Genomic DNA, 43,214 nt, shown 5'->3' on the forward strand with positions numbered 1-43,214 from the left:
CCAAATTAGATACGGGCGCCAAATCAGCATCCTTGCATGCAACAAACATTACAGAAATTACCATAAAAGGCGTCCCCTACCTTCGTTTTACTGTTCCGACAAAAAATGGTGACTACACTTTTGAGTGTGAATATAAAGGCCGCGTAAAAATTAAAGTGCGTGCAGGTGAAAATGGCTCTGAAGTATTGCCACACGCCCCCATCAAACGTCCAGTCGTACTGCTTAGCCTGCAACTAGGCGATCAAATTAAAACCATTAAAGTTAATTTAACCAACCGTAAACGCTTCCTCTACCCCATACTATTAGGTAGAGATGCTATTATTGCATTTAATGGCGCAGTTAATCCTGCCCTTACTTTTACCGTTAAACCCCAGAGCAGTAAGAAATAATGAAAAACAATACCCGTCATATTTATGGTCTTATCTTCACCTTGTTTATTTTGGGAAGCGGTATTTTTCTCTATCGGCATCTAGCACTTGATGTGCCATTAACGGATACAGAAACAATTAATAGTTGGATGGTTGAATCCAATTTACGTTTTGTTGCTGAGCCAAATACGCCGATTAAAGCCAGTTTTAATATTCCTTACTTACCACCCCACTTCGCCATTCTCGATGAGTATTTTGTTTCCAGAAACTATGGCGTCACCACCAACTTAAATGGTGATAACCGTGAAACAGTGTGGTCAATCAGGCGTGCACACGGCGCTCAATCCTTATATTACCGCGCAATTTTTCGCCAAGCGGATGGCAATGAATCACCATTAGGCACGCCGCCAGCCATCAAATCCCAACCTTTGGATGAAAGTCAAAAATCAGCCGTTGAAACAATTACCAACCAGGTAAGACAAGCGTCGGCAGATATTAAAACCTTTGCCCAGAGCACTATTAAAGAATTAAATAAACAAGACGGGAATGCCAAACTGTTAACTGGCAATAACTTCTCTGATGAGCAAATCATTAATGCGGCAATTTTAATCCTAAATCATTCAAAAATTTCGGCCGTGCCTGTCAAAGGCATTTATTTATCGCAGCAAAGTAAAGCAGAACTCAAATTCTTTTTAGCAGTATTTAACGACAAAAGTTGGATTTACATAAATCCCAAAACTGGCGGTGCCGGCTTACCAAAAGACTTCCTCATCTGGCAATATGGTAATGAGCCTGTCTTTAACATTGTTGGTGGCAAAAAGCCTTTATTTAATTTAACGGTGTCACCAACCCCTATCAATGCCTTAAGCATAGCCAAATCACGTGGCTTACAAGCGGATTCACAACTTTTACGTTTTTCCCTACTGCAACTCCCGGTCAATGTCCAAGCAATCTATAAAATTATTCTCACCGTACCGATTGGCGCATTCATTATCCTCATTCTGCGCAATTTTATTGGCATCAAAACCTTTGGGACCTTTATGCCCGTATTAATCGCTTTAGCTTTCCGAGAAACTCATGTTATTTGGGGAATCTGTCTTTTTGTAACGATTGTTTCTTTCGGACTTTTGGCACGTTTTTATTTGGATCAATTACGCCTGCTCCTGGTACCCAGGCTTGCCGCCATCCTGACAGTAGTCGTTTTGTTAATGATTTTTATTAGCGTGATCAGCCAAAATCTTGGTTTAGATGCCGGTTTATCCGTCGCCCTCTTCCCCATGGTCATTTTAACCATGACTATAGAACGGATGTGCATCACTTGGGATGAGCGCGGCGCTGCAGAGGCCATCAAATCAGGCATCGGTAGTTTAGTTGCCGCGGTAATTTCCTATTGGGCCATGAGTTATGAGCCACTGCAATATTTAGTCTTTGCCTTTCCTGAATTACTATTAGTGCTTTTAGCGCTGATTTTATGGTTTGGACAATATCGCGGTTATCGCTTGTTTGAATTAAAACGCTTCAAAGCTTTTGCAAGGCAGGAAGAATGATTAGTCTGTTTCGTCGTTTAAAAGACCATGGAATCTTAAGTATTAATCAACGGAATACCGATTTTGTATTACGTTATAATCCAAGAAAACTCTTTCCTTTGGTTGATGATAAACTAAAAACCAAAAAACTAGCCCTACAGGCAGGAATTGCTGTTCCTCCATTATATGAAATCATCGAAACAGAACAGCAAATTAAAACCATCGAAGAACTTTTTGCCCCCTATAATGATTTTGTCGTTAAACCAGCGCGTGGTTCGGGTGGTGATGGGATTTTGGTTTTTAAAGACAAGGTTTATGGCCGTTACCGCCAAATTAATGGCAAATTAACCACGACGCAGGAATTAAGTTACCATCTCTCCTGCTTACTATCGGGAGCATATAGCCTCGGTGGCTCATCAGATTATGCAATTATTGAAAAAAGGGTAGTAGTCGACCCGATTTTTGCTGAAGTAAGTTATGAAGGTATTCCCGATATTCGCATCATTTCCCTCTTAGGCTATCCGGCGATGGCGATGGTACGCCTACCTACGCGTCTCTCTGGAGGTAAAGCCAATCTACACCAAGGAGCGATTGGGGTTGGCGTTGATCTGGCGACCGGAAAAACCCTAGGTGGCGTCTTCCATAATGACATGATTGATTATCATCCCGATACCCTAAATTCAATCGTGGGTATTGAAGTGCCTTACTGGAATCAAATCCTGGAAATTGCCTCCAGTTGTTATGATTTAACTGGTTTAGGCTACCTCGGTGTCGACATTGTCTTGGATAAAGACCAAGGCCCCTTAATGCTGGAGCTTAATGCCCGCCCGGGCTTGAATATTCAAATAGCCAATCGCGAAGGCGGTTTAAAACGTTATCGAACCATTGAAGCCCATCACCAAGAACACCCCAATGAATCAGTGGCTGAGAAAGTTGCCTTTAGTCGTAAAAGCTTTGCGCGTTAACAGGCCATATGAGCTACTCAACCAGACCGCGAGCATGTTGAATAAATAAGCGTTTTAAGGGGGTAAATTGGTTACAAAATCCCAAACCCAGACCGCGTAAAGTAACTACGGGCATGAATGAATTACTGAATAAACGTTTAAACCCTTCCATTAACGCGATAATTTGCCACACTGCATGTTTGCGTTCTCGTTGGTAAGCGCCCAATGCCTTTTTGGAGACCAGCGCACCTTGCGCAGTATCCAAACAATGAATCCACGACGCGACATCGGCCAAACCAACATTTAAACCAAGACCTGCCAATGGGTGAATGGTATGCGCGGCATCACCAAGCAATAACCAACGATTCCCTGAGTATTGTTTGACATGGCGCATGTGCAAGGGAAACTGATAACGCTTACTAATAACCTGCACTTGCCCTAGTTTTTGAGCAAAAGCCGTGGTTAAGACTTCATTAAATTCATCATCAGCAAGGTCCAATAATTTTTTCGCCTGTAAGGGCGTAGTTGACCATACTATAGAACACTGCTTTGCATCAGCCAGCGGTAAAAAAGCCAAGGGGCCATCTGGATTAAATACTTGATAAGCCGTTTGTTGATGCGCTTTTTCAACCGCAACGGTCGCGACTATGGCTTGTTGTTTATAAGGCCAACTGGTTAATTCTACTTTGAGTTTTTGCCGCGCAGGGGAATTAGCCCCATCAGCAATCATTAATAACTGCCCTTCCCAAACCTGTTGCTGGCTGCAAACCTGCACATGATGCAGGTCAGGATGTACTGCATCGACACAACAGTCTGGAAATAAACTAATATTTGCTTGCTGCGCAACTTGTTGCAATAAAGCCAGCTTGAGAATTGCCTCTTCAATAATCACCCCCAAATACGGTGCAGCAACAGAGCGTGAATCAAAATCAATATGCGCCCCATTGACAGCATCCCAGACATGCATGTGCTGATAGGGGGCAAGGTGCTGGGGATCCACCCGCTGCCAAGCACCTACTTGCTGTAGCAAAGTCTGCGAGGCGTAATTGATGGCATAGACGCGTGCATCAGGACGAGAAGTATCCACGGTTAATGAACCGGCATCGATAATGGCTACACGATAACCACGCTGCGCCATCGCTAATGCGGCGCTTAAACCAACAATACCGCCACCGAGTACCAGTACCTCAAATTCCAAGTTCATGCTGTTTACCTCTGTTCCTGCATCGATTATTTTTCCGTCAAAGCGATTTCACAAACCAAATCAGGAATGACACCACCAAAACCACGGGCATAACGAGCTAAAAGATTCTTTAGCGCGGGAATATTATCCAGAGCCACTAAGCCCAATCCACGTGCAAAACCCAGGCCGGGCAAACGGCTAGTAAATACACTGATTAAACCGTCGGTTAAACACGCAATCATTTTTTGATCATGGGCGCGTAATTGCACATACTGCTGCAACATGCTGGCATTTAATCCTTGTGCAGCAATACATTGTGCTAAAGTAGCAACATCTCTAAGCCCTAAATTAAATCCTTGCCCAGCTACCGGGTGCAAAGTATGGGCGGCATTCCCCACAAATACCACGGATCCTTTTACTTGTTGTGGCATTAAAACTTGTTGCAAAGGAAAAGAAAAACGCTTGCCGACTTTAGTAAAACGTCCTAAACGATAACCAAAAGTCTGTTGTAAGCGACAAAGAAACTCTACCTCCGTTAAAGACATTAATTGTTCGGCTTCTGTGGGTGGCATGGCCCAAACTAAAGACATGCGGTTCCCTTGCATCGGTAACAAAGCCAAAGGACCATGCGCCGTAAAACGTTCATAAGCGTGTCCTCCATGTGGATTCACTAAGCCAATATTGGCCACAATTGCCTGTTGCTGATACAGTTTAGTTTGTGCGGGGAGGGCACAAAAACGACGTACGGCCGAATGAGCGCCATCGGCAGCAACGATTAAGCGTGCCGTAATCGTCATCTCGCCCGCAGCCGTAGTAACGGTTACAGAGGATGCGGCCAGATCCACGGCGTGTACGGCTGCTGGCGCTAAAATTTGCTGTGCAGCGACTAATTGCTGTAAGGCTCGATTAATGTGTTGCATTTCAACAACATAGCCTAATGGCGCATCAACCTGCCCATGCAAGCGCGAAGCACCAAAATGATGCTGCTCTGAAACATGAATAAGATCGATCGGCGTTGCATGTTCCTGCAAGTGCGTCCATACACCAAGCATAGCTAAAATGCGCCGACTGGCTGGTGAAAGGGCCAAGGAACGTGCATCAAAATCAGGATCAATCTTAGTATCCAAAGGCTGGGCATCAACCAACAAAGTACTAAACCCTAATCCTTGCAAAGCCAGCATTAGCGTTGCACCAGTTAAGCCCCCACCAACAATCAGGATATCTATTTCTTTATTAACCACGCATTAACGCCTCAATAGCAGATACATCAACCGGTAAAGCAGCAGTCAACACTTCATGACCATTCGCTGTCACCGCCACATCATCTTCAATACGAACACCAATACCCCACCAGCGTGGATCAACGCCCGGCATATTAGCACTGATGTACAAACCAGGTTCCACGGTTAAAACCATTCCTGGCTCTAAAGAACGCCATTCACCATTAATTTTATACAGGCCGCTATCATGTACATCCAAACCCAACCAATGGCCAGAATTATGCATATAAAATGGCTTATAAGCCTCATTAGTAATTAATTCGTCGACATCCCCACGCAAAATACCCAATTCACATAAACCAGCTGTTAAAATACGTACTATAGCTTGTTGCACCGCATTCCAAGGCAGCCCGGGCTTAATCAAGGCAATCCCTGCTTTTTGCGATTTAAGCACTAATTCATAGATACTTTTTTGCTCTGCGCTGAATGTACCACTTACCGGAAATACACGCGTAATGTCCGCCGCATAGTTTTCATATTCGCCCCCGGCATCGATGAGAACTAGCTCACCTTGACCTAAAGGTTGATTGTTTTCGGTATAATGCAAAACACAGGCATTTTCGCCACCACCAACAATGGGATCATAGGCAACACTACGGCACCCTTGACGACTAAATTCATAAGTCAGCTCCGCCTCTAACTCATATTCATGCTGCAAATGCTTGCATTGGCGCATCGCCCGCAGGTGCGCATCTACTGAAATACGTGCTGCTTGACGCATTAAATCCAGCTCGGCATCGCTTTTAATTAAGCGCATTTCACCCAATAATGGTTCTAGATCACATAAACAGTCAGGAGCTTTGATTCCACGCCGGACCTGACCTTTAATTGCCACTAAAGCCTTCATGATGATTTTTTCTAATTCGGGATTACGTGCCACCGCATAATAAATGGCCGCTTTTCCCAGCAGTAACTTGGGTAATTCTTCCGCAATACTGCTTACTGGAAATGCCGCGTGCATGCCTAATTCATTCAGAGCACCTTCTTGTCCTAAACGTTTTCCTGTCCACTGCTCTTCGCCAGGATTACGTGGACGATTGAATAAAATACTCTGCGCATCTGAGCCGGCAATCAGCACTAATAAAGCATCTGGCTCATTAAACCCAGTCAAATAATAAAAATTACTGTCCTGGCGAAAACGATAATACGCATCACCATTCCTCAATGCTTCATGTGTCGCAGCAATAATGGCAACGCTGCCTGCAGGTAATTGCTGTGCCAAGTTCTTTCTACGTGCCTGATATTCTTGCTGAGTAATCATATCAACGTCCTTATTAATGAGTTAAGTCAGAACCACCGCGCTCTCTTTCATTTAATTTTAAATCACCATGCAAGCGAATTACAGCCATACGGGCATATTCGCTTACCTCCATCAATGCACGTTCATCTTCATCATCAACATCCAAAGTATCACAATCAAGTTCCGCAAATTCAATCATATGCTGTAAGGCATCTTGCGCTTCTTCTTCATAGAATTGATCCATACTTACGCCTGATAAAGTTAGGGCTTGCGTAAAGCCTTCACACCATTCACTAAAGGCCTGCGCCCGCTCAATCAATGATTCGTGTTCATCCGGAAGCAGCATTTGAAACTCAAAATCAAAATGGGTAATTTGTTGCTGGCTAATAGAAAAAACTTCAAACATGGCCAAAACCGCATTACGACTTTGCTCATCCTTTTTATTATTCAATAAAGCACGTAGATAAGACTCACCTTGCGTGTCCGCACCCGCACAAAGATAACCACACATCATTCCATGTAATGAACTGGCAGATACAGGTAAGGATAAAAAAGCGATTGCATCAACAAAACCATCATAATCAGGTAAAGACAAGTGTTCATTTTCTGCAGACATAGTTAACTCATTTATAAAAAAATGACTCATGATAACCGATTTAATGCAATGGTTCACCTGACTATTTGCTGCTTACCAGCAAAATTGTTACTATTTACTTCAAAGTTATCGACCTGTGAAGACCTTACCATGAGCCAAATGAAATCGTGTACTGTTAAATTATTAAATAAATCCTATGAGCTTAAATGTCCTGAAGGCGAAGAAGCTAATTTATTATTAGCCGCACAAAAGCTAAATAGCCAAATCATGCTCAATAAAAAGAAAGCAAAGCAATTAGATGATTTTCATTCATTATTGCTGGCTGCGCTCGATATTAGTCATGAATTAGTCTTGTGTAAAACCCAACAAGCACAGCAACATCATCAAGTAAACCAATTTATTACGTCATTAGAAAGTAAAATTAATAAAATGGTTAATGGTGAACTGGAAGCAACTGCCGCAAGAACTTAACGCGCTGGGCCACAAAGGCCCAACCTCTTTAAAAGGATTTAATCAATGAGACGCCAATGGTATCTAGGGTTTGGAATCATCTTGCTCATCATGCTGGCACTGTTCACGATGCTGCACAGCATGCAATGGTTCATTGCTTTTTTAATCCCTGTCATCCTCTTATGGGTTTATGATTTGGTGCAGAAAAAGCATACGATTTTACGTAACTTTCCAGTTTTAGGCCATGTGCGCTATTTTTTAGAATTTCTGCGCCCGGAGATCCAACAGTATTTCATCGCCACCGATGAAAGTGAACTGCCCTTTAATCGAGAAACACGCTCCCTTGTTTATGAGCGTGCCAAAAATACCCGTGACACCATCCCTTTTGGTACGGAACGGGATATTTTAAGCGTCGGCTATACCTGGGCACTTCATTCTTTAGCGCCAAAACACGCATCAGAAGTCGAGCCACGAATTACGGTCGGGGGGCCTGATTGCCTGCAACCCTATAGTGCTTCCCGGCTTAATATTTCCGCTATGAGTTTTGGTGCCTTATCAGGAAAAGCCATTATGGCGATGAATAAAGGGGCGATGCTTGGCGGCTTTGCCCAAAATACCGGCGAAGGCGGTTTAAGCACGTACCATCTGCAAGGTGGCGATATTATTTTTCAAATTGGGACCGCCTATTTCGGCTGTCGTGACGCGGAGGGCCATTTTAACGACCAGGAATTTGCCATCGAAGCCAATCGTAATGAAGTAAAAATGATAGAAATTAAACTGTCACAAGGCGCAAAACCCTCGCATGGAGGCATCTTACCAGCAGCCAAACTCACTGAAGAAATCGCCAAAGTCAGAAAAGTCCCCATGGGTAAAGATGTCTTATCGCCGCTAGCACACACCGCTTTTGATAGCCCTATAGGTTTACTTTATTTTATCAAAAGATTGCGCGACCTCTCTCATGGTAAGCCAATAGGCTTTAAATTATGCTTAGGTCGTCGGGATGAGTTTTTGGCCATTTGTAAAGCCATGCTGCAAACCAAGATCTTACCGGATTTTATTACCGTTGATGGTGCCGAAGGCGGCACTGGAGCCGCCCCAGTAGAATATGCCAATTTTATTGGTACGCCCTTAGAAGCCGGATTAGTCTTTGTCCATAATGCCTTAGTCGGTGTTAATTTACGCGATAAAATCCGTATTATCTGCAGTGGTAAAGTAACCAATGGTTTTGATTTGCTAACCAACATTGCCCTCGGTGCGGATATGTGTAATAGCGCAAGAGCGATGATGCTGGCCACTGGCTGTTTACAAACGAAGCAGTGTAATACCAATACCTGTCCAACGGGCATTGCCACCCAAAGCAAACGCTTACAATACGGTTTAGTCGTCAATGAGAAAAAACAACATGTTGCTAATTTCCATAAAAATACCATGAAAAGCTTTTTAGAAATGGTAGGTGCATTAGGCCTTTGCAACCCGAGTGACTTAAAACCAAGCCATATTATGCGACGTACCAGCGTGCAAGAAGTGAAACCCTTCGATCATATTTACGATTACCTATCCCCAGGACAATTGCTCGGCCCCTATATACCAGAAAGTTATCGCACTTTTGGGGAAAGGGCTGATCCAGAGCACTTTTAATGCAGTGAATCATTGCCCTAACGGTAGGTTGGAGCATTTGACCCAACCTACATTATTACCGATTACTTCCACTTAATATTACAACCAATGCTTGGCTTTTGCTCCGCCTCCACAGGCTTGCCCGCCAGGATGCAATCCAAAGCATCACGTAAATATACGCCCGTCAACGGCTTATGATTGCCTGGCGTCGACTCATCCAAACAACCACGATAAACACAGAGTAAATCTTTATCAAAAATATAAAAATCCGGCGTGCACGCGGCTTTATATGCCTTAGCAACGTCCTGACTTTCATCATATAAATAAGGAAAGGAATAATGAGCCAGCTCCGCTTCAACACGCATTAACTCTGGGGCATCGGCAGGATATTTCGCCACATCATTGGCACTAATGGCAATAAAGGCAATGCCCTTCGGCTGATACATTGCCGCCAGCTCAACTAATTTTGGCTGTACATGTTTTACATAAGGGCAATGGTTGGATAAAAACATAATCACAGTTGCCAGCGCCGATTTGCTTTCTGCAAGCGAGACTAATTGCCCGGTGCGCGTATCAATTAAAGTAAAATCCGGTGCCTTGCTACCTAGTGGCAGCATGTTTGATGCAGTTGCAACCATAATATTCCTCGTTAGTTAAAGATAATTTGTCGTGTTCATGCAAGCGGTTTTGACTGAATAAGGAGCAAAATGCTATTCATTTTAGACACCAAACCGCATTATTGATGCGGATGTCTGTATCTATATTAAAAAATATCGATGCGAGCAAACAACTTACCTTGACTTTGATCAAGATGTGAATGCTATAATCACATTAACCCGATGGCGAGTGATTTTCGAACCAATGCTAACAGCATGGGAAGCATCCTGAATTCGGCGTTGTGCAAGCCCGCCCTGAGTGGGAAGCCTGAACCGATTCATCCGCCCCCCACTTGAACCTCAGGGTTCAAAATCCATGCCTGTCGGGCTACCTTTTAGCAATAGCTCTTTCAATAGTAAATACTGATCACGAACCTTAGCGGCCGCTTCAAATTCCATATTTTTTGCATGCATATACATTTGTTTTTCTAAAGTATTAATGTGTTTTACCAATTCCTGTGTTGACCAATGCGCATATTCGGGTATGGGTTCTGCAACCACGTCTTTACGTTTGCCAATATAAGCCGCTTCCATAATATCTGCGACGGACTTATTAATCCCTTTCGGAGTAATACCATGGGTTTCATTAAAGGCTCTTTGTTTGTCGCGCCTACGACTCGTTTCATCCAAAGCCCGTTGCATGGAGCCGGTGACTTTATCCGCATACAAAATAGCCCGGCCATTGACATTGCGCGCCGCACGGCCTATGGTTTGAATTAAAGAGCGATCGGAACGTAAAAAACCCTCCTTATCCGCATCTAAAATGGCAACCAGAACCACCTCGGGCATATCTAAACCTTCGCGTAATAAATTAATCCCGACCAATACATCAAACACCCCCAGGCGCAAATCACGAATAATTTCTACCCGTTCAACGGTATCCACATCAGAATGCAAATAACGTACTTTAATGCCATGCTCATTCAAATAATCGGTTAAATCTTCCGCCATGCGTTTGGTTAAAGTCGTTACCAACACTCGCCCACCTTGTTGAATAACCTGACGCGCTTCAGACATTAAATCATCGACTTGGGTGCGTACCGGCCGAATTTCTACTTCGGGGTCAACTAAGCCAGTAGGACGTACTACTTGTTCAGCCACATTATCCGCATGTTCTTTTTCATAAGGACCTGGTGTTGCAGAAATATAAATGGTTTGTGGAGAGCGTTCTTCAAACTCCTCAAAACGCAGTGGTCGATTGTCCAAGGCCGAGGGCAGGCGAAAACCGTATTGCACTAAGGTTTCCTTGCGTGAACGATCGCCTTTGTACATAGCACCAATTTGCGGGATGGTCACATGCGATTCATCGATAACTAATAAGGCTTCTGGCGGTAAATAATCAAATAAGGTCGGTGGCGCCTGACCTGCACTACGCGCCGACAAATAACGTGAATAGTTTTCAATACCCGAGCAATAACCAAGCTCCAGCATCATTTCAATATCAAAATAAGTGCGCTGCTCTAAGCGCTGTGCTTCGACCAGTTTATTTTGCGCGTTAAACTCGGCTAAACGCTCGTGCAGTTCTTCTTTCACCCAATCGATGGTTTCTAAAATACGTTCCCGTGGCGTCACATAATGGGTTTTGGGAAAAATGGTTACCCGCGGCAATCGTTGCGCGACTTCCCCAGTTAGGGGATCAAATTGGGCAATATTTTCCACTTCATCATCAAACAATTCAATACGAATGGCTTCGCGCTCAGAATCGGCAGGAAAAATATCAATAACATCACCATGCACCCGAAATTGCCCCCGCTCCAAAGACATATTCGTCCGGGTGTATTGCATTTCAGCAAGGCGCTGCAAAATTTTACGCTGCCCGGTGTGTTCTCCGCGAGAAAGATGTAATACCATACGCAGGTAGGAATCAGGGTCGCCCAAACCATAAATGGCGGAAACCGTTGCAACAATAATTGCATCTTTACGCTCAATTAAGGCTTTGGTTGCGGACAAACGCATTTGCTCTATATGTTCATTGATGGATGAATCCTTTTCAATGAACGTATCAGACGAAGGCACATAAGCTTCTGGCTGATAATAATCATAGTAGGAAACAAAATATTCCACTGCATTATCAGGAAAAAAAGCTTTAAATTCGCCATAAAGCTGTGCAGCAAGCGTTTTGTTTGGCGCCATGATTAAGGTCGGCCTACGCATGGCCTGAATCACATGGGCGATGGTAAACGTCTTACCCGAACCAGTAACCCCCAACAGGGTTTGTTTGGCCAAGCCGGATTTCAAGCCATCAATTAATGAGGCAATCGCAGTAGGCTGGTCACCAGCAGGCTGAAAATTGGAATAAATTTTGAACAGATCTTTCATAATCTACTAAGTATATCTCATAGGAGCAACAAATGGATATCGCATTAGCAAAACGCGTGCAAAAAGTTAAGCCTTCACCAACTCTGGCTGTAGCAGCAAAAGCTACACAAATGCGTGCTCAAGGCCACGACGTCATTAACTTAGGCACCGGTGAGCCTGATTTTGACACCCCTGTGTACATCAAGGAAGCAGCGATTCTTGCTATTAACCAAGGCCACACTAAATACACTGCTGTAGATGGCATTCCTGAATTAAAAGAAGCGATTAAAAATAAATTCAAAAGAGATAATGATTTTGACTATCAAGCCAATCAAATTTTGGTTTCTGTTGGTGGCAAACAAAGCTGTTACAACCTCTGCCAAGCCCTATTAAATCCTGGTGATGAGGTCATTATTCCCGCACCTTATTGGGTTTCTTACCCTGATATGGTGTTATTAGCCGACGGAATTCCCGTAATTATTTCAACAACACCAGCACAACGCTATAAAATTAATGCACAACAATTAGAAGCAGCAATCACCCCCAAAACCCGCATGATCTTCTTAAACAGCCCATCCAACCCATCAGGTGTTGCTTACACCATGGATGAATTAAAATCGCTCGGCGAAGTACTGAAGAAACACCCACAAATCGTCGTGGCCACCGATGACATGTACGAGCATATCCTGTGGAGCCAATCTTTTGTTAATATTCTTAATGCCTGCCCTGAGTTATACGAGCGCACGGTTGTCTTAAACGGAGTTTCCAAAGCTTACGCGATGACTGGCTGGCGCATTGGTTATGCCGCAGGCCCAGCACCACTGATGAATGCCATGAAAACCATTCAATCGCAATCAACCTCAAACCCATGCTCAATCGCGCAAAGAGCTGCGGTAGCCGCATTAAATGGCGGCAATGAAAGTGTTTTAGCGATGGTTGAAGCCTTCCACCAACGCCATGACTACGTCGCCGATAGATTACTGAACATCCCTGGAGTTGAAGTAATCCCAGCCGACGGTACGTTTTATATTTTCCCAAGCGTACAAGCCATCATTGAAAAACGCGGTTATGCCAATGACTTAGAGTTTTCAGAAAAACTATTAAGCGAAGCAGGCGTTGCCCTGGTACCCGGCTCTGCTTTTGGTAGCGAAGGCTGCATCCGCTTATCTTTTGCCACCAGCATGGAAATTTTAAAAGACGCATTAGACCGACTAGAACGCTTCTGCCGTTAATTTAGCAAATTGAACAGCCCCGGGGTAAGCTATCCTTATCCCGGGGGTTGTTCACATTCAATGGTTGATGCTCCGCTTGCGAAGCCCAACAACAAAGCGCAGCGCCCCACTTCGTTTAGCACGAGCAATTGTACCCTACACTATTTCCTAAACTTAAGGGCAATGACAAATCCGCCCCCTTCTTTACGTTACCAGACGCCAACAGCCCAAAACTAGACGGATATTTTTCTAGTTGAAAAACAAATGAACAAAAACCAAAAGATTAAAAAAATTATTGCAAAATACTCTTGACCACTACGAAGAATCGTTTTAAGATTCGCCCATCTTCCCCGGTAGCTCAGTCGGTAGAGCGGATGACTGTTAATCATTAGGTCACAAGTTCGAGTCTTGTCCGGGGAGCCAATTAAATCAAGTAGTTATCAAAATCCCACCGAAGTTAGAAATTTTCATGTAGAAGCAATGTAGAAAAGATGTCTATCTTCATGAGCTAAGGAGTAGCGGTTCGTGTGTGATGTATTTAATATTTTGGCCATTCTCTTATCCCCTTTAATTGCATTACAAGTGCAAAAAACTCTGGACAATCTTTCGGATAAAAAACGCAGAAAAGAGGATATATTTAATACTCTAATGGAAACTCGAGCTCAACCATTGTCCTTTGAGCATGTTTGCGCTTTGAATAAAATAGATGTTGCCTTCTATAAAGATAAATCTATTATGCAGAGCTGGAATAACTATCGCGATCATCTTAATTCATTCCCTAAAGATGCAGGTGAAATAGAGCAAAAAATATGGACAAATGAAATACTAGAAAAATTGGTTAAAATGCTTTTTGAAATGTCGAAATTATTAAATTATGAATTCGATGAAGTTTTATTGAAAAAAGGAGCCTATTCACCAGTAGCCCATGGGTATTTGGATTCTGAGCAAGCAATAATTAGAAAAGGATTAGTTGAGTTATTTGCTTTTCGTAAACCCCTAGCAGTAAGTCTTGTTAATAACCCAGAAAAACAGCATGAAGAAGCATAATTCAAATATTGTGCTAATGATTCATAGCCTCAATGAACCTTATTTGTGTATAAATGCTAGCCGCACCTGAGCTTAAAGGATTAAGTAAGATGTTAAAAAAAACAAATGAAATTAGAAACCTGACCAAACTGGGACTTGAACTTTCTTTATTTATTGGTTTTATAACTTTAAATATTTATTTTTTAATATCCAATTTTTCCCCATAGTAGATTTATATTCTTTTGCTTATTTAGCAATAGTAGTAGCTTGCTTAGGTATATGGATTTTTATAGTAATGGTACTGCCATTTAATTTTGGTCCTTATCTATGGATGGAGTTACTTAAAAAAAAGGAAATATGCGACCTTATTTTTAAAGAAGAAACAGATGCTTTTATAAATTCCGGAAAAAATGATTTTATTAACTTAACAGGCAAAGCACGACAAAGATTGTTCTTTTATTATGTATGTTCAATTATCGCTGTATATCTTTCATTGCTAATTATATTTTATATGCCATCTTGGATTTTAGGAGCCTATTTTTTGTTTGGCAGTATGATGAAGAGCCTTTATCTATTCAATAATAAAAATAATGACGAGGTCCCAAAGAATAAAAAGTCGAAAAATACTTGGAGCAACTCCAAGTATTTTCTAATTTTAAAAAATTTATGGAGCTTCAATCATACCTGGAATTTGTCTGTTACTTCCAACCCTTATGTTAATAAAATTCTCATTTATTAAGGAAGAGACACTTTCATATTTTTTTATATTTACATTAATATTTTTGTCTGGAGTAGGCTTGATGCCATTAATAAAGAACTGGCGAGCAAGCTCTTGGATAATAACTGTATCGACTGTTGTGATTCTCTTTTCATTACTTTGTTTTGATGGATTTGGGGTGCTCTCCAAAAAAATTGTACGCGTCTATAAATTTGGTGCAATTGAAAATGTTTCAATTGGTGTTGATGATATCGGTTGTCAAATTTTTAAGAAGAAAAATCTTAATATTGAATGTAATTCCAAAGATAAAGTATTTTCTATCAAGAATGTAAATGTGTTATGGCGCGTTGGAGAATACTATGTTCAATTTAACGGACCGAATCACAATCATGAAGAAGTAATATTATCTAGTACCCATGTATACCATCTTGACCCAATAGAGCTAACCAAAACTGAAAAAACTAATGATCACAACGAAAAGTTAACTTCCTAGAGGATAAAGCCATGCAACAATTAATCCGTCCTAAAAAACTTAATCCTGGAGATAAAATTGCAGTGATCAGTGCTTCATGGGGTGGTCCAGGTACCTTTCCTTATCGTTATGAAGTGGGCAAACAACGACTTGAATCTGTTTTCGGATTAGAAGTTGTTGAAATGCCCCATGCATTAAAAGATGCAGATTGGATATATCAAAACCCTAAAGCTCGAGCTGAAGATTTAATGCAGGCGTTTTTAGACCCAACCATTAAGGGAATTTTCTCAACGATTGGCGGAGATGATGCCATAAGGCTATTACCTTACATTGACTTTGAAATCATCCGTAAAAATCCAAAAATAGTTTTAGGTTATTCAGACAGTACTGTTTTACATTTTATTTGTTTAAAAGCAGGTATCGCGAGTTTTTATGGTACTTCAGTAATGACCGGTTTTGCAGAAAATGTAGCAATGCATAAGTATACAGTCAGCGCGATAAAAAAAAGCTTTTTTTCAACACATAAAATAGGTGCTATTCCTAAACCAAGTGAAGGGTGGACCAAGGAATATTTAGATTGGCAAAAACCTTCTAATCAACAGATTCAAAGAAAACTTGAACCCAAAATGAAATGGGAGTTTATTGGATGCACTGACAAAATAGTTCAAGGACGTTTATTAGGAGGATGTGTTGAAGTTTTACAATTTATCAATGCCACTGAAATCTGGCCTTCATTAGATATTTGGGATGGCTGTATTCTTTTCTTAGAAACCTCCGAAGAAGGTGTGGCGCCATTGTTTTTAAAACGTTTCTTAAGAAATTTAGCTGCACAAGGGATACTGGCTAAAATTGCAGGTATTTTATTCAGTAAACCTGGTGGTCAGCATATCTTAGCACCACAATTTAAGGACTATGGAAAAGCTATCTTGGACATATTTGAAGAATATCAGCTACCCCAAGTTTCTGTAGTAGTTAATATGGACTTTGGTCACTCCGATCCAATGTGGGTAATGCCTTATAGCTGTTTAGCAGAGATTAATCCTATGGAAGAAACAGTGAGCTTATTAGAAGGAATGGTTATCTAAGAACTCGTTACTAAATTAGTTCTTAAGCTATATCTTGTTTTAATCACATATAAGAATGTACTAAAAAAACTTGTCATCATTAAAAGTATCAAGGATAAAATAATTACCTTATTTCCAAAGTTATTGAGTAAAATTCCAATGACATAAAATGCACCGATTGATACCAACATTGAAAGTGTACTAATTAATGAATCAAAAGTTGCTCTAATGTCATTGGTGATATTTTTATGCAATAATGCACTGATAATAATAGAAGGATATTTAAATAAGATAAAACAAGAAAGAAACAGGATAATAGAGATTGTTTTATAGATTTCATTTCCGTTATGTACGATGAGATAGCTTGTAGCCGCAACGAAAAAAGCCATAAATAACAAGCTTATTTTTAGTGAGCTTTTCTTTTCAGCAAAGAATGATGCTAGTGCTTGAAACACCAAAATGATGGCAAAAACAAACCCATAAACTATTGCCTCAGAAGTATGTTCACCTAAATAATCATAAACGATCACCTGCCAAAACTGAGCTAAAATTTGAAACACAGTAACCAGTGAAATATTAGCAATAAATAAAATAATAATGTTTTCAACTTTCAGTACACTAAATAAATTCTTGAAATGTATTTTTGTTTTATTCTGTGGTGGACTTTTTGAGATAATGACATTAAATTTCTTCAGATCATTAGCTAAGAGCGAAAATAGCCCTATTGTTGTTAAAATAAAAGCAGCAGCAAACCAAACATATCTAGATTCCACTGTTACAAAAACACTGCCTAAAAGCACAGAAATTACCATTAATAAATTCTGATACTTAAAAAATTTCCCTAAGGTGTAATTATAATCATCTTTTCCTGTTTCATATGAATAAGTTTCAACTAAGATAGGCAACATCACGGCATTAAAAATTGCCAAAGATAACCCATTAAAAAATTCTGCTATAAAGAAGGTGAGGGCTGTATTTCCTATAGCAGTTAAAAACATCCATATGGCTGCAAGGAAAATTGAAATTAGAATAAAAGGAAATCGATTATTACACTTATCAATGATCACTCCTGCTGGAATTTGAATAAGTACAATTACTATTCCTTGAAACGCCTTTAAAAAGGAAATATCCGCAATAGATAATCCATGTGTTGTTAAATATAAAGAGGAATAACCACCCACTAACATTCTGATGCTTGAAAATAATATGGTATAGATTAATAGCCTGTAGAATAATCGCATTTATGAACCTAACTTAGGCTAACATATTATTCATGCGATTAAAAAGACTGAATACTTTTTCTATTTCATCTATTTTAAACGAAGATAATTGTTCACCAGAAAAATAAAAATCAAAAAAATCGAGAGCCTTATCGGGGTAATTTCTATTTTTGAACGTATTGTCTAAATATAAAAAAATCTTATCTATCAGGAGAGGATCCCAATCAACAATTTGCTGATGCTTACTTTTTATAATCTCTTTTGTATTTGCTACAGTTAGTTCGTCGAGTTGGATAAAATTAAAACGTCTTTCAAAAGCTTTGTCATTAACAAATATAGCTGCTTCGTCAATTGTAGTTGCTCCTATCATTTGAAAGTCTGCTCGCATAAGATAGGGCTTTAATATGTCAGCGCCGGATATCCCACCATCAGAATTTCCCGTATTTAATATCGTATGAGCCTCATCAAAAAATAAAATTTTCTTGTGAGTTAACGCTTCATTAAGAATATTGTGAAATTTTTTTTCAAATTCACCGCGATACTTAGAGCCAGAGAGTATGCTGCTAATGTCTATGTAATAAATATCCAGGTTTAGGACATGAGCAATTGATGCAATAAGAAAAGTTTTCCCTACTCCAGGCTCACCAATGAGCATGATATTATTTTTATAATTCCGTTTAAGACAAATTTTTATAAGTTCTTGTTCTTGCTCTCGATGAAGACATGGCTCTTGTTTTAAATTTTTTAAATTATACCCATACTTGTTAAAAAGGTCGTCATTACTTCTATTTTGATCCCGATATTGTGTTAGATAACTGGATAAAAGATTTGAATAAGTAGATTCGCACTCCAATAAATAATCAAACACATTTTGTAAGCTGGTATTAGTGCCGTACTCTTTAAATATTGTTTCCAAGAGAACAGTATCGTCATTTTCCTTAAAAATCAGCCAATCAGTATTAAGTGGAACATTAGTTTTATGCTCCATTAGAGATAGCAAATTAAACAAATTTACAGGGATATTCCCCACTTTCTCGACAAGTTCTGTTAATTTTATAGATGAAAAAGACACTCTACACCTCAGTAATACAGGAATTTAATGTATTGGTATCAAAATTAAATACGCGATCAATGAGTTGGCAAGGTAAGAAATTAGTTAAAAATTTTATTACTTCCAGGGCAACAAGTTTCCCAGCAATAGCATTGTATGGATCGATGATCGTTGCAACTAAACCAGAATTTATTAAGTTCATTTTTTCTCTTTCTGAATCAGAAATATTTACTTCTTGTGCTTCTGACTGATTAGGGAAAATCTCTTTATAACTTCTTGTTTTATTGGGTATGATTAGTGGACCACAGGTTATTTGGTTAAAAGAAGGTAGTCCAAAAATAAACGGGCATTGTTTATTTTGACAAGCATCATCGACAACGTACACAATTTTTCCCCTTGGGGTATCTGCACACAAAATTAAAATATCAAGACCGTCTAAATGAGGTTCTAAATCCTGGGAACGAATTACTCTTTGGTTAACTGTAGTAATCTCAGCGTGTGGATTAACTAATTTTAATTTTTTTTCAGCAACATCAAGCTTTTGCTTGCCAATGTCGCCCTCATTATAAAGCATTTGTCTGGCAGTATTACTTAATTCAATGTGATCATGATCAATAAGTGTTAGTTTTCCAATACCCATGGAAGTTAGTCCATATGCTACATAAGAACCAACACCTCCGACACCTAAAATTCCAACATGGGAGTTTTTTATTTTTTCCTGAAAGTAGATAGCATCATCAATATTATTGCCTTGAAGGGTAGCAAAGCTTTTGATCTGTCGGGTGTGACCTCGCATTAATGTTTTCTGTCAAAATCACTAAGAGCGAGATACGAGCCATTGCGCCACACCTGTTTATGTTATTTACATAACCATTTTGAACATGTATAATACATAAATTCATTGGCTAAGCTTTTATCCAGGAACCCCCATGCAAGACAAATCTGAAGTGACAATAGACATAGCTGGTTTACCCTCTGAAATGTGGAGTGAAGTCGTTAAACATTTACCAAAAGCTGGTTTATTCAATTTTTATCGAGCCTCAACAACGCATAAAGATTTATCTGCCTATGAGTTTAATAGCCGTAAAGCGACACATACCTTTTTACGACATGTTGTATGCGGTGAGCATGAACAGGTTAAAGCCATGCTAGAGCAAGACATTGATTTGCTCTTTAAAAGAGAGCAGGTAAGGGATTGCTCTGACCGAGTCTTTTTCGAAATTAGCGGCTTTGAATATGCACTTTGGGCCTTGGATAAACACATGTGGACGCTAATGCTTGAGTGCATACCGCGAAATGAAAAGGGTAAAGAAGTTCTAGCGAGATTATCGACTCAATATAAGAAGCTTTGTGAAATGGGCGTTTCCTACAGCCTTCATGAGAAACCAATCACTGAAACGCATTTTAATTTCGCAAATACCATCATTAAAGAGCTGCAAACGCAAGTGGATTCGATAAACGCGCCAGGGGATAAGAATTGGGATGCCATTGATAAGCAGTGGCAAGAAGGTGTTGGTGGTGCGCAAAAACTACTGCCTATGCATGCTGTTGATGAGTACTGCTCTAATGAACCTTTTTATCCTGTACCTAAATTTACCTCACAACCAAAATCATCGAAACAATTCTATAATTGGACTACTGTAAAGGATGAAAATTGGTTTAGCGCTGATTCTAAGTTGGCTATTGATTTTGCTATATATAAGGGCCGCCGGGGTGCGAGGGGGGCAGATGGAGTGGTCGAGGCGGGTGGCGATTTGGTTGCCTTAACGGCATTATGTGAAGTAAGAACGAACGATTTTATCAATCTCAAATCAGAACTTGAAGAACAGATGACTTTGGATAATCGTCACCAAGTTTTTCAGATTTGACCGAGTTGGCCGCATGTCGATGAAGAAGCTCGGCGGCGAATGCCGCCACATGCTCATCCCGGCATGAGTCCAAAAACCATAAAAGCAAGTCCTGGTATAACCAGTGTGCTGCTGTTCTCACCCACCACATACACCATCGATGCAAGTAACTGATGATTCGCCGGGGAGAAACCCCATCTTTGACCATCCATTTAACTTGCTCGCGCGCTTTGCGCAATGTTCTTGCATGAGGAACAATGTGTGTTTGCAAAAAAGGCTGCTCTTCGGGTTGCCAAATTGTCTCTACCCCCCCGATTTGGATGAGTTTTGCTCTGTTTGTACCTTGTTAGAAACATTCAATGCAGCCTGTGTCGTTGTGGTGTTATCCAAAGGTCGTGTCTGTGGATATTGGATGCCTAAAAAATGAAAGCCCTTATCAATTGAGCCAATACGTGTTTTTTTACCGGACAAGCCTAGACGCCTTTCTTGCAACACCTGCATCAGGCGCTGTTTACAGCGATTGAGGCTGCGCTTGGTTTGGCACAGGATAAGAATATCATCCTGATACCGAAAATAAGCCACACCCATTTCATTGAATGCGTCATCGAGTGGTTTTAAATAAAGGGCACTAAAAAATTGGGATAAAGGTCCCCGTAACGCAATGCCTGTATCCGGATTTTTATAACCTCTTGGCGTTTCAATTGGATTGACTATAATACGTTCCAACATCAAATTTAGTTTAGGATCATGGTAATGTGCCTGAATATCCTTGACTAATTGATGATGTGATATGGATTTGTAATAGGATTTAATATCGGCGCGAATAAGATATTTTGGCTTTTTTTCTTCGAGAACCTTTCTCACTTCCTGTGTTGCATGCTTTACTCCACTCGGACCAAGAAGGTGATAACAATTAGGGTTCATGACAAAAGGAAATGTGGGCTTTAATTGGTGCAGCAAAACATGTTGCAGAATACGGTCGGAAAGATGGAGTTGGTCAATCATTTCGTCTGGAAAATAACAACGCTTAAGGAATCGTGGTGTATAACTGCCATCGATTAGGGCATGAATACCATTAACTAACCAATCATCCAATTCTCGTGCTAAAAAATGAATGTCGTGGTTATGATGGGCATGATGTTTTTGTTTATGGATCTTGGCAAACAGTTTTTGGCCAATATCCAGCATTGAAGTCAGCTCCCAACGCTTCATACTTTGTTTTTATCCTTGTTCAATTCAGGCGTTCATTTATCTGCTTTTATGCATGAAATAGCCAATAACTAACACTCTGAATCTTGACTGTCTAGTTAGGTATTATATCATCACCATTTTAAAATGGATTTGTAGTAATTGATATGGCTAAAGTGATTGCTGTAAACAATGATGAAATAGTGTTGCAAGTACGAGTCAAACTTAATGGTTCCATGCTGAATATGGAAGAGGCAATTCAAGCCGCTGTCAATGAAGTGGGTAGTCTTGCAACAACAGAGGCATTAAAGCGGTTTGATACAATTGGGGCTCCTATGCAAATAGGCAATGTCCGGGTGACGAGCAAAGGAAAAGTCCAAAAATGTTATGAAACACCTTATGGTGCTATTCACCTGGAGCGTTATGTTTATCAAACCTCATCTGGAGGAAAAACCTACTGTCCTTTGGATGAACGAGCACGAATTATCATCAGTTCAACGCCACGATTTGCTAAACAAGTTTCTAGCAAATACGCACAATTAAGTGCACAAGAAGTCCTGGACGATTTTAAAACCAATCATGGCCGACCAGTAGCCCGTTCTTTTTTACAAAATATTGTGGATGTGGTTGGCTCAATTGCTCGAGCTACGGAAACAGACTGGATGTTTGAAACGCCCAAACTCAATGACGTTGTTACCACTGTATCCGTAAGTCTTGATGGTACTTGTGTCCTCATGGTGAATGAAGGTTGGCGAGAAGCTATGACAGGAACAATTACCTTATATAATAAGGTTGGAGAACGGTTGCATACTATTTATTTAGGGGCAGCGCCAGAATATGGCAAGACGAAATTTTTGGAGCGTCTTGAGCGAGAGGTTTACCGCATTAAATTGCAATACCCTAACGCAACTTATGTCGGTATTGCTGATGGTGCAAGAGTCAATTGGGATTTTTTAGAACGGCATACCCAATATCAAGTTCTAGATTTTTTTCATGCAACCGAATATCTTGCAAAAGCCTCTCATGCCATGCACCCGGTAGATACGAAACAAAGAAAAATTTGGCTCGATTTAGCATGTCATCGATTAAAACATGAGCTTAATGCAGCCTCTGAATTGCTTAATGAAATGAGCAACATGCCACCCAATAGGAAAAAAAAGGAGCTTGTGGACAAACTAAAAAGTGCAATTACCTATTTTAAAAACCAAAGACAACGTATGGATTACAACTTCTATCAGATAAAAAATTTGCCCATTGGCTCGGGAGTTACCGAAGCAGCTTGTAAGACTCTCATTAAACAGCGTCTTTGCCAGTCTGGAATGAAGTGGAAAAATCAGGGTATTTCAATGGTGCTGCATTTAAGAGCATTGATATCAACCAAAGGTCGTTGGGAACAATTTTGGGATCGTATTAATCAAGCAGGATTAATTGGATTGGCGGAAATTTGCTAGTTATTTAAAGTAAACTTTACATTAATTCGAGGTCATACCCGATCTGTCTATCAAACTTTATTAATTCTTTATCTGATAGGGTATGGGTAAATTCAGTTTTAAATTTTACAATATTATTATCAATTAAAATCTGAAAGACCTCATCAAACTCGTCCTCAGATATATCATGTTTGAAGAAAAGCTGTTTGTAAATTTCTTCTTTACCATGCATTCCAGATTTTTTAATTTCATAAAGTAAATCGATAAAAAGTTCTTTTTCATCAATTTTAAGTGATTGATCATCCGGTAGATGAATAATTATTCCGTTTTCATGAGGTTGTAAATACAAATTTTCGTTTAACTTTATCTGTTTCATACAAAAACCACCATTACAATTATTTCTGGCAATAATAATTGCTTAAAATAATAAATAAATTTATCAAATTAAGTAAAATTACGCCAGAAATGAAGACTAAGGAACTGCTGTAATTAAAGAAGCTTTTAAAGCAATTTTGGTTGCAGCAGAAATTTTAGAAACTGTTAAGGTTTTAGTTTTTGTAGTTGTTTTCATAACATAACTCCATTATTGATCCATAGTAGAATCCAACTAACAAAACTAGTTAGTTGGCCAAGATTTACCGAAGCCTAAGAATAGTCTGCAATAAACCTGATTTAGTAGATAGTCTTCCTTAGAAATCCTTCCTACTTCGTCGAAAATTACTAAAAATTAATAATGAAGTCAATTAAAAATTCGCATTAAATATAGGCATATGACGCTAATATCATGTATTTATTTACATAATTTTATTTAATCCCCCTAACAAATTTTTGATGGCTTACGTTTTGATCATAAATTAACACATCACAACTCCAATTTATTGATCAATTTTTCCACTACCGACAACTCCCTCACATTGTCAGGCTTAATGGAACCATAAACCTTAGGCACTAACTTACACGCCAACCATTTGCGCGTATCAATTCGTAGTTTAGCTCGTTGAATTGCCTGACCGTTAAAGTGAATTTGTCCCTCAGAATCAAATACTTGATCCTGTGAACTATCGTCTGCAATTTCAAGCAATTCATCCACCACACATTCAATTTGCGCTTGTTTTGCTCGCGCGTATTGGTCGGAAAAGTCCTGATTTTCTTTTAACCAAGTGAATATAGTATCTTTGTTAGGCCAGTGGGGGTGCCCTTGACACAAAGCTTTAATCCCCTTGGAGCTGGAAGCAATTGCATCACAAATTTCTTTGGCCAACGCGAGCGTATACGTCGTTGGCCTTCCATTTTTAGATTTCAGTGCTTTCATTTCAGAACCTCTCGCTTGTATGGAGTCATCAGCATCTATTTTACCAATTGAATGTAGTACATGCATTACTCACCTCCAGATATATGCTTATACTCTTCAGAAGAATCGATTTTTTTCTGAGGGGTATTTGCAGAAACCGATAAAAGCGATAAAACCGATTCAACACGCCATTTTTCTGCTGAGAAATTCCCACTGCATCGATTAAAGCGAAGCCCATCAACAATTTGTCCAATATGCTGTTTGATCCACCGCCCAAGCCTACGCCTATTAATATCGCCATTTTCACCTGCAATATCCATGAGCGTTTCTTTAAATTCCTCATTCACAGGAAATGCTGCTTTTTTTATAACGTCCCGTATCATTGTAGGCGTATCACCAAAGACAGTATGCCAAGCAACCAAAAGCCGTCCTAATTGTTCTCGATCTGGATCTTCTTGCATTGCCTCAAAAATTGATGTTGAAGGATCAGCACGCCCGAGCCATAGCAATGACTGGCGACATAAATCAGACCAATCTTTAAAACCCACTAATGATTTACACTCACTCATTGGTCTACCCGCCACAATCCATGCCCGTATAATAGTCAATGCGGCAGATACATAACGCTCTCTTTCTTGGAGTACTTCTGCAATCAAATTGGGATGCTTGAAGTCACGTTCTGCAGGAATTTCTACTTCAGGATTAAGATTAATGGTAATGCAGCGTCGGGTCATATCCTTGATTGGGGCAACATTATTACCGCTCGATAAAATAAGAGTTCGTGTATTTACCGTTGCGGTTTTGGATTCACCCAATATTCGCCCACTCATAAACTCTGAAGTTAATGCAGTGCATAGACTCTTATGTGGTAAAATATCACAGGTCATATTGTCAAACTCAATAACTGCTGGCGAACATAAAAACTCTGCTAAGAGTAATTTGCGGCATTCTTCATCATCGGCTGGGAACGTGGTCGGCGTTCCTTGCTGAGAGGTTGCAAATGCGGTGATCAGTGCACAAAGATATGATTTACCTGAGCCAACTGCATGTGCTCGCACATGAAACATGGGTGCAAAAGACAAGCCAGGCCTAATTGTTGCTGTTAAAATAGCTGCTAATGCGGCTGAGCGATCTGATTCTTGTGCAAAAGGAAACTCCGCCAATATATCTTGTAACAATACTAGTGCATTTTCTGCATCAGCTCGTGATGGATTATCGGGGATCGTAAATTTATCAGCGTTAAAAACACCATACATCTGCGCCATAACATCGTAACCACTAAGCTTCACAAGACTACCATCTGAACGAAGATAAGGTTGATGTGCCAAACCCTCAAGTACTGGCAAATGTGCATAATTAGCTACATCATATAGTACCGAAACATGTCGCTCGGGAGGATCTACACGCATCCACCCGTTTGTTGAACTATACTTCTCCCATGTTGCAACATCGGCCAAAGCCCTGGTTAGAGCGGGTTTTGAAATACGTTGTATGTATACTCTATTCGTTTCTGGCTCCGTTGCTACTACAACAATCAAATTTCCTCGTTGGTAATACTTTCCTGATTCTGCCAATTCATGCTCTGCTGCATCAACAACATGGTGAATTTCACCGTTAACAGTGCGGATGACAGGCTTCATACGAGCGATAGAAGTGCTAATATTCAATACCCGCAATAAATCACGAATATGTCTCTTAGCACAATGACCATGTAGACATTTATACCCACCAATTGGCCAATTTTTATCAGGCTCAAAATAAGCCGTGCCACTATCAACTGCATCTGTATGTTCCTGCACCCAAAAACAAGTAATGTCATGTTTTCCGCCCCCAAGAGATTCTTTGTACAAATTGCGTTGCATGAGCGCAGTGATGACTGCATTTTTTTCTGGGCAAGGCACATGAACAGTATCCATATCTATTTTACTAGTTGATGCACTACTTGCTTTTTTTCTCTCTGTGGGTTGAACATGAATTATTTCAAGCTTCAAACCATCAACTAATTGTTGTACTGAATATTTATTCTGAGGCTTCCAATCCTCCATTTTACATAAGAAGGGAGGATTATGTTTCCCATTCACAGCAATTGGTAATCGAGCAAGCCGTGTTGTTTCCCCATTTGCACCAGGATCGCATAACCCCGCATTAATAATGGCATTCATCAATTGATCAACTTCTTTTGCATCGCTCAAAGGCTCTTCAAGAATATATCCCGCTTGATAATTGCCAGGAGAGGTTTCCAGAAGCCAGCTTGGAGCCAACGTTAACCTATCTCGATTGACCTTAGTTCCTATGTCATCAAGCATAATGGCACGTAATTCATGAAACTGTGCTTTTGTACGACGATATTTGCCCGCTTCGTCAGGTTTGAAACATGCCAAGCTAAAATAATTGTTTGCATCATTAGGTAAAGTCATTGCAGAATTTTTTGTCCTGGGGAAAGCAAACCATTTTGGCCTTAGTACAGTGCCTGGATTGCCCTTAAAGCTCACAAGTAGAGTACTTTCATTTGCTGAAAGATCACCAAAAATAGCCTGTAAAAAATTATTGTTATCTACAAAAAAATCGCTTTTATCGGTTTTAACGGTTTCAGAATGTTCTAATGCAACATTTTTCAGAGAATCATTTATAGTTGAGGGCAAGTTATTAGTCATGATGAACCTCCTTATTGTACTCGCTGGTAGAACTAACAAGTACATGACTTTCTAACCAGGTAACCACATCACGCTTTCGGTACAAAACACGGCCACCTACTTTGCGATAAGGAATACCGACTCCACGCCATCGGTTACATTCTAATGTTTTAATACTTTTGTTAGTGACTGGAGCTATCGTTTCTTGTCCAAAAAAAGCTTCTAGAGGAGCAGCCCAGAAAATTTGAACAAGTTCACTATCTGGCTTCTGTTGATGAATTGATCGACGTTTTTTTAAGTTAACTTTACCTAAATTTAAAGAATCATTTTTATTATTATCGATTGGCATAGAGCTCTCCATAAAAAGTTAGAGGGGTTAAAGCTCCAATCGTATTATTAAGAACACAGTAGGGTCTGCGGGGCTAACTACACCTATTTTTAATGAGTTAGCCCCGTAAATTAGAGATAAGATGTAGAACCAAATAGTATTTCTTTTGCAGTCATTTCTAGGAATTTATTTTCAGCACATATTGTATCAAATATTTTTTCAACTTCTCTTTCAGCATCTCTCTTATCCATGTTATCCATAAAGAAAATGTCCGTAACTTCTAAAGCAATATTCACTGCTAATCCGGTTTTTATTCCTTCATAAGTTCGAATTAACTCCTGTAAAAAAATTTTTATAAATGCTTGACGCAACACATTTTCGTGACTTCTTTTTGAGCTGAATATATTGTGACCTGGATTTTTTAGCAATTGTTGTAACAATGTATGAAAAACTAATTGCATTGCCCCATTCGAAAAATATAGCCCGCCATGATTTAATGCAAAATTAATTTTTTCCATCGCTTTCATAACAGGCTTTCTTTCTTTTTCAGAAACCACAATCTGAGTTAGCATACGCTTATGCTCTGCAAAAAGATGAATTTGTAAAGCACAAAGCCTCACTAACGCTAGCTTTTCCATGTATGACAAAATTATTTCCACATCTGTTCTTTTAATAACGCGCAGCCTTGCTTTTGCTATTTTAGCCGTTGCTTGCAAAAAATAATCTTGCTTATGTAACCAATGAACAAAGGGGTGCTGTTCCATTGTTTTTAATGCTTCTTCATTAGGTATTGGCAGATGGCTCTTTCCTTGTCTTTCTTGTATGAAGCCAAACTCTAACTCTTTATTTATATAATCACGTGCATTTTGAATCTGGGATTTAATAATTTTGGCAGCATAATCCATATTCTTTTTAACTTGCTCACTAGTTTCGCTCATTTTGCTTTCTCTGAAGGTTCATTCAATTCCGCTTCAATCTCCGCTACTGTAGGCAAACTGGCTTTAAGTTCTTTAGGCAAAGCTTTTGCGAGGGTATATTCTGAAATCCCAATAGGCGCGCTCATGTTACGCAATGCATACTCAGCAACAACCTTGTGTTTAGATTTGCATAAAAGTATCCCAATAGTTTGCTTATCTCCATCTTTGCGCATTAGATCATCAACTGCAGCCATGTAAAAACCGAGCTGTCCAGTATGTTCTGGTTTGAATTTACCTGCCTTCAGCTCAATAACCACGAATGCACGTAAATGCAGGTGATAAAAGAGTAAGTCAACGAAGAATTCTTGGTCATCGAACGTTAACGGTACTTGTGAACCAACAAACGCGAAGCCTTGCCCAAGCTCAATTAAAAAGTCACGGATATGTGTAACCAATGCGCCTTCAATTGCACGTTCATGCGCTTTGCCCTGGATGGTTAAAAAATCGAAGTTGTACGGATCTTTCAGCATTTCATTGGCTAAATCGGATTGTAAGGCTGGTAACTGTTTATGGAAGTTATTGATTTTCTTGCCCGGTTCAGCCTGGCGCTCATATAGGCCGCCTTCAACCTGCATTTCTAATACAGAGCGTGACCACCCATTTTTAATAGTCTGTTGGGCATACCATTCTCGCTCTATATCGTCTTTGATCATCTGCATTAAACGAACAATATGCCCCCACGGTAATTGCGGCACAGCTTGTGCCGTAATTGAAAGGTTAGGATACAATGTTGCAAATTTCTTCATCCTCTGAAGATTACTAACAGAAAAACCCTGCATTTCAGGGAACGCTTGCCGCATGTCGTGAGAGAATTGCTCTAAAAAGCCAGAACCCCATTGATGACTCTTCTGTTTCTCAATTAGCTCTGTGCCCAGCTCCCAATAAAACTGAATTAGCTCACTGTTGGCTGCCAGTGCCGCGCGTATTTGCGCTGTTTTTAATCGAGTTTTTATGGTGCTAAAAAAATCCATGTACTCTATATTCAGATGTAATGAATTATCTTGAGCTTTAATTTCATTGTTCATGTACTACTCCTTGTTGTTGTGGTTGGATCTCTAATACTATTGCCGAGGACTGAACTCCCATACATTTTAGAAAATAATCAGTGATTTGCTGCATGGGTTTTCTTAGCCGTTCTACATCGGTAACAATATAACCAGCAGTGATATCGCCACTCATTTTATGGTTCATTAAACGTTTCAACGCATAAGCTGAAATATCTAATCCTTCAGCAATAGTGATAAACGTTCGTCTTAAGTCATGTACCGTAAAATGGATGCCTGAAAATTTGGTTACATTGGCCATTTGCTTGCGTGGCTCTATAATATGACCAGCAGCCCCCGTGCCAGGAAAAACATACTCATTACTTCTTTTTTGGCTGCGTGATGATAACAACTCATAGAGGTAATTAGAAAGAGGTAGTGTATGTGATTCGTGATTTTTGGTATCAAGCACAGTTAATGTTTTAGCTTTTAAATCCACTTGATCCCAACGTAAAGTAGCTGCTTCCTGACGACGTAGCCCTGTCAGAATGATTAACAAGAGATAATCTCTTAATGTCTCATTTTCTAATTGCTGTACACCTGCATACCATGGGGCTAATTCATGCGCTTTGATAAATGTCTGCCGGCGTTCAACTCGATACCACGCTCTGGTTTGTGATAAGCGTTTGACTGGATTTTCTATGACAAGCGATCTGCCTTGAGCGTCTTCGTATTGGCCTGCAGCAAAGTTAAATAAAGCTCTTAACAACCTCATAGCCAAATTGGCGTAGGCTTCTCCGCTTTCTTTACCTAATTTCTCATGATGTTTTGCTACTTTATCCTTTGTGATCGATAAAAACGACTTATTGCTCCACCCAGCAAAAGCGACATTGAGCACTCGCTCGTAATTATAAAGCGTATTATGTTTTAAAGATTTTCTGGCCCTCTTATAATCATTAAAAACGTCATTCAAGGTCATGTTATTGATTTTCATGCCTTGCTTTTCCGCAATAGGATCAATCCCTGTTGCAATTTGGCCAATAACTTTTTGTGCTTCTTTACGTGCTTTCTCCGCAGTAAGCGCCCCGTATTTACCAAGAGTAATACGGCGAATCTTATTACCGATATTTTTCTCCACCACAAAGCTTTTAGTTCCTGCGGCGGTAACACGCAACGCAAAGCCTTTAAGTTCAGAATCACGATAGAACACCTGATCCTTTCCAACAGGTACTTCTGCTTTATCTACAAAGGTCTTATTTATTTTGACTTTCATGCTCACCTCGCTTTTCTACATGTAGAAGCAATGTAGAAAAATTATTTAGAATTCCTAAGAAAATTTAAGAAGTGATTATAAATACAAACCCTTGTTATGTATAGGATATATAAGGGTTTTAAGTAAAATATAGAAATGGATAGAAACGCTTATTTTATAACTGTTAATCATTAGGTCACGAGCTCGAGTCTTGTCCGGGGAGCCACATTCCATATGACTTCTAGTAAAATTCAAATCCACCAATTTGTATTATTTAAAACAAGGCCCATTCACTAATGTATCATCGTCTTAAAACTTAAAAGGCAGCATCTAGAGTAACGAGGAGATCAAGCGTGAAAAATATCTATCCATCGCTTGACACTCTTAGTGAACTCCGGTGTGAGAGTTAATCATTTTAACTTAAGTTGCTCTTCACGCTTTTCAACCATATCATCAAACACAGTGGCTGATCGCGTTTTGGCATCACTCCAGAAACTAAAACGATGATGATTTAGCTGTTGATATTCCTTATCAAAATCATCTTTTACTTGACGCACCTCATCACTGGTTTTGCAATTTTCCAAAGACAATTCTAGGCGCTCGAGAATCTCTTTCTTTGCTGTGCTATAGGTTAATTTACGTTCAATTTTATAACTATTAAATGCATTAAATAATGCAAAAGTTATTTCTACAAATGGCTGAATAATCGCTTGATAAAAATTCTTTGGATTTTTTACTTCTCGTCTTTCATTACGATTGTGAAGTGTTAGCAATTTATATTCTGGAGTTAATTGATTATGCATGCCTTTAACTGCATTAATATTTGTATCTGCATCATCTACAAAAATAACAGCCCCAGACCATTCAGGTTTATTTCTTGCAAACATCTGGTAGAAATAAGATTTTTCAGTTTCTGCAACATGTGCTTTATGCTCGGACGTGTTATTGTGATCTAAATAGCGCCTGATAGCGGAAGCTGTAGCCTGATATAGCTCAGCATCTTCCCTTGACCAACCATCAACTCCAGCCCTTACTGAGGCAAACGCTTGGCCTGAGGTAGCGTCATCGAAATGAGTCAAAGGTTTAAATTGCTCTTGGCTAAGGAGCTCAAGAATCTCTTCATCGCTCTTAGTTTTACACATCGCTTGATAAAAAGCTTGGAGTAATGCCTTGTCTTTATTCCATACTAAATCAGAGGCACAGATAACCCCATGAACCGTCAAACCCTTTGATTGTAAATATTCAATTAATACTATTCTTTCTTCAAGTGTGCGCTGTTTTAAACTCATCGAACTGAATAAGTAAACATCTTTAACATTATTTTCAAGTAACGTGTCAATTAATTTATCATTATATTCAATATCTGGCGGTGCACCAAATATCAAAGTGTTGTCGACATCTAATAACGCAACTACTCGTTTTTGTTGAATTGTCATCAGTGTTTTCCTACATAAAAATAAACTATGGATAAGTTTAGTGGGTGAACATTAATTAAACATTAACAATGGTATAAAAAGTTTGCTGCCGGAATTATCTCCCTTTCTAAATAGGTATACACATGGATAGCCACAATAAATTTGTTTTAGTAAGTCCTTCATAATCAAGCGTATTCATAAAGTCTATTCAGAACAACTCATAAAATAGGGATCTAAAAGAATTATTAGCTACTTTAGTCACTTTAGGTGCTCTCTCATGATTTTAGTAAAAAACCATATTTTGAGTTTTATTCCTCCAACCAAAATATTTAATTATTTCACTTGATGGGGGTATGAAAAAAGTTCTAAGATCGTCCTTGTGCGAGTCTCTTCATTTTATCCTTCACTGACTTATTATTATACTCTGTGGCCTAAAATAGGTGACGATACCACAAGGAAGTTTCCCGTCAAATATCTACCAATTTGTATTATTTAAAATAGAGCCCGTCCCGGATCCATTGCGGATTTGGATCGGATGGGGCGTAAGGTGCCACCCCAAAAAACGACATCAGCTCTACAATCTCTTAACTTCCAAAAAAGAATCAAAAAACATGTTTTTTAAACAATATTTCCTTAATTTAATGGCAGTGCGTCCCTATATGCTATTAAGACCACCGTTAGGTAGTACTTCCTCAGTGATTCCTGCGGCTTGTAATCCAGTTGAAATCCCTCGAGTTAACAGAGCAAGCGCCGATAATGGCAAAACGACCAGATCGATAAGCGCCTGGCAGAAGCCTTTAATAAGATATTCCGCGCCACCTAAAAAAAACGATGCTCCACGTTCATTCCCACATAACTTACTAATTCCACCTAAAGCAGCACATACAGTTGATAAACTGCCAATAAGAACAGGCACTACTACTATTACCGTGGGGTCTAATATCGCCAATCCAATCTGCACAATTGGTAGAAATGTGTGACGTGCACAAAAAATAAATTCTTCTTTGGATTCATAAGGCTGAAAGAACATTTGTCCGATGCTACGATGCTTACGCCAAATAACCTCATCATTCATGACATTATTTTTAGTTACTTTTGCTGAACCGGTTAGATAACCTATTGTTACTACTGAAGCCATCATTATCCTTTATTTTACTGTAAAAGAAAGTGGCTAAAATTATACATAAAACCGAATAAAACGCAACATGCTCAATTATTGAGCCGAACATTGTCAGTTCAATACAAGAACGAAAACATTTGATGCCACAAAAAATAGACATGTTTCTCCTCGTGCCAAGAGAGAGTAGGCACGAGGAGAAAGCTGAAGCATTTATGAAAGAAAACAAAGTTATTTCGAATAGTTTTGTACTCTCAATTGGTTCTAAAATGCAATATAATCCAAGTAAAAATTTCCCACGTCCCCCATAAACCTATTCGCCCACGATAAACCATCACCCTAAATGCCACTCTAAGATCTGAATGCTAACTCAAAATCATCACGAACAATAAAAGCACATATCGTTAATAATTCCATAACAATGGACCAGTATAATTCATTGATGGCAATTATTGAGAATAATCAGATAATGAAAAAATTTATTAAATTAGCTCCAGTCCACCAAACTGGTCATAACTGTAAAACTACGGCTATTGCTACTACTGATAACTATTTTTCTAAACGCCAGGGTTTTAAGCCCATGCCATTACATAAAAAAAGTATTGCGCCACTTTCGATAAGGCAGTTAGCTAAAACCAAAGGCTCCGTTCAAGGTGAATTGCTAGAAATTCGTCAGTTTTCTGAAATTTTTGCGGATCTTGGCTATGAAACGGAATTAGTCGCTGTACACGATGATTTTGACTCATTTAAAAATACGATTACAAATAACATTAAAAATGGAAATTTAGTTATTGCATGTTTTGCTGTTGATCGCCGCACTGGACTTCCAACAACTCATTATGAACGTGATAATGAACATGCTGCGATTCTTCATGGATTTGATGAGACTACTGGTCAGTTAGATATGACTCATTGGGATGAACATAGAAAAACAACAATGCTTGATTTTTATAATTCGTCGATGAGTCTCCTTGAACAGCGAAATCCAGAATATTATGTGAATATTAAACATAAAGATAATGAAAAGAAATACGACCTCATTTCAGCTCAAACTGGCATCTCTTTTCCCTCGGGTATCCCTACTGGTACTTCTATTAAAAAATCTCTTGTTCCTGCACCACAAAGCGGCTTTCGCGGTAAGTTACTCGTTATTAAGCAACCTCAGTTACAAAATATTCTTGCGGCGCGAAATAGATTATTAATCGGTGACCATAAAGAAATAATTATTAAATTATTAGAAAATATTAAAATAAAAACCGATGAGCTTATCAAAAAAGGAAATAAAAAGAATAAACCTTTCTATGATTATCAAAAGGCAGGTAAAGCAGCGCTAAAATTAGATAAGCAATTGACTGCTGCTGCAAAGCAATTCTTGGATGATGACGAACTCACGCTTGAAGAATTTAAACACCAATGTGAAACAGCAATCAATGCAGCCAAACCCGAGTTCGCAAAGCACCGTGGATGGCATCAAATCAATTCTACGTTAAGAACATTTTTAGAAGTTTTAGCGATATTATCGATTGTTCCAGCAATTATGGTTGCCATCGGTACAAAGCGCGGATATCAAGGGATTTTTTTTAAAACTCCTAAAACTGACGCAGCAGAAAAAATAGAGTCATTTATGGAAAATTTAAATAAACTGCGATGATATAGTCACGTCAAAATATAAGAGTTCCCAGGATACGCGGAGCGGCACTACCTGGGCTTTTAATCGATTTAATCCATTCCTTATTTGACGTATGCTTTTTTAGGCACATCAAAATTATAAAGGATACCAAAGGCTACTTGGGCGGTATTTGCACGAATTTTAGTATTTTTCGTGACACCACCAAAAGGCTCAAAAACCCGGTTTTTAACACGGTCGTAATTAATCTGACTATAATCCATCATTACCGTCCATTGCTCCGTAAGGTCATGGCGCACACCAGCGCCATAGCGGATACCATTGCGATTTTTAGTCATGCTCCGTATCGTAGGATCTGATTCACTGATTTTTAAACGCCCATTAATATAGCCCACGCGGCCATAAAACAAGGTATTATCGGAAAGAAAAAATCCAGGTAATAAACTAACGCCTTCACTGTTTTTAAGCGTAAATGTAGTTTTAGCAAAGGTTTGGTGTACGTATTCATCATTAATCAGTTTATAGGTCAGTGAACTAATATTTGCATTCACTTCAGCGGCCAAATAATAGCGGTTATAAACCCTACTATAACCTGCAAAAAGAGAACCAAAGACACCTAGCCCTGCAAAATGCGCTCTATCCACAACATTAAACGAGCCTGGACGCATGACATGAGCGCTTTGGGTAAAACTTGCCCCCTCAGGCCCAACAGCGCTCCCCACATACAAACCAGAAAAACAAGGGGTTGCTAATAACGGAAGAACGGTAGCGATGATTGTTTTCCTTAACACTTTGTTCCCTAAAAAATTATTAAAATTCATTGTATTAGAGCATGCCTTATAGATCAATCATCCTTGATAATCTTGGTCTAGATATCAGCCTGGTTGTTGTCTTATTTGTTATCAGTGCTATTGCGCTGCTTTGTTTTAATTTACTAAGCGCTAAAAGCCTGAAAAAAACAGATCAGAACCTATGTGAGCACCAATTACTATTTTTTACGATGTCCTTTGCCCAAATTAATTAGCCAGAGTGGAGCCGCTAAGCACCCGCTAGATAAAATCACTCAATTCAAGCCGGTAGTCTATATTTAAAACAATATGAAATAAATTAAGATGAAAGAGATTATGCTTACGTTACTAAAATTAAGTGGACGCTATCTTAATAAAAAATTGTCACCATGGTTCTTTACATAAGCCCTCGGAGCGCTACGTAATCATGATTAAGGATAATAGCCATGAGTAAAGGACACATCGTAATTGGCGGTGAGCGAATAAAACCAGGCGAACGTAAAACGGTGTTTTTACCCATGCCTAAATTATATGACTGGACGCCAATGACGCTGCCAATCCATGTAATTAATGGCATTGAAGATGGGCCGTCTTTATGTATTACCGCCGCGATTCATGGCGATGAGATCAATGGTGTTGAAATCATCCGCCGCTTTTTGAAAACCAAGGGCTTAAACCATATCAATGGGAGCGTCATTGCCATCCCTATTGTTAACGTCTATGGCTTTTTATATCAAGAACGTTACCTAATGGATAGAAGAGACTTAAATCGCTCGTTCCCGGGAAGCGCTAAAGGTTCTCTCGCATCAATTCTTGCCGGAATTATCAGCAACCAAATTTTGTCTCAATCAACGCACGCAATTGATTTACATACCGGTTCCCATCATCGCTTTAATTTGCCACAAATTCGCGCCAATTTAGATATGCCAGGCATCGAAGATTTAGCCCTGGCTTTTAATGTGCCGGTGATCCTACATTCGACGTTTAGAGATGGCTCGATGAGAGAATATGCCAATGAACAGGGGATCCCCTTTTTATTGTATGAGGGAGGGGAAGCATTACGTTTTGATGAATTATCAATTAGAACCGGGATTAATGGTATTTTGAGTGTTATGGCGGCACTAAAAATGCTTAAACCGGGTAAATATGGTTTAAAAAAATGCACCCCCACTATTTCAAGAGACAGCTATTGGTTACGCGCTCCGCTCAGTGGAATTTTAAGACACATTAAAAAATCCGGAACGCGCATTACGAAAGGACAAATCATTGCCATTATTGCCAATCCCTCCAGCACGGAAGAATACAAATTAAAATCCCCTCTGTCAGGAATCATTATTGGTGAAAGTATGTTGCCACTGGTCCATGCAGGGCAAGCCTTGTTTCATATCGCCAGTTTTGAAAAATTAAATGTCGTCGAAGAGCAATTAGAAAATTTACAAGAGGCATTTAATTTAACTGACGATGAAGAGCACTTATGACCGCAACCGCCATATTCATTGCCGTCCATATCTTTGCTAAAATAAATCAACAAGATTGCCAATAAAACGCAAAATGGCAGTACCCAAAGACAGGTAAAAAAACTCTAAAGAAGGTAATTTTTTGTGTGGTATAAACGTGATGCAGAACAGATAATAATTAATTTATACATTCAGCCTGGAGCAAAACATACTGAAATTGCGGGATTTCATGGTGAGGCACTTAAAATTCGTTTGCATGCACCACCAATTGAGGGCCGTGCCAACGAGGCCTTACTTAAATTCATCGCCCAAATTTTTGCCGTGCCAACGCGACAAGTCGTATTGAAACGAGGTGACAAATCACGGCTCAAGACACTGATAATTACGGGAAGCTGCATTGATCCTGCAAATATAGGTTGATGGTAGCGAATTAATTACATCCATTAATCACTTTATCTTTTATAAACACGCCGGTCTTGCATCAAGCTTTAAAGAGCGCTATCTTAATTCCTTGGGTAACAATTAACCACCGTTTACCCTTATAGGGAGAATATCGCGATGACGGGTGTAGCCAGTGTTTTAAATGGATTAAGTAGTATTGGTGCTTCAACTCTTGCCACACAACCAGGACCACAATTAGCAGAAGCAATTGCCACCTTAGTTGCCATCGGTGTCGTTGGCGCAGGAACATTAGCAGTAATTTCCTATAAAGAATGGACGGCTTACGAAGCAAAAAAGCACCGTGAGAAAATACTCGCAATCAACAAACTCTATGCAGACCACCTGCAAAAGCTAACGATCCCCGGCGGCACGACAATCCCAAGTTTACCACCCATTTTTCAATTTAAGACAGAGCCAACTGCTGATGCCAAAACCACGTCTGAAAAAATAGATTCCCTGCATTATAATGATGACGAAGTAGCCGATATTGGCAGAGTGCTTCCAGAAGTACCGGTGGAATTAACGCGTTATCGGCAATCGGTCCTGGATGCACTATTAAAACTGAAAGAATATTATTTCCATCTAGGCAAAAACGATGATGTAACCAAAGGCGTTTTATCCTATTTGCTCAATATTCTACAAAATAGGTGTTTAAGTTTTGCAGGATATGATTATGACATCACCTACCTTAATGCTCTAATTGCCTTTATTACGGATTATGCTTCGCAAGAGCATAGCGAAAACAGCCCCCATTTCTCACATCTACGGCCAGTGTACACCTCATTAATGGATGCCGTGCAAAACCTGGATAAACATAAAGAATCGATGTCGTTGAGTAAATTAGTGGATGAGACGCGCAATGCCTGTCTTGATGAGAGTAATCAATTAATCCGCTTATTAGTAAAAATGGTTATCCCAGGAAAATATCAAGCCATCGCCGATACCGTAGCGCAAAAAGAATTAGCACAAGATATTATACGTAAACCCTATATTAATCATGCCTTCTGGGGATTACCTATTTTAACCCAGAAAGAAATTGATCTTCCCAACTCTATTTTTCATAATTGGATTATGGACATTGCCCAATACTACCTCCTTTCACAAACCCCGGGTATTATTATACATGAGAAAAAAATCATCCATCCCGAAGACCTCTTCACCTTTATTAATTGGGCCAGACCAGCGCTCGCCCAACAGGAACTGGCTAAAAAAGACAAGCAACAACCAATGCTCTCCAAACCAGATAGAAACAAACTACATCAAGGGCTGGAATTAATCCATAAAGTATTCAAACAATCACCTAACTTCATTAATAGTAAACTTACTGGTTCGGAGAAAGAACCTGAATTTGTGGTAATTGAAGATGATAAAGAACTGCTTGATGCCTGTGAAGTGATGGCTAATTTTACGCACTTAATCCATGGCGTTATTTCCCTACAAGCCCTTTGTGCGGAATTAGCAAGCAAAATGCAACAGTTAGGTTTGGATTTTTTTGATAACCAGGATAATTTTAATAAGATTTTTGCCGCATTTAACACCTTGTTTACCGTGGTGCAAAACGACTTGCATACGATGAAGCAAAAAATGGTGGAAATATCTGTTGCCAATAAAAATACTTTACGCCTAGCAGATAAAATACAATTTCAAGATGCGGTTAAAAACGTATTAGAACAAATCGAGTTTCGCGTATTACCTGCGGCCGAAAAAGTGAAAAACTATAAAAATAAGCACCCAAAAACCGTAGATATTTCGGTGCGAGAAGCACTTTCCGCCGCAGAATTTTTCCAACAACTATACGGGATAAGAATAACCCCACCATCACCCCAACCAACAGCCCCTAAGGTAGAACCGCAGCGTCCCCAAGAAAGTCCAGCCACAACGACTCCTAATCAAACGTCAGCAACAATTGCCGAAATGGCATCTGCACTTGATGAATTTAGTTCCCAGTTATTCATCGCCGTTGCAAAAATTCAACAAGAGCGCCGCCAAGATCCTAATGCCGCCACTTATCAAAAAATTCAAAATGCACTCCGAGACTTACAAATAAAAACGATTGCCATGCTCAACGAAAAAGACCCAGGAGCAGATCGTTTAAACAAAACCCAAAATATCTACAAACTAACTTATTCTCTATATGCGGAAACCATTCAATTTTTAGCGCAACACCCCGATGATCGCAATAAAGAAAGGGATGAGTTTGTCGGAAAAATCCACACTCAATTAAATTGTGTTGAAAATAGAGCATTTATTGATCGCCATCATAATAGTATCCCCAAATTAATTTACGAAAATTTTGGCTTCTTCCAGACCGCAACACGCACTAAATTATCTGTCTTAGATAAAGCCTGTCAAAGTTTACAGATGGAAGCGAATGCAGGGACCTGTTTCTAATCATTGCGGCGCAAAAATAATACCTTCGCCTTTGCGCTTCATGTAGGCGAAGATTCAGCACGAAATAAGCAACAGGCCAAATAATTCTCACACCATCGCCAATTGAAAACAGCAATATATTTCGTTAATATTATGCTCCAAGTCAGGGATTTTTATCCGCTTCAGGAAAAAGAACATTGACCCCAATCATAAAAAAAATGGATCTGGTTGTGTATGCAAGGATTGCTGATTAATTTTTTATCGATGCTCGTCCTCTTAGGCCTTATCCCCCTATTTGTCCTCTTTGCACAATTGAGCTTAGTTGGACTTCACGGATTAAAAAATCATTATGCAAAATGTAAAAATTACACGCCAAGAGTAGTCATTATTATTCCGGTTTGGAATGAGGAGGATGTCATCAGTCTTAGTATCGATAGCTTGATGCGCTTACACTATCCTGCCGATAGTTTACGAATCTACGCGGTCGATGATGTAAGTACCGATAGGACCCCAGAAATTATTGCCGCTAAAGCCCTACAATACCCCAACCGTGTCTTTAATATCAGACGCCATGCAAAGATTGATTTTGGTAAAGCAGCCGTAATTAATCATGGTTTAAATATCATTCTTCAAGACACCTGGGCGGAAGCCATTATGATTATTGATGCCGATGTGATGCTGGAGACCAATACCTTAATCAGAATGACACGTCATTTAGCCGATCAGGAAGTCAGTGCCGTCACCGCCTATATTAAAGAAGGACAAGTACCCGGTAACTTACTAACCCATTTTATCGGTTTCGAATACATTGTCGCCCAAGCAGCAACCCGACGCGCGCAAAATGTCCTTGGTGTGATGGCGTGTTTAGCGGGTGGTGCGCAATTACATACCAGAGCCAGTATTGAACAAATAGGAGGCCGTATCGATACCTCTACACTAGCGGAAGATACCTATACGACCTTTAGTACGCAACTGCACAATAATAAAGTCATTTTTGATGGGAATGCCATCGCCATCGCCGAAGAACCCACTTATATTAGTGATTTATGGAAACAACGTTTTCGTTGGGCTGAAGGCAATGTACAAATTACACGCCATTTTAAAAAAATATGGTTCCATAGAAACACCCCTGGCGGCCTTGGGGGTATTTTTTTTGGCTTGATTTGGTTCTGTACATTATTGACCCCACTGGCGATGATTATCGCTTCGATAGCGCTTAATGTCCTTTATTTTTTAAATGCTAGCGTATCTTGGCAACTCTTTCAGATATTTTCTTTACTTAGCTTTTTGTCTTACTTATTTACAACGTTTTATAGCTTTAGCATTGACCCCGGCACCGCCAAAAGAGTGTGGTTTGCCGGAATGATGCTCCCAGGATTATTATCTTTACTTAATATGATGGCGGCGGTTTTTCCCTATCATGCAGGGCTACTCATTCACCAATATTTTCCCACGACCTGGGCACAATTTTATGACCGTTATTTCCTGATTTGGGCCAATAGCTGGATATCTCTGTGTATGTTTTTTGCTTGGATAGTTTATCGTTTAGACCGAGCTAACGTCCCGCAAAAAATTACCAACAGCTTGCTTCTTATTGTGGGTTATGGTCCTTTATTATGTGTGATCACCTTTGCTGCTTATATTTCACAATTCTTTAACCGCGAAATGAAGTGGAATAAAACCATAAAAACCGGGAAAGCGACTCAAATAAGAAAAATACATAGCTCCCCTTATAACTTTAACAAAATATTAGCAGCAGATAAAAAAGAAGAATTTCATTTATTTTTTATGAAATCATTATCCTGGCAATATTAATCGTGCTTTATTTTCTGCACCAAGATTATGGATTCACATGAGCATAAAATGGTGTACATACAGTATCGTATTGTTTTTATGGGGACATTATTCCTTATTGAACGCATACAATGGGTCAACAATCTGTAATACCAATAAAGGACTGACCTTATTAAACCAAGCTAATCCACCATTAACACAAATCCAGAGCATATTGGATGCTTGTGACAAAAGTATGCCAAATGATATGCAAGTATTACTTCTTCATGGTTTATTGGCCAGAACAGAAGGAATGAAAAACAATCAATACAGCCAGGCCATTTCCTGGTTAGAAAAAGCAAAGGAGGTAGCCCCCAGTACTACCAATATTCCAGCGTTGGAATTAGCGGTAACTTATGAATGGGCAAATCAGCCCAAGAATGCCCAAACAATTTACGAACAAATATTAACCCAAACACCCGATTTACGTCCGGCACTACTTGGTTTGGCTCGCACGGCAACCACAATGCATGATTTAGACAAAGCCCAGGCTCTTTATAAAAAATTATTAAGCGTAAATAATGAGGATACCGAGGCATTAAATGGCATGGGGCGCGTGATGATGGCCTATAAAGAATTTGATGAGGCAGCCACCTATTTTCAGCACGTCCTGACCCTACAACCGAATAATAACGATGCGCAAATCGGTATCAAGCAAGTGAAACAGCTCGCCGGTCAAGCAATACAATTGGATTCAACGATTGCCCCCATTTTTACCTGTGATACGGCTCAAGGATTAAAATTAGTTAATCAACCCACACCGCCGTTATTATTAGTACAACAAATTCTTCTCAATTGCGATCGAGAAAAAGACAATAGCGTACAGGTCTTATTGTTGCATGGTTTATATGAACGGACACAAAAAAAATACCCACAAGCGATTGCGTGGCTAAAAAAAGCCAAAGCCGTTGCTGCAGTCGATAATCCCACCCCTGCATTGGAATTAGCCGTCACCTATGAATGGTCACATCTGTATCTAACCGCAAAAAGTATTTATGAAGGACTCTTAGCAACTAAGCCTGATTTACGCCCCGCCTTACTGGGTAAAGCACGCATTGATTTATGGCAAAATGAAAATCCCGCGGCGCAACTTATTTACACGACATTGCTACGCAAAAATCCACAAGATGTGGATGCATTAAACGGTTTGGCACGTGTGCAACTAGCTGAAGGTAACTACAGCGTGGCAAAAAATTATTTTGCTCAAGTCTTACGCATTCAACCTAAAAATAAAGATGCGCAAATCGGCATGCAACAAGCCAATTTGGCAAAAACCGCAAGCCAAACAGCAAAAGCTGAACCACCGCCAGAAGTACCG

General features: G+C 39.6%; 36 protein-coding genes, 1 tRNA gene, 1 other RNA gene and 1 pseudogene. 19 read left to right on the forward strand and 20 right to left on the reverse strand.

Annotated elements, in window-relative coordinates; genetic code table 11:
* The 3 genes from LDG_RS04855 to LDG_RS04865 all read left to right on the forward strand — a co-directional run.
* Positions 1–389 (forward strand): ATP-dependent zinc protease family protein (locus LDG_RS04855; RefSeq protein WP_148263509.1); only part of this gene is annotated, 389 nt, incomplete at its 5' end.
* The gene (locus LDG_RS04860) at positions 389–1,915 is read left to right on the forward strand and encodes an inactive transglutaminase family protein (RefSeq protein WP_006870058.1); all 1,527 of its coding nucleotides are present in this window, start codon (positions 389–391) and stop codon (positions 1,913–1,915) included. The genes LDG_RS04855 and LDG_RS04860, both read left to right, overlap by 1 nt.
* The gene (locus tag LDG_RS04865) at positions 1,912–2,859 is read left to right on the forward strand and encodes an alpha-L-glutamate ligase-like protein (RefSeq protein ID WP_006870059.1); all 948 of its coding nucleotides are present in this window, start codon (positions 1,912–1,914) and stop codon (positions 2,857–2,859) included. Before LDG_RS04860 ends, LDG_RS04865 begins: the two co-directional genes overlap by 4 nt.
* Positions 2,860–2,872: 13 nt before the next feature.
* Here LDG_RS04865 and LDG_RS04870 read toward each other — a convergent pair whose 3' ends face one another.
* Genes LDG_RS04870 through LDG_RS04885 form a run of 4 tightly spaced genes read right to left on the reverse strand, consistent with a single transcriptional unit; the run spans position 2,873 to position 7,157 of the window.
* Positions 2,873–4,042: a UbiH/UbiF/VisC/COQ6 family ubiquinone biosynthesis hydroxylase gene (locus LDG_RS04870; protein WP_040534507.1), complete on the reverse strand. Its 1,170-nt coding sequence runs from the start codon at positions 4,040–4,042 to the stop codon at positions 2,873–2,875.
* A 26-nt stretch (positions 4,043–4,068) separates the two neighbouring features.
* Positions 4,069–5,262: a 2-octaprenyl-6-methoxyphenyl hydroxylase gene (gene ubiH / locus LDG_RS04875; protein ID WP_006870061.1), complete on the reverse strand. Its 1,194-nt coding sequence runs from the start codon at positions 5,260–5,262 to the stop codon at positions 4,069–4,071.
* Complete coding sequence (gene pepP / locus LDG_RS04880) at positions 5,255–6,562, reverse strand: Xaa-Pro aminopeptidase (protein ID WP_006870062.1); 1,308 nt, start codon at positions 6,560–6,562, stop codon at positions 5,255–5,257. The genes ubiH and pepP overlap by 8 nt, the downstream gene beginning before the upstream one ends.
* 13 nt (positions 6,563–6,575) lie before the next feature.
* Complete coding sequence (locus tag LDG_RS04885) at positions 6,576–7,157, reverse strand: UPF0149 family protein (RefSeq protein ID WP_006870063.1); 582 nt, start codon at positions 7,155–7,157, stop codon at positions 6,576–6,578.
* Positions 7,158–7,286: 129 nt separating this feature from the next.
* Between LDG_RS04885 and LDG_RS04890 the strand changes: the two genes are divergently transcribed.
* Both LDG_RS04890 and LDG_RS04895 read left to right on the forward strand, forming a co-directional pair.
* Positions 7,287–7,607: a cell division protein ZapA gene (locus tag LDG_RS04890; RefSeq protein ID WP_040534509.1), complete on the forward strand. Its 321-nt coding sequence runs from the start codon at positions 7,287–7,289 to the stop codon at positions 7,605–7,607.
* 45 nt (positions 7,608–7,652) lie between these two features.
* Complete coding sequence (locus LDG_RS04895; RefSeq protein ID WP_040534511.1) at positions 7,653–9,224, forward strand: FMN-binding glutamate synthase family protein; 1,572 nt, start codon at positions 7,653–7,655, stop codon at positions 9,222–9,224.
* 62 nt (positions 9,225–9,286) lie between these two features.
* On the opposite strand, the gene LDG_RS04900 is transcribed toward LDG_RS04895, so the two are convergent.
* The gene (locus tag LDG_RS04900) at positions 9,287–9,841 is read right to left on the reverse strand and encodes a thioredoxin family protein (RefSeq protein ID WP_006870067.1); all 555 of its coding nucleotides are present in this window, start codon (positions 9,839–9,841) and stop codon (positions 9,287–9,289) included.
* Between the two features lie 192 nt (positions 9,842–10,033).
* Here LDG_RS04900 and ssrS point away from each other — a divergent pair.
* Positions 10,034–10,193: non-coding RNA, 6S RNA (ssrS, locus tag LDG_RS18860), on the forward strand.
* On the opposite strand, the pseudogene uvrB reads toward ssrS, so the two are convergent.
* Positions 10,193–12,178: pseudogene (gene uvrB, locus LDG_RS04905) on the reverse strand (excinuclease ABC subunit UvrB); the annotation flags it as partial. The gene ssrS and the pseudogene uvrB overlap by 1 nt on opposite strands.
* 32 nt (positions 12,179–12,210) lie before the next feature.
* Between uvrB and LDG_RS04910 the strand changes: the two are divergent.
* From LDG_RS04910 to LDG_RS04935, 5 genes are all read left to right on the forward strand, one after another.
* Positions 12,211–13,389: a pyridoxal phosphate-dependent aminotransferase gene (locus tag LDG_RS04910; RefSeq protein WP_006870069.1), complete on the forward strand. Its 1,179-nt coding sequence runs from the start codon at positions 12,211–12,213 to the stop codon at positions 13,387–13,389.
* A gap of 326 nt (positions 13,390–13,715) precedes the next feature.
* Positions 13,716–13,791 (forward strand) — tRNA-Asn (locus LDG_RS04915).
* Between the two features lie 102 nt (positions 13,792–13,893).
* Positions 13,894–14,415, forward strand: a complete 522-nt coding sequence (locus LDG_RS04920) for a DUF6680 family protein (protein WP_006870070.1) — start codon at positions 13,894–13,896, stop codon at positions 14,413–14,415.
* 779 nt (positions 14,416–15,194) lie between these two features.
* Complete coding sequence (locus LDG_RS04930; protein WP_040534513.1) at positions 15,195–15,605, forward strand: hypothetical protein; 411 nt, start codon at positions 15,195–15,197, stop codon at positions 15,603–15,605.
* A gap of 11 nt (positions 15,606–15,616) precedes the next feature.
* Positions 15,617–16,669 carry a S66 family peptidase gene (locus LDG_RS04935; RefSeq protein ID WP_006870074.1) on the forward strand — a complete coding sequence of 351 codons (1,053 nt, stop codon included), beginning with the start codon at positions 15,617–15,619 and terminating at the stop codon, positions 16,667–16,669.
* Here the strand turns inward: LDG_RS04935 and LDG_RS04940 are convergent.
* Genes LDG_RS04940 through LDG_RS04950 form a run of 3 tightly spaced genes read right to left on the reverse strand, consistent with a single transcriptional unit; the run spans position 16,666 to position 19,715 of the window.
* Positions 16,666–17,889 carry an MFS transporter gene (locus LDG_RS04940; RefSeq protein ID WP_006870075.1) on the reverse strand — a complete coding sequence of 408 codons (1,224 nt, stop codon included), beginning with the start codon at positions 17,887–17,889 and terminating at the stop codon, positions 16,666–16,668. The two genes, LDG_RS04935 and LDG_RS04940, sit on opposite strands and share 4 nt — an antisense overlap.
* Before the next feature lie 13 nt (positions 17,890–17,902).
* Positions 17,903–18,940 (reverse strand): AAA family ATPase, encoded by a 1,038-nt coding sequence (locus LDG_RS04945; protein WP_006870076.1) that lies wholly within the window; start codon positions 18,938–18,940, stop codon positions 17,903–17,905.
* A gap of 1 nt (position 18,941) precedes the next feature.
* Positions 18,942–19,715, reverse strand: coding sequence for a HesA/MoeB/ThiF family protein (locus LDG_RS04950; RefSeq protein ID WP_050805523.1), 774 nt, complete (start codon positions 19,713–19,715; stop codon positions 18,942–18,944).
* Positions 19,716–19,848: 133 nt separating this feature from the next.
* Here LDG_RS04950 and LDG_RS04955 point away from each other — a divergent pair, with 133 nt between their 5' ends.
* On the forward strand, positions 19,849–20,787 hold the full coding sequence (locus LDG_RS04955; RefSeq protein ID WP_006870078.1) for a hypothetical protein: 939 nt from the start codon (positions 19,849–19,851) through the stop codon (positions 20,785–20,787).
* Between the two features lie 282 nt (positions 20,788–21,069).
* Here LDG_RS04955 and LDG_RS18870 read toward each other — a convergent pair whose 3' ends face one another.
* Entirely contained in the window at positions 21,070–21,978 is a 909-nt protein-coding gene (locus LDG_RS18870) for a reverse transcriptase domain-containing protein (RefSeq protein ID WP_006870080.1), read from the reverse strand.
* 143 nt (positions 21,979–22,121) lie between these two features.
* Between LDG_RS18870 and LDG_RS18400 the strand changes: the two genes are divergently transcribed.
* The gene (locus LDG_RS18400; RefSeq protein WP_006870081.1) at positions 22,122–23,405 is read left to right on the forward strand and encodes an ISKra4-like element ISLdr1 family transposase; all 1,284 of its coding nucleotides are present in this window, start codon (positions 22,122–22,124) and stop codon (positions 23,403–23,405) included.
* Between the two features lie 16 nt (positions 23,406–23,421).
* Here the strand turns inward: LDG_RS18400 and LDG_RS04975 are convergent, their stop codons facing one another.
* The 9 genes from LDG_RS04975 to LDG_RS05015 form a co-directional block, all read right to left on the reverse strand.
* Positions 23,422–23,760 carry a hypothetical protein gene (locus tag LDG_RS04975; RefSeq protein WP_006870082.1) on the reverse strand — a complete coding sequence of 113 codons (339 nt, stop codon included), beginning with the start codon at positions 23,758–23,760 and terminating at the stop codon, positions 23,422–23,424.
* Between the two features lie 486 nt (positions 23,761–24,246).
* Positions 24,247–24,762 carry a terminase small subunit-like protein gene (locus tag LDG_RS04980; protein WP_006870083.1) on the reverse strand — a complete coding sequence of 172 codons (516 nt, stop codon included), beginning with the start codon at positions 24,760–24,762 and terminating at the stop codon, positions 24,247–24,249.
* Positions 24,762–27,329 (reverse strand): DNA-primase RepB domain-containing protein, encoded by a 2,568-nt coding sequence (locus LDG_RS19270; RefSeq protein ID WP_006870084.1) that lies wholly within the window; start codon positions 27,327–27,329, stop codon positions 24,762–24,764. The genes LDG_RS04980 and LDG_RS19270 overlap by 1 nt, the downstream gene beginning before the upstream one ends.
* Positions 27,322–27,657 (reverse strand): MerR family transcriptional regulator, encoded by a 336-nt coding sequence (locus LDG_RS04990; RefSeq protein ID WP_006870085.1) that lies wholly within the window; start codon positions 27,655–27,657, stop codon positions 27,322–27,324. The genes LDG_RS19270 and LDG_RS04990 overlap by 8 nt, the downstream gene beginning before the upstream one ends.
* Positions 27,658–27,767: 110 nt before the next feature.
* Complete coding sequence (locus LDG_RS04995) at positions 27,768–28,574, reverse strand: hypothetical protein (protein WP_006870086.1); 807 nt, start codon at positions 28,572–28,574, stop codon at positions 27,768–27,770.
* Positions 28,571–29,638 (reverse strand): PDDEXK nuclease domain-containing protein, encoded by a 1,068-nt coding sequence (locus LDG_RS05000; protein WP_006870087.1) that lies wholly within the window; start codon positions 29,636–29,638, stop codon positions 28,571–28,573. The genes LDG_RS04995 and LDG_RS05000 overlap by 4 nt, the downstream gene beginning before the upstream one ends.
* Positions 29,628–30,869, reverse strand: coding sequence for a tyrosine-type recombinase/integrase (locus LDG_RS05005; protein ID WP_006870088.1), 1,242 nt, complete (start codon positions 30,867–30,869; stop codon positions 29,628–29,630). Before LDG_RS05005 ends, LDG_RS05000 begins: the two co-directional genes overlap by 11 nt.
* Before the next feature lie 389 nt (positions 30,870–31,258).
* The gene (locus tag LDG_RS05010; RefSeq protein ID WP_006870089.1) at positions 31,259–32,284 is read right to left on the reverse strand and encodes a hypothetical protein; all 1,026 of its coding nucleotides are present in this window, start codon (positions 32,282–32,284) and stop codon (positions 31,259–31,261) included.
* A 634-nt stretch (positions 32,285–32,918) separates the two neighbouring features.
* Positions 32,919–33,401: a hypothetical protein gene (locus tag LDG_RS05015; RefSeq protein WP_006870090.1), complete on the reverse strand. Its 483-nt coding sequence runs from the start codon at positions 33,399–33,401 to the stop codon at positions 32,919–32,921.
* 448 nt (positions 33,402–33,849) lie between these two features.
* Here LDG_RS05015 and LDG_RS05020 point away from each other — a divergent pair, with 448 nt between their 5' ends.
* Complete coding sequence (locus LDG_RS05020; protein ID WP_148263506.1) at positions 33,850–35,031, forward strand: hypothetical protein; 1,182 nt, start codon at positions 33,850–33,852, stop codon at positions 35,029–35,031.
* An 80-nt stretch (positions 35,032–35,111) separates the two neighbouring features.
* On the opposite strand, the gene LDG_RS05025 is transcribed toward LDG_RS05020, so the two are convergent.
* Complete coding sequence (locus tag LDG_RS05025; protein WP_040534580.1) at positions 35,112–35,798, reverse strand: outer membrane protein; 687 nt, start codon at positions 35,796–35,798, stop codon at positions 35,112–35,114.
* Positions 35,799–36,241: 443 nt separating this feature from the next.
* On the opposite strand from LDG_RS05025, the gene LDG_RS05035 reads away from it, so the two are divergent.
* The 5 genes from LDG_RS05035 to LDG_RS19555 form a co-directional block, all read left to right on the forward strand.
* Positions 36,242–37,273, forward strand: a complete 1,032-nt coding sequence (locus tag LDG_RS05035; RefSeq protein WP_006870094.1) for a succinylglutamate desuccinylase/aspartoacylase family protein — start codon at positions 36,242–36,244, stop codon at positions 37,271–37,273.
* Positions 37,274–37,396: 123 nt separating this feature from the next.
* Positions 37,397–37,672 carry a DUF167 domain-containing protein gene (locus tag LDG_RS05040; protein ID WP_006870095.1) on the forward strand — a complete coding sequence of 92 codons (276 nt, stop codon included), beginning with the start codon at positions 37,397–37,399 and terminating at the stop codon, positions 37,670–37,672.
* Positions 37,673–37,810: 138 nt separating this feature from the next.
* The gene (locus tag LDG_RS05045) at positions 37,811–40,084 is read left to right on the forward strand and encodes a hypothetical protein (protein ID WP_006870096.1); all 2,274 of its coding nucleotides are present in this window, start codon (positions 37,811–37,813) and stop codon (positions 40,082–40,084) included.
* A 213-nt stretch (positions 40,085–40,297) separates the two neighbouring features.
* Complete coding sequence (locus tag LDG_RS05050; protein ID WP_006870097.1) at positions 40,298–41,878, forward strand: glycosyltransferase family 2 protein; 1,581 nt, start codon at positions 40,298–40,300, stop codon at positions 41,876–41,878.
* Positions 41,879–41,915: 37 nt separating this feature from the next.
* Positions 41,916–43,214: tetratricopeptide repeat protein (locus LDG_RS19555; RefSeq protein ID WP_158307866.1), on the forward strand; the 1,299-nt coding region annotated here is incomplete at its 3' end.

This window comes from Legionella drancourtii LLAP12, from assembly GCF_000162755.2.
Taxonomy (GTDB): domain Bacteria; phylum Pseudomonadota; class Gammaproteobacteria; order Legionellales; family Legionellaceae; genus Legionella; species Legionella drancourtii.

Excerpts from the sequence above, each read along its gene's own strand:
- LDG_RS18870 (WP_006870080.1), bottom strand. The coding sequence starts at position 21,978 with ATGAAGCGTTGGGAGCTGACTTCAATGCTGGATATTGGCCAAAAACTG.
- LDG_RS05045 (WP_006870096.1), top strand. The coding sequence starts at position 37,811 with ATGACGGGTGTAGCCAGTGTTTTAAATGGATTAAGTAGTATTGGTGCT.
- LDG_RS04935 (WP_006870074.1), top strand. The coding sequence starts at position 15,617 with ATGCAACAATTAATCCGTCCTAAAAAACTTAATCCTGGAGATAAAATT.
- LDG_RS04955 (WP_006870078.1), top strand. The coding sequence starts at position 19,849 with ATGCAAGACAAATCTGAAGTGACAATAGACATAGCTGGTTTACCCTCT.
- LDG_RS04890 (WP_040534509.1), top strand. The coding sequence starts at position 7,287 with ATGAGCCAAATGAAATCGTGTACTGTTAAATTATTAAATAAATCCTAT.
- LDG_RS04930 (WP_040534513.1), top strand. The coding sequence starts at position 15,195 with ATGCCATTAATAAAGAACTGGCGAGCAAGCTCTTGGATAATAACTGTA.
- LDG_RS04895 (WP_040534511.1), top strand. The coding sequence starts at position 7,653 with ATGAGACGCCAATGGTATCTAGGGTTTGGAATCATCTTGCTCATCATG.
- LDG_RS04975 (WP_006870082.1), bottom strand. The coding sequence starts at position 23,760 with ATGAAACAGATAAAGTTAAACGAAAATTTGTATTTACAACCTCATGAA.
- pepP (WP_006870062.1), bottom strand. The coding sequence starts at position 6,562 with ATGATTACTCAGCAAGAATATCAGGCACGTAGAAAGAACTTGGCACAG.
- LDG_RS05005 (WP_006870088.1), bottom strand. The coding sequence starts at position 30,869 with ATGAAAGTCAAAATAAATAAGACCTTTGTAGATAAAGCAGAAGTACCT.
- LDG_RS04990 (WP_006870085.1), bottom strand. The coding sequence starts at position 27,657 with ATGCCAATCGATAATAATAAAAATGATTCTTTAAATTTAGGTAAAGTT.
- LDG_RS04995 (WP_006870086.1), bottom strand. The coding sequence starts at position 28,574 with ATGAGCGAAACTAGTGAGCAAGTTAAAAAGAATATGGATTATGCTGCC.
- LDG_RS04900 (WP_006870067.1), bottom strand. The coding sequence starts at position 9,841 with ATGGTTGCAACTGCATCAAACATGCTGCCACTAGGTAGCAAGGCACCG.
- LDG_RS05010 (WP_006870089.1), bottom strand. The coding sequence starts at position 32,284 with ATGACAATTCAACAAAAACGAGTAGTTGCGTTATTAGATGTCGACAAC.
- LDG_RS05000 (WP_006870087.1), bottom strand. The coding sequence starts at position 29,638 with ATGAACAATGAAATTAAAGCTCAAGATAATTCATTACATCTGAATATA.
- LDG_RS05020 (WP_148263506.1), top strand. The coding sequence starts at position 33,850 with ATGAAAAAATTTATTAAATTAGCTCCAGTCCACCAAACTGGTCATAAC.
- LDG_RS18400 (WP_006870081.1), top strand. The coding sequence starts at position 22,122 with ATGGCTAAAGTGATTGCTGTAAACAATGATGAAATAGTGTTGCAAGTA.
- LDG_RS04865 (WP_006870059.1), top strand. The coding sequence starts at position 1,912 with ATGATTAGTCTGTTTCGTCGTTTAAAAGACCATGGAATCTTAAGTATT.
- LDG_RS04860 (WP_006870058.1), top strand. The coding sequence starts at position 389 with ATGAAAAACAATACCCGTCATATTTATGGTCTTATCTTCACCTTGTTT.
- LDG_RS04950 (WP_050805523.1), bottom strand. The coding sequence starts at position 19,715 with ATGCGAGGTCACACCCGACAGATCAAAAGCTTTGCTACCCTTCAAGGC.
- LDG_RS05015 (WP_006870090.1), bottom strand. The coding sequence starts at position 33,401 with ATGGCTTCAGTAGTAACAATAGGTTATCTAACCGGTTCAGCAAAAGTA.
- LDG_RS04885 (WP_006870063.1), bottom strand. The coding sequence starts at position 7,157 with ATGTCTGCAGAAAATGAACACTTGTCTTTACCTGATTATGATGGTTTT.
- LDG_RS04980 (WP_006870083.1), bottom strand. The coding sequence starts at position 24,762 with ATGCATGTACTACATTCAATTGGTAAAATAGATGCTGATGACTCCATA.
- LDG_RS04910 (WP_006870069.1), top strand. The coding sequence starts at position 12,211 with ATGGATATCGCATTAGCAAAACGCGTGCAAAAAGTTAAGCCTTCACCA.
- LDG_RS05050 (WP_006870097.1), top strand. The coding sequence starts at position 40,298 with ATGCAAGGATTGCTGATTAATTTTTTATCGATGCTCGTCCTCTTAGGC.
- LDG_RS04940 (WP_006870075.1), bottom strand. The coding sequence starts at position 17,889 with ATGCGATTATTCTACAGGCTATTAATCTATACCATATTATTTTCAAGC.
- LDG_RS19270 (WP_006870084.1), bottom strand. The coding sequence starts at position 27,329 with ATGACTAATAACTTGCCCTCAACTATAAATGATTCTCTGAAAAATGTT.
- LDG_RS05035 (WP_006870094.1), top strand. The coding sequence starts at position 36,242 with ATGAGTAAAGGACACATCGTAATTGGCGGTGAGCGAATAAAACCAGGC.
- LDG_RS04870 (WP_040534507.1), bottom strand. The coding sequence starts at position 4,042 with ATGAACTTGGAATTTGAGGTACTGGTACTCGGTGGCGGTATTGTTGGT.